Annotated in this window: 40 protein-coding genes; 23 read left to right on the forward strand and 17 right to left on the reverse strand. The window is 47.6% G+C overall.

The genetic code is table 11. The features are described 5' to 3' along the window. Positions 1 to 149: 149 nt before the first annotated feature. From EII41_RS06340 to EII41_RS06355, 4 genes are all read right to left on the reverse strand, one after another. On the reverse strand, positions 150 to 566 hold the full coding sequence (locus tag EII41_RS06340; RefSeq protein WP_124789894.1) for a hypothetical protein: 417 nt from the start codon (positions 564 to 566) through the stop codon (positions 150 to 152). Between the two features lie 13 nt (positions 567 to 579). Further along, on the reverse strand, positions 580 to 900 hold the full coding sequence (locus EII41_RS06345) for a hypothetical protein (RefSeq protein ID WP_124789895.1): 321 nt from the start codon (positions 898 to 900) through the stop codon (positions 580 to 582). A 1-nt stretch (position 901) separates the two neighbouring features. Then, complete coding sequence (locus tag EII41_RS06350; RefSeq protein WP_124789896.1) at positions 902 to 1,513, reverse strand: hypothetical protein; 612 nt, start codon at positions 1,511 to 1,513, stop codon at positions 902 to 904. Positions 1,514 to 1,925: 412 nt separating this feature from the next. Then, positions 1,926 to 2,303, reverse strand: a complete 378-nt coding sequence (locus EII41_RS06355; RefSeq protein ID WP_124789897.1) for a hypothetical protein — start codon at positions 2,301 to 2,303, stop codon at positions 1,926 to 1,928. Positions 2,304 to 2,763: 460 nt separating this feature from the next. Here EII41_RS06355 and EII41_RS06360 point away from each other — a divergent pair, with 460 nt between their 5' ends. Together EII41_RS06360 and galB are read left to right on the forward strand one after the other, a co-directional pair. Continuing rightward, a complete protein-coding gene (locus EII41_RS06360; RefSeq protein ID WP_260425505.1) occupies positions 2,764 to 4,173 on the forward strand; it encodes a glycoside hydrolase family 30 protein in 1,410 nt (469 codons plus the stop codon). A 19-nt stretch (positions 4,174 to 4,192) separates the two neighbouring features. Next, positions 4,193 to 6,703, forward strand: coding sequence for a beta-galactosidase GalB (gene galB / locus EII41_RS06365; RefSeq protein WP_124789899.1), 2,511 nt, complete (start codon positions 4,193 to 4,195; stop codon positions 6,701 to 6,703). Here galB and EII41_RS06370 read toward each other — a convergent pair. Further along, complete coding sequence (locus EII41_RS06370) at positions 6,688 to 8,829, reverse strand: tetratricopeptide repeat protein (RefSeq protein ID WP_124789900.1); 2,142 nt, start codon at positions 8,827 to 8,829, stop codon at positions 6,688 to 6,690. The genes galB and EII41_RS06370 overlap by 16 nt on opposite strands. 89 nt (positions 8,830 to 8,918) lie before the next feature. On the opposite strand from EII41_RS06370, the gene lepA reads away from it, so the two are divergent. Beyond that, a complete protein-coding gene (gene lepA, locus EII41_RS06375) occupies positions 8,919 to 10,706 on the forward strand; it encodes a translation elongation factor 4 (protein WP_124789901.1) in 1,788 nt (595 codons plus the stop codon). A gap of 84 nt (positions 10,707 to 10,790) precedes the next feature. Next, positions 10,791 to 11,219, forward strand: a complete 429-nt coding sequence (locus EII41_RS06380; RefSeq protein WP_124789902.1) for a hypothetical protein — start codon at positions 10,791 to 10,793, stop codon at positions 11,217 to 11,219. Between the two features lie 37 nt (positions 11,220 to 11,256). Here EII41_RS06380 and EII41_RS06385 read toward each other — a convergent pair whose 3' ends face one another. Together EII41_RS06385 and rlmD are read right to left on the reverse strand one after the other, a co-directional pair. Next, positions 11,257 to 12,663 (reverse strand): transglycosylase SLT domain-containing protein, encoded by a 1,407-nt coding sequence (locus EII41_RS06385; protein WP_124789903.1) that lies wholly within the window; start codon positions 12,661 to 12,663, stop codon positions 11,257 to 11,259. A 30-nt stretch (positions 12,664 to 12,693) separates the two neighbouring features. Beyond that, a complete protein-coding gene (gene rlmD / locus EII41_RS06390; protein WP_124789904.1) occupies positions 12,694 to 14,115 on the reverse strand; it encodes a 23S rRNA (uracil(1939)-C(5))-methyltransferase RlmD in 1,422 nt (473 codons plus the stop codon). 174 nt (positions 14,116 to 14,289) lie between these two features. On the opposite strand from rlmD, the gene ppdK reads away from it, so the two are divergent. The 10 genes from ppdK to EII41_RS06440 all read left to right on the forward strand — a co-directional run bounded on the left by ppdK (position 14,290) and on the right by EII41_RS06440 (position 26,306). Continuing rightward, positions 14,290 to 17,010, forward strand: coding sequence for a pyruvate, phosphate dikinase (gene ppdK / locus EII41_RS06395; RefSeq protein WP_124789905.1), 2,721 nt, complete (start codon positions 14,290 to 14,292; stop codon positions 17,008 to 17,010). Between the two features lie 153 nt (positions 17,011 to 17,163). Continuing rightward, a complete protein-coding gene (locus EII41_RS06400; protein WP_124750671.1) occupies positions 17,164 to 17,553 on the forward strand; it encodes a LytTR family DNA-binding domain-containing protein in 390 nt (129 codons plus the stop codon). Further along, positions 17,550 to 18,203: an FHA domain-containing protein gene (locus EII41_RS06405; RefSeq protein ID WP_124789906.1), complete on the forward strand. Its 654-nt coding sequence runs from the start codon at positions 17,550 to 17,552 to the stop codon at positions 18,201 to 18,203. Before EII41_RS06400 ends, EII41_RS06405 begins: the two co-directional genes overlap by 4 nt. Positions 18,204 to 18,332: 129 nt before the next feature. After that, complete coding sequence (locus EII41_RS06410; protein ID WP_124750673.1) at positions 18,333 to 18,554, forward strand: hypothetical protein; 222 nt, start codon at positions 18,333 to 18,335, stop codon at positions 18,552 to 18,554. Next, on the forward strand, positions 18,551 to 19,057 hold the full coding sequence (locus EII41_RS06415; RefSeq protein ID WP_124789907.1) for an FHA domain-containing protein: 507 nt from the start codon (positions 18,551 to 18,553) through the stop codon (positions 19,055 to 19,057). The genes EII41_RS06410 and EII41_RS06415 overlap by 4 nt, the downstream gene beginning before the upstream one ends. A gap of 17 nt (positions 19,058 to 19,074) precedes the next feature. Next, the gene (locus tag EII41_RS06420) at positions 19,075 to 19,848 is read left to right on the forward strand and encodes a PP2C family protein-serine/threonine phosphatase (protein ID WP_124789908.1); all 774 of its coding nucleotides are present in this window, start codon (positions 19,075 to 19,077) and stop codon (positions 19,846 to 19,848) included. 73 nt (positions 19,849 to 19,921) lie between these two features. After that, positions 19,922 to 21,793, forward strand: a complete 1,872-nt coding sequence (locus tag EII41_RS06425; RefSeq protein WP_124789909.1) for a serine/threonine protein kinase — start codon at positions 19,922 to 19,924, stop codon at positions 21,791 to 21,793. A 16-nt stretch (positions 21,794 to 21,809) separates the two neighbouring features. After that, positions 21,810 to 22,748, forward strand: coding sequence for a hypothetical protein (locus tag EII41_RS06430; RefSeq protein ID WP_124789910.1), 939 nt, complete (start codon positions 21,810 to 21,812; stop codon positions 22,746 to 22,748). Positions 22,749 to 22,764: 16 nt separating this feature from the next. Then, positions 22,765 to 24,918 carry a Kelch repeat-containing protein gene (locus EII41_RS06435; protein WP_124789911.1) on the forward strand — a complete coding sequence of 718 codons (2,154 nt, stop codon included), beginning with the start codon at positions 22,765 to 22,767 and terminating at the stop codon, positions 24,916 to 24,918. 80 nt (positions 24,919 to 24,998) lie between these two features. Beyond that, a complete protein-coding gene (locus EII41_RS06440; protein ID WP_124789912.1) occupies positions 24,999 to 26,306 on the forward strand; it encodes a cobyrinate a,c-diamide synthase in 1,308 nt (435 codons plus the stop codon). 12 nt (positions 26,307 to 26,318) lie between these two features. On the opposite strand, the gene EII41_RS06445 is transcribed toward EII41_RS06440, so the two are convergent. The 5 genes from EII41_RS06445 to EII41_RS06465 form a co-directional block, all read right to left on the reverse strand. Beyond that, positions 26,319 to 27,215: a DMT family transporter gene (locus EII41_RS06445; protein ID WP_124789913.1), complete on the reverse strand. Its 897-nt coding sequence runs from the start codon at positions 27,213 to 27,215 to the stop codon at positions 26,319 to 26,321. Between the two features lie 13 nt (positions 27,216 to 27,228). Continuing rightward, positions 27,229 to 27,987, reverse strand: coding sequence for a tRNA pseudouridine(38-40) synthase TruA (truA, locus tag EII41_RS06450; RefSeq protein WP_124789914.1), 759 nt, complete (start codon positions 27,985 to 27,987; stop codon positions 27,229 to 27,231). Positions 27,988 to 28,177: 190 nt separating this feature from the next. Beyond that, the gene (locus EII41_RS06455) at positions 28,178 to 28,717 is read right to left on the reverse strand and encodes a dihydrofolate reductase family protein (RefSeq protein WP_124789915.1); all 540 of its coding nucleotides are present in this window, start codon (positions 28,715 to 28,717) and stop codon (positions 28,178 to 28,180) included. A 271-nt stretch (positions 28,718 to 28,988) separates the two neighbouring features. After that, complete coding sequence (locus EII41_RS06460) at positions 28,989 to 29,669, reverse strand: ATP-binding cassette domain-containing protein (protein ID WP_124789916.1); 681 nt, start codon at positions 29,667 to 29,669, stop codon at positions 28,989 to 28,991. After that, positions 29,647 to 30,642: a hypothetical protein gene (locus EII41_RS06465; RefSeq protein WP_124789917.1), complete on the reverse strand. Its 996-nt coding sequence runs from the start codon at positions 30,640 to 30,642 to the stop codon at positions 29,647 to 29,649. The genes EII41_RS06460 and EII41_RS06465 overlap by 23 nt, the downstream gene beginning before the upstream one ends. A 205-nt stretch (positions 30,643 to 30,847) precedes the next feature. Here EII41_RS06465 and EII41_RS06470 point away from each other — a divergent pair, with 205 nt between their 5' ends. From EII41_RS06470 to eno, 4 genes are all read left to right on the forward strand, one after another. Then, positions 30,848 to 32,746, forward strand: coding sequence for a TonB-dependent receptor (locus tag EII41_RS06470; protein WP_185711854.1), 1,899 nt, complete (start codon positions 30,848 to 30,850; stop codon positions 32,744 to 32,746). A 405-nt stretch (positions 32,747 to 33,151) separates the two neighbouring features. Beyond that, a complete protein-coding gene (fldA, locus tag EII41_RS06475) occupies positions 33,152 to 33,646 on the forward strand; it encodes a flavodoxin FldA (protein WP_124750686.1) in 495 nt (164 codons plus the stop codon). An 11-nt stretch (positions 33,647 to 33,657) separates the two neighbouring features. Then, a complete protein-coding gene (locus EII41_RS06480) occupies positions 33,658 to 34,026 on the forward strand; it encodes a DUF2023 family protein (RefSeq protein ID WP_124750687.1) in 369 nt (122 codons plus the stop codon). 120 nt (positions 34,027 to 34,146) lie between these two features. Then, positions 34,147 to 35,427: a phosphopyruvate hydratase gene (gene eno, locus EII41_RS06485; RefSeq protein WP_124750688.1), complete on the forward strand. Its 1,281-nt coding sequence runs from the start codon at positions 34,147 to 34,149 to the stop codon at positions 35,425 to 35,427. A 130-nt stretch (positions 35,428 to 35,557) separates the two neighbouring features. On the opposite strand, the gene EII41_RS06490 is transcribed toward eno, so the two are convergent. From EII41_RS06490 to EII41_RS06500, 3 genes are all read right to left on the reverse strand, one after another. Further along, positions 35,558 to 36,940, reverse strand: a complete 1,383-nt coding sequence (locus EII41_RS06490; protein ID WP_124789919.1) for an aldo/keto reductase — start codon at positions 36,938 to 36,940, stop codon at positions 35,558 to 35,560. A gap of 24 nt (positions 36,941 to 36,964) precedes the next feature. Next, positions 36,965 to 38,530 (reverse strand): 4Fe-4S binding protein, encoded by a 1,566-nt coding sequence (locus tag EII41_RS06495; RefSeq protein WP_124789920.1) that lies wholly within the window; start codon positions 38,528 to 38,530, stop codon positions 36,965 to 36,967. 270 nt (positions 38,531 to 38,800) lie between these two features. Then, positions 38,801 to 39,883, reverse strand: a complete 1,083-nt coding sequence (locus EII41_RS06500) for a threonine aldolase family protein (RefSeq protein ID WP_124789921.1) — start codon at positions 39,881 to 39,883, stop codon at positions 38,801 to 38,803. 124 nt (positions 39,884 to 40,007) lie between these two features. On the opposite strand from EII41_RS06500, the gene EII41_RS06505 reads away from it, so the two are divergent. The 4 genes from EII41_RS06505 (at position 40,008) to EII41_RS06520 (ending at position 42,983) form a co-directional block, all read left to right on the forward strand. Beyond that, positions 40,008 to 40,370, forward strand: a complete 363-nt coding sequence (locus tag EII41_RS06505; RefSeq protein ID WP_124789922.1) for a YbaN family protein — start codon at positions 40,008 to 40,010, stop codon at positions 40,368 to 40,370. 6 nt (positions 40,371 to 40,376) lie between these two features. Continuing rightward, a complete protein-coding gene (locus tag EII41_RS06510) occupies positions 40,377 to 41,387 on the forward strand; it encodes a M20/M25/M40 family metallo-hydrolase (protein ID WP_124789923.1) in 1,011 nt (336 codons plus the stop codon). A gap of 108 nt (positions 41,388 to 41,495) precedes the next feature. Then, entirely contained in the window at positions 41,496 to 42,263 is a 768-nt protein-coding gene (locus EII41_RS06515) for a hypothetical protein (protein ID WP_124789924.1), read from the forward strand. Between the two features lie 33 nt (positions 42,264 to 42,296). Continuing rightward, positions 42,297 to 42,983 carry a nitroreductase family protein gene (locus tag EII41_RS06520; protein ID WP_124789925.1) on the forward strand — a complete coding sequence of 229 codons (687 nt, stop codon included), beginning with the start codon at positions 42,297 to 42,299 and terminating at the stop codon, positions 42,981 to 42,983. 66 nt (positions 42,984 to 43,049) lie between these two features. Here EII41_RS06520 and EII41_RS06525 read toward each other — a convergent pair whose 3' ends face one another. Beyond that, the gene (locus EII41_RS06525) at positions 43,050 to 43,532 is read right to left on the reverse strand and encodes a hypothetical protein (RefSeq protein ID WP_124789926.1); all 483 of its coding nucleotides are present in this window, start codon (positions 43,530 to 43,532) and stop codon (positions 43,050 to 43,052) included. Positions 43,533 to 43,588: 56 nt separating this feature from the next. Here EII41_RS06525 and EII41_RS06530 point away from each other — a divergent pair, with 56 nt between their 5' ends. Then, the gene (locus tag EII41_RS06530) at positions 43,589 to 44,305 is read left to right on the forward strand and encodes a DUF6261 family protein (RefSeq protein ID WP_124750696.1); all 717 of its coding nucleotides are present in this window, start codon (positions 43,589 to 43,591) and stop codon (positions 44,303 to 44,305) included. Between the two features lie 158 nt (positions 44,306 to 44,463). On the opposite strand, the gene EII41_RS06535 is transcribed toward EII41_RS06530, so the two are convergent. Then, positions 44,464 to 46,116, reverse strand: a complete 1,653-nt coding sequence (locus EII41_RS06535) for an AMP-binding protein (RefSeq protein WP_124789927.1) — start codon at positions 46,114 to 46,116, stop codon at positions 44,464 to 44,466. Between the last annotated feature and the right edge of the window lie 222 nt (positions 46,117 to 46,338).

Here is a 46,338-nt window from a genome sequence, read left to right on the forward strand (position 1 = left end):
AACTTCTATATAGAGTGCATACCCCTGACAAGGGCCTGTAGGTCCCAAAACTTTTCCCTTGGCTTGATTCGGAGGAAGTGTTTCTTTTTCACACCCCGCTCCTGCTATCAGCAAAAGCAGGGCACCTATCCATAAAATGATTTTTGTCTTCATATCTTCTTTTTTATGGTTGACAATTTAATAAAGTAAACAGGAGCCCGTTTAATCCACGGCTTGATATATTCGCTACAATCAAAGACTTCTCCACTGATTATAACGGGGAGGCCATCTTCCTTGTATTTTTCAGGAATATCACATCCTTGGGGAGCCATATCACATCCGAGTAGAATGAGATAATGCTCATGCACAAGTTCCTTGTTGTCTAATACAAAAGAAACATGATTGTCCAGTTTTTTATATCGGATGCGGGCGCTCTCATTGTTAAGAGTTGTAATCGGAATCTTCTCTTCCACGCATTCGCATGGACAAGAGATGCGGCTTTCTTCCTCGGAATTTTTTTTCTCACATCCTGCTCCTGCCATCATTATGAGCAGGACGTTTATCCATACAATAATTTTTGTTTTCATGTTTTTTTAATGTTTAGTTTTTAAATATTTTCTTGACTTCAACTACATTTGGACATGTCTTACTTAGTTGTTTTACCTTAGTACCGTAGATTGTAACAACCGCATTATCATACATTCTAATAGCTTCGCCATTAGAAAGAAAGATTAATTCTAAATCATCATTCTTTCTTTTTAAAATATGTGTTCTTGGAGTACACAAAACTGCTGCTGTCGGGTCATAAATCAATGTTCCCGTTGCAATAATTTCAGACTCGGAATGATCTTTCTTCTCACACCCCACTCCTGCTATCAGCAAAAGCAGGGCACCTATCCATAAAATGATATTCTTTTTCATGCTATCGGATTTTAAAATTGATTTTGAAATGAATGTCCTCTATTTCTATATGTTTGTCTCCCGAAGCAGGGAACAATTTAAATTTATGAGAGAAACCGGTGTAATAATTTCCGGTTTTAAGATGCTCTCTTTTTAGGCTCTTATAATCAAAATCTCCACCTTGAACGATTGATTTTTCAGAATGCAGCCACGCTACTTTGAAGGTGTAACTGTCGTTATTGTTAAATGGATAAGCTGCTATACCTATATCTGTTTGGGGCAATGCTTCGTAAGATTTTCCAACTATTTTCCCGGAAGAGTCGGAAACGGAAAAGAAATTGTCCGAATAGGCACATGGATAGGCATTGTAGTACAAATTTTTTCCCGTCTCATTTTTTATCCGGAAATAAAAGCTGAAATTTTCTCCTTCTTTAAAGACAGTAGCCGGTTTTCCCTGTTCATTAAGCAGACAAAACTTAAAAGCAATACCGTTTATCTTCCGCTCTATAACAGTTTGCTTTCCATAGGGTGATATCTCCCATAGCTGATCATCATTCTTGTTGCAGCCTGTCATTCCCGCTGTTATCCATAGAAATAACAGGCTTACAAATAATGCTTTTTTCTTTGTCTTCATATCTTTTTTTAAAAGTTTATACTTGTTTTCCGCGTTCCGGATATTTCTTTTAGGCTGCGCCTCCGGTGCGGTTTGCGAGGTGCATCGGCTTGTCTGCGAGGAGAAATCTTGTTTATCCCTTCCATTGTTTGTCTGGTAAAGTTCATAAAAAGATGCATTATCAAATGTTTCTTTGTATATGATACAAAAAAGGCACAAAACGCTGCTGAATCAAATGTTATTTTTTTCACTCGCGAGACTTTTTATTTCTTTTGCTACGTTTTTAATTGTCAGTCAGCGTTCAGCTATCAGCATTCAGCCAACAATCAAAACAAATCAACGATTAAACAACTCAACATTTAATAAAGGTCCACAGTACCTCATAATTCGTAATCTATCTATTTAGTTTAGTATCTTTCATGATGACCTGTATTTATATTTTGCGAAATTCAAAAATATCACCGTCTGATACGGCATTATCTATTAACCGTAATTGATGTTGGTTGATACTAAACTCATACGATTTACCATTTATTATAATCACTTTTTCAGATGTAAGTGAATATTTATATGTGCCTTCGGATAAAAATGGAGCAGGAGATAATGTTGTTTTAACCTCAACTAATCCGTTAGAATAAAAAATACACAAGACTTCATTGATTTCAAACGTTTTCTCTTCGGAAAAACCTCCTTGTTTTTTAATTAAACTCCATTTTCCTTCTATTGAAGATGCTTGATCTTTCTTCTCGCACCCCGCTGCTGCTGTTAGCAAAAGCAGGGCACCTATCCATAAAATGATTTGCTGTTTCATGTTTTTCTATTTTTAAAAATTGATAATTGATTTCCGCGTTTCGGATATTTCTTTTACGCTGCGCCTCCGGTGCGGTTTGCGAGGCGCATCGGCTTGCCGGGTGAAGTATCGGTCGTTTTCCATAGTGTTGTTTTTTTGTTATGGTACGACAAAGGTATCAACGTTTTTTGATAACATGCAAATATTTTGCCTGTTTCTTTTGATGCCCGGGAAATAGAGCGTTTAGTTATGGTGTTAAATAATCAATATTTCAACGCCTGTAAGGATATTCTAAGGAGATAAATAAGCAAATCCATAGAATACAGACACCATAAATCTTCCATTTTTAAACAGCGCCTTAGATAATCTCATGAAAAAAGTTCATATTCGTTTTTTGTACCTATATTTACGCCATATTTAAATAGATGGTATGAAAAAAATGTATCAATGGCTATGTGGGGTACTCCTCGCAGGGATAGGAATGTGCGGTTGCGAATTTCAGTCTGTAGAAACAGTCGATTTGTTTACGACAACGTCCGACCGTACCAAAGAGTTCGCTTATGAAATCATTTCGTTTCATGAAGAAGATCTGAAAGATACAGATAGGCTTATTACGCTCGATACGGCAGTGCGTTATCAGACGATGGACGGTTTCGGGGCTGCTCTCACAGGTTCGACAGCCTATAACCTGATGCGGATGACACCGGAAGACCGTTCGGCCTTCCTTTATGAAACGTTCTCCCCCGACAAGATGGGATTCAGCTATGTACGTATTTCGATCGGTTGTTCCGATTTTTCGCTGAGCGAATATACATGTTGCGATAAGAAAGGCATTGAACATTTTTCGCTGACGGCCGAAGAAACCATGTACGTCATGCCTGTCCTGAAAGAAATTTTGCGAATCAATCCGTCGTTGAAAGTGATGGGTTCGTCGTGGACTTGTCCGACTTGGATGAAAATCTCCGACCTGAAAACGAAGCGCGTCTTCCGTTCATGGACCGGTGGACATCTCAATCCACTGTATTACAACGATTATGCTACATATTTCGTAAAATGGATACAGGCCTTTGAGAAAGAAGGCATTCCAATTTATGCCATTACCCCTCAGAATGAACCGCTGAATCGAGGGAACTCGGCTTCTCTGTTTATGGGATGGCGTGAACAGCTCACATTCGTGAAAACGGCGCTCGGCCCGAAGTTCAACGCTTCCGGACTGAAAACAAAAATTTATGTTTTCGATCACAATTACGATTACGATCGAATGGAAGATCAGCAGGATTATCCGCTACATCTTTACGCCGATACCGAAGCGGCGTCCTACATTGCCGGGGCGGCATATCATCATTATTCGGGCGATAAAAGCGAACTGAACCGCATTCACGCGGCTTACCCCGATAAAGAGCTGGTATTTACCGAAGCGTCCATCGGCGAATGGAATGACGGGCACAATTTCCGGACGCGTCTGCTCGAAGATATGCGCGAAATCGGACTGGGAACGGTGAATAATCACTGTAAGGGGGTTATTGTCTGGAACCTGATGCTCGATAGCGGACAGGGACCTAACCGTGAAGGTGGCTGTCGGAACTGTTACGGGGCTGTTGATATCGATACGACGAATTATAAAACCATCACTCGCAACTCGCATTATTTTGTGATTGCACATTTGGCATCGGTCGTGAAGCCCGGAGCCGTGCGTATCGGAATCGAAGGCAAATTACCGGAAGGGGTTACAGGCAGTGCTTTTCTGAATCCGAACGGTAGTTGTGCTTTCGTCGTAATGAATGAATCTTCAGCTCCCTGTACGTTTTTCATGGGCGAAGGCGAGCGTTTGATCCGGTGTAATCTGCCGGGCAGTTCTATAGTCTCCTACCGATGGAACGATAAACCATAAAACAAATATAAATAGTAAGATGAAACGAAAATGGATAGCAGGTCTTATGACCGGATGTATGGCACTGAGTATGGCGACAGCACAAGTGCGAACAGAAACATTATTGGAAAAAAATTGGCGGTTTACACGAACGGACGATGCTCGATCGGCCGAACCGGGTTTTGACGACAGCCGATGGCAACAAGTGACGGTACCGCACGATTGGGCGATTTACGGCCCATTCAGCATCCATCACGACAAACAGGAAGTAGCTATCACGCAGGATGGTCAGAAAGAGGCCATGGAGCATGCCGGACGAACGGGAGGACTGCCTTTCGTCGGAGTCGGCTGGTACCGTACGACGTTTCAACTGGCGGCATCCGCGCAGAGACAGCGTGTCATTCTTCTCTTCGACGGTGCGATGAGCAACGCACGCGTTTATGTAAACGGTCACGAAGTCGGACACTGGCCCTACGGATATAATTCCTTTTATTTCGATGTAACAGACAACATCAACCGCGAGGGTAGCAATACGTTGGCCGTACGGCTCGAAAACAAGCCGGAATCTTCACGCTGGTATCCGGGAGCAGGTATTTATCGCCATGTACACCTGATCACGATGGACGATGTGCATCTTCCGTTATGGGGCACACAGATCATGACCCCTGTCGTGCGTAAACAAAATGCCAAAGTCGTATTCCGTACGCAGCTGACGTATCCTTCCTCGACACGTGGCGAGTTACGATTGGAAACGGAAATCCGCACGCCCGACGGACGGGAACTCGGGGTCGTTTCGTCGAAAATCGACACGTCTTTGCTGGTGGATGGATGTACGGAAACTTCGCTGTGGATCAACGATCCGTTGCTCTGGACACCCGAAACGCCATCGCTTTATACGGCGGTGACAAGGCTCTACCTTGATAATGTGTTGAAAGACGAGCAGACCGGTCGATTCGGTATCCGCTCGCTCGAAATCCGTCCGAACGACGGTTTCTACCTGAACGGAGTGAAAACATTCTTTCGAGGTGTATGCAATCATCACGATTTGGGACCGTTGGGAGCAGCAGTCAACGACGCAGCGATCCGCCGACAGATACGCATCCTCAAAGACATGGGTTGCAATGCCATCCGCACATCGCACAATATGCCGGCACCCGAACTGATCGAGGCCTGCGACGAGATGGGAATGATGGTTATGGTAGAGAGCTTCGACGAATGGAAGACGCCCAAGTGCCGGAATGGATATAACCTTTTCTACGACGAATGGATGGAAAAAGATTTGGTGAATCTGGTGCGCCGTTATCGTAATCATCCGAGCGTCGTGATGTGGTGTGTCGGTAACGAGGTACCTGATCAGGTAGCGCCCGGTGGCGTTTATCTCGCCCGAAGGATGCAGGATATCTGTCATCGCGAAGACCCTACTCGCACGGTAACAGCGGGGATGGATCAGGGATCGGCCATCATCAATAATAATTTTGCTGCTACGTTCGATGTCGTAGGCATGAATTATCGCCTGAAAGCCTATGATGAAGCCTACGAAAAACTACCACAGCAAATCATTCTGGGGAGCGAAACGGCGTCGACCGTCAGCTCGCGCGGTGTCTATAAATTCCCGGTCGAGCGTAAAGCGATGGCACGTTACGAAGATCATCAGAGCAGCAGTTACGATGTGGAGCATTGCAACTGGTCAAGCCTTCCGGAAGACGACTTTATACAGCACGAAGATCGTCCCTACTGCATCGGCGAATTTGTATGGACCGGATTCGATTACCTCGGCGAACCGACCCCTTACTACAGCGACTGGCCCAACCACAGCTCACTGTTCGGAATCATTGATTTAGCCGGTATTCCCAAAGATCGCTATTATCTGTATCGCAGTCATTGGAACAAGAAAGAGGAAACGTTGCATATCCTTCCGCACTGGACGTGGCCGGGACGTGAGGGAGAAGTTACTCCGGTTTTTGTTTACACGAACTACCCGTCGGCCGAGTTGTTTATCAACGGAGTCAGTCAGGGCAAACGATCGAAAGACATGACCGTAACGCAGGAGAACAGCAATACTCCGGAAGACGCCGCTTCGTTCACTCGCCAGAAGCGTTATCGGCTGATGTGGATGGATACGAAATACGAGCCGGGCACCGTGAAAGTGGTGGCTTATGACGATAACGGCAAGACTGTGGCCGAAAAAGAAATGCACACGGCGGGCAAACCGCATCGAATTGAGTTGTCGGCCGACCGCACTTCGTTGCAAGCCGATGGCAAAGACCTCTCATTCATCACGGTAAGAGTTGTCGATAAGGACGGTAACTTATGCCCCGAAGCCGATAAAATGATTCGTTTTAAGGTGAAGGGGGCAGGTTCGTACCGCGCGGCAGCCAACGGCGATGTAACTTGCTTACAACCGTTTCATCTGCCCGAAATGCCGCTCTTCAAAGGCATGTTGACGGCCATCGTACAGTCGGGAGAGAAAGCGGGAACGATTACGTTCGAAGCATCGGCCAAAGGGATAAAAGGAGCGGTATTACATTTGGAAAGTCATCCGAGCGAATAACGCAACTGATCCATGAGTAAAGGCATTTCCGACGGTTTGATACCGGCGCGTATCAGGTCGGGAATGTCTTCCTTTAATAATTCTTGAAACGCCTTAAAATCGCCGGCGGCAGCTACCGATTGCTTATATCGTTCAAGGGCTCCTTTCATATTCTGTACGGCCCATTCGGTATGTCCGGCATTGAGAAAATCCTGCGCCTGAGGTTGTTGACCGTCAATAATTTTCCGGTAATAATTACGTGCCTGATCATATTTCCCGATCAGGAACGAACACCACGCGACGGCCCGTTGCGCCTTGCCGTTGTCGGGACTGATATAATCTACCTTGAAATAATATTTCAAGGCTTCGTGATAGTTTTTCTGCTCCAAATAACAATGTCCGATATTCATCAGGATGGAAAGATTGTCCGGCTCACGTTGGTCGTAGCGAAGGAAGAACTTCAAGGCCTCTTCGGGCTGTTTCAACGTACGGTAGCACCCGGCAATGCGGCGGATCAGCCATTGGCTTTCCGGATTCAGCATCTCCGAACGCAGGTAGTCGCGAAGAGCTCCTTGTATATCGCCGGTCATCTGTCGGCAATAGCCCGATTTCTGATACAGCATCTCATCGCCTGCACCTTGTTCGATCAGGGAGTTGTAAATCGTCAAAGCATCCTCGAAATATCCTTTTCGGAGGTAAAACTCGGCAATTTGCGATAACGTTTCGGTATCCGAAACGTAAGGTTTCAACATGGCGAGATGATGAAAATCGAGTTTTTCGTTGAAGATGTCGTCGAAATCGGAATGTCGGGGATACAGTTTGTAGAAACGGTAAAGGTTCTGAATATACAAGCCGATGATATTTTCGGCTTTCGTGAGTCTGTTTTTCAGTTCTCGGGTCTGCTGTTCGTTCATCTGATTGATTTGTCCGTCAAGCTGATGAAGAATCATTTTTCGATGTGATTCGGGTATTTGCAGCAGGCTGAAGTAAAGCGAATATTTATCGGAGTCGCACATAAACGACGCTTGCAATAGCGTGTCGAGTGTCCCCACACCGGTATTCACTCCGTCTTTCAGCGCGGAATGTTCGGTCGAAAACGGCAGAAACCAGTGGCCGATCTCCCGGAAGAACGGGAAATGCTTGAGATGAATGAATGTCGAGTGCATCACATCAATACCTTCTTCCTGCATTTCGGTGTACTCTTCGAGCCATTTCGAGAGTTTGTCGCTTTTCCATTCCGGATTCATCTCATCGCCCGAAAGCTCCGTGATGAGATCAGACCATGAAGCCCCCGGATTGATTTTAGGGCGTAGTCTCATCATCTCCGGAATAATTTCTTCCTGCAGTTTATGCGATACTTTCTCTGTCTCACGCGCGAGGATAAAGCGGAGAATGATGGTCAGTAGGAGTCGTTTGAAATCAGGTGCTTCGGCCAACAGTCCGAGCCGACGTTCCATCTCCGGATAAAACGCGATGCGCCGGCGATAAGTGTACAGTGTCAAACAGATGGCAATCAGCGCACGGATACGAATGGTTTCGTCGGACGTAGACGAAGCCGCATCGAACAGCAGCAGCAGCTTCTCCTTGTCGAATGTCTCTTGCAGACCGAGCCAAAGAGCCGAAACGATCTGACTTCTGGCTGCCGACGGATAGTGAGCATCGGCCAGTGCTTCCCGAACAGCAACGACGATCTCTTGCGAGAGAAAAGTTGTTGTCCAGAGATGTCCGAACAGACGGTTTACGGAGGCCTCGTACGCTTCCGTTTCTCCGGCCTCGGCATAGAACGGAGTTTGTTTAAGCAGGGTGCCGGTCTCGACGGGCTGAAGCATCAGCGTACGACGGACGGCATAATAGGTGGCGGGAGAAATATCTGCCAAAAGTTCATGTCGCAGTCGATCTGTCAGCTCGTATGTTTGCGTCCGGATACCTGCGTAAATCTGTTCCTGCATAGGGTCTCCCGAACCTTCTATATAGTAACGGAGCATGTATTGATACGTCTCCTGTAATTCGTCGAGTTTGTTTTGATAAGTATACGTCTGTGAACCGGCGATCAGCCCTTGAAGCGTGTCAAAGGCTGTCTTGAGCGCTCCCCGATCGAGCGCTTCCGTCGTACGTGCACAAGCGGTCTGTATCTCTTGTATTGTCATCTGTTTTCCGAAAGAGCAAAAGCCATGCCAAAGGTATGAAAATTTTCCTGAAATTCGTATCTTTGCCGGCAAAACAGAAATTTGACACAATGAATCATATACGCAATTTTTGTATCATCGCCCATATCGATCATGGGAAAAGTACCTTGGCCGACCGCCTGCTCGAATACACGAAGACCGTAGCGGCAAAAGACATGCAGTCGCAAGTGCTCGACAACATGGATTTGGAGCGCGAGCGAGGCATTACGATCAAGAGTCACGCGATCCAGATGGAATACGAATATAAGGGAGAGAAATATGTCTTGAACCTGATCGATACGCCGGGACACGTCGATTTCTCGTACGAAGTATCGCGTTCGATCGCGGCATGCGAGGGTGCTCTGCTCATCGTCGACGCGGCGCAGGGTATTCAGGCGCAGACAATTTCGAACTTATATATGGCCATCGAGAACGACCTCGAAATTATTCCCGTGATCAATAAGATTGACCTTCCGAGTGCGATGCCTGAAGAGATCGAGGATCAGATCGTCGAACTGATCGGCTGTCCGCGAGATTCGATTCTTCGCGCCAGCGGTAAAACGGGCGACGGCGTATATGATATCCTCAACGCCATTGTGGAGCGCGTGTCTCCTCCTTCGGGCGATCCGGAGGCCCCGCTGCAATGTCTCATTTTCGACTCGGTGTTCAACTCGTTTCGCGGAATCATCGCTTATTTCAAGGTCGTAAACGGTACGATTCGTCAGGGCGACCATGTGAAGTTTATCGCTACCGGCAAAGAATACGATGCTGACGAAGTAGGTGTGCTGAAGCTCGAAATGAGCCCCCGCAAAGAAGTGCGTACGGGCGATGTGGGATATATCATCTCCGGTATCAAAACGTCGAAAGAGGTAAAAGTCGGAGATACGATTACGCATGTCAAACGACCTGCCTCCGAAGCCATCGCCGGGTTCGAGGAGGTGAAACCGATGGTCTTTGCGGGTGTGTATCCGATTGCTCCCGAAGATTTTGAAAACCTGCGCACCTCGCTCGAAAAATTACAGTTGAACGATGCCTCTCTGACGTTTCAACCCGAAAGTTCGGTGGCGCTGGGCTTCGGCTTCCGATGCGGATTCCTCGGACTGCTGCACATGGAAATCATTCAGGAGCGTTTGGATCGTGAGTTCGACATGGACGTGATTACGACCGTGCCGAACGTATCGTATAAAGTGTACGACAAAAAAGGCAACTGCACCGAAGTGCATAACCCCGGCGGCTTGCCCGACCCGACGCAGATCGACCATATCGAGGAACCGTTTATCCGTGCTTCCATCATCACACAGACCACGTATATCGGACCGATTATGACACTCTGTCTCGGTAAACGCGGCATTCTCATCAAGCAGGATTACATTACCGGCAACCGGATCGAGCTTTTTTACGACCTCCCCTTGGGCGAGATCGTGATCGACTTTTACGACAAACTCAAGAGCGTTTCGAAAGGGTACGCGTCGTTCGACTACCATCTGCACGATTACCGGCCGGGCAAACTCGTCAAACTCGATATTTTGCTTAACGGTGAGCCGGTCGATGCCCTTTCCACCCTCACCCATTTCGACAACAGCGTGACCTTCGGCCGACGCATGTGCGAGAAGTTGAAAGAATTGATCCCCCGACAGCAATTCGACATCGCCATACAAGCGGCTATCGGGGCAAAAATCATTGCCCGCGAAACGATCAAGGCCGTCCGCAAAGACGTGACAGCCAAATGTTACGGTGGTGACGTTTCGCGTAAACGCAAACTGCTTGAGAAACAAAAAGAGGGGAAAAAGCGGATGAAACAGATCGGCACGGTCGAAGTGCCGCAGAAAGCGTTTCTTGCCGTCTTGAAGTTGGAATAAAATCATTCATAAGCCGTAATGTCGGAGCATGGAACCGTTGCGTAACGACGCCCCGAAGATTCGTACGCCCCGACGCGAAGCCTGTTGAAAACAACGCGGCATTGGCCGGATGCCGGAAAACATCGGGTGAAACGCGGGCGATTTCAGGCCCTGCGAGCCGGCGTTTCGTGGCCTTCTACCGATCTTCCGTTCCTTCCAACCGAAGTTCCGTTGAACGCAACGAAACTTTTTGGCGATCGCGCGCAAGTTCCGTTCCTTCCCCCGATGTTTCGGGGAGATTGCCCCGAAGAGCCGGAACATCGACCCGAAGTCCGGGGTGCACCAACGAAACTTGCGTTGGAAAGAACGAATTTTATTCAAGCATCCCCCAAACACGCGTTGTATCGCCCCGAAGTTCGGTTGAACGCAACGAGCCGCGCGTACGATTATACGGACGCACGGTTGGTGAGAACGGACCTTCCGTTCCTCGCACGCTTCCGGCGCCGGAACGCGTCTCTTTACTCGTTAAATTAATTGAAAATCAATCGAATATACCACAAAGGAGGTGCGATCAGCGGTTCTCAAGGCTTTCCGTTTCTTTCCGGTAGTATTCGTAGCGGTTCAGCACATCGGAGACATAATTATACGTCTCCGTACCGCGCAGATAACCGAATTTGCAGACCGAATCGGTATAATACTGCGCTTCGGCTTTGAGGCGGATAAACTCGGCCACGTTGTCGTTCCACACGTTCGGGTTACGTCCGTACTTCTGCGCCAGTCTTTGCGCATCGTAAATATGTCCGATTCCGGCATTGTAAGAAGCCAGCGTCAGTTTGATACGTTCGAGCGAGTCGAGCGAGACAAATCCCTTTCCAAAACGGCGCAGGCATTCAATCGCAGCCTGTACGTTCTTTTCCGGATTTTGCATCTCTCCTGCGTCAAATCCCAGCCCGCGCGCCGTAGCCGGCATGATGCCCATCAGTCCCTCGGCACCGCTCCAAGCGACAACCTGAGGCTGAAAACGAGACTCCTGATACGCAATGGATGCCAGCAAACGCCAGTCCCACCCCAATCGGCCGGCATAACGCTTGAACAGATCGTCATACGGAGAGATTTGTCCGTTTGCTATCTTCGGCATACCGATCAGCGTCGGTGAAACTTTCGAAAGTTCAAAGTAACGTTTGATAGCCGACTGATAAGAGCTTTTCCCGGTTATGTTCGACGCCCACGCATGAATAGCCTTAGCCAGTTTCGGACAGTTCTTGCGCACCGCCCACGAAGAGCGCTGTTTAAAACTGATTGCCAGATTGATATTAATATTTCGGTAATACGTCCGATTCAGTCTGGCCACATCGTCTTCACACACCGTGTAATCGATCTGGCCTTTTGCCACCATCTCGATCAAATCTTCCGACGAGATCGTGTCTTTATCGATATGGACAATGCGGATTCCTCCTCCCAACTCGCTGTTGAGGTTCTCGAGTCGCTCTTGATAACGTCGATACGGTTTTATACAGACCTCTTTCCCGATGAGTTGCGTCACATCGGTCAACACCGTATCTCCACGTCCGGCGCGCTGGACGATAACCAGATTCGATTGCCGTTCATAGCCGCAAAAAAGCATCTGCTCTTTTAACTTATTGTCGATGGTAATCGGATAAGCCGCAACATCGGCCTCGCCCGATTGCAACATCTCCATCAGGCGGGTAATGTTTTCGGCCACCTTCATATTCAAACGCAATCCGTTCTGGCGGGCGAAGTCGGCGATGAGATCGTACTCATACCCCATCGCCTGCATCTTATATTGGAAATACGACGTAGAACTGTTGAGCGTCACAGCCGTTATCTCCCCCTTCTCTTTGATGGAAGGCCAATCGGATGAAGTCTCTTCACTCTGAGAACGGTTCCCTCCGCTGTAGCATCCGCACAGCAACAGAAGCAAAGACACAAGCGGAAAGACAAATGTATTTCTATACATTATTTTATAGTATGGTATTACATCGTAACTCTATCGGTCATTCTTTTTACGAAGCAAGGCTACGTTTTCGACATGATGCGTATGCGGAAACATATCGACCGGCTGAATTTTTACCACCTCATAACGGATACTCATCCGCTCAATGTCTCGTGCCTGCGTAGCCGGATTACAACTCACATAGACGATTTTTTCGGGCGATGCCGCCAGAATCGTATCAATCACGTCGTTGTGCATACCCATACGTGGGGGGTCGGTGATGATTACGTCCGGCCGGCCATGTTCTTCGATAAAAGCCGTCGTGAGCAAATCTTTCATATCTCCGGCAAAGAACGCGACATTGTCGATGCCGTTCAGTTGCGCGTTTACTTTCGCATCCTCGATTGCCTCGGGCACATATTCGATACCTACTACCTTGCGGGCTTTCCGGGCAACGAAGTTGGCGATTGTCCCGGTACCGGTGTAAAGATCGTAAACCGTTTCGTTGCCGCTCAATCCGGCGAACTCGCGCGTTACATCATACAGCCGGTAAGCCTGCTCGCTGTTTGTTTGATAGAATGATTTGGGTCCCACCTTAAACTGCAAATCCTCCATCCGCTCAATCAAATGATCTTTCCCACGATATAACTCGATATCCAAGTCGGTCAGCGTATCGTTCCGTTTCCCGTTGATGACATACATCAGCGACGTAATTTCCGGTATTTGCTCCAGCAGATGCTCCAACAAGGCTTCGCGTAGCGCCTTATCTTCTCTGAAGAAAGCCAGAACGACCATCAACTCACCGGTCGAGGCGGTACGTATCATCAACGTGCGCACAAAGCCTTCCTGATTTTTCAAGTCGAAGAAAGAATAACCCTCGTGCGTCAGACAGAAATTTTTCACGCATAGCCGAATCCGGTTCGACACATCGTCCTGCAACCAGCAACGCCGGATATCGAGCACCTTATCGAACATGCCCGGAATATGGAACCCCAGCGCGTTCATCTCCGTATATTCGATACCGGAGGCCACTTCCTGTTCGGTCAGCCAGCGCTTGTTCGAAAATGTAAACTCCAGCTTGTTACGGTAATGCATCGTGCGCTCCGAACCGAGAATCGGCAACACCTCTCCTATCGGTACCTTGCCGATTCGCGTCAGCGTATCCGTAACTTGTTTTTGCTTATAGCGCAACTGTTCTTCGTAAGGCAGATGCTGCCATTTGCAGCCTCCGCATACCCCGAAATGTTCGCAGAAAGGAGTTGCCCGCTTCTCACTGTACTTGTGGAATGCGATAACATTCCCTTCGGCATAATGACTTCGTTTGCGAGTCAAACGGATATCTACCACATCACCCGGTGCCGCCCACGGCACAAAAACAACCATTTCACTCACTTTGGCAATCGCTTTGCCTTCGGCCGCAACATCCGTGATTTCTACCTCTTCCAGTATCGGGAAGGGTTTCTTTTTTCGTGTCAAATCTGTGAATAATTAAAAAATTCGCCACGCAAATATAAAAACTAACTTCCGGATAGAATCAAAAATAGTTTTAAAACATAAAAATACCTTCGCGGTTTATTTGGAAATCAGCGATCAAAATAGCTATATTTGCACTGTCGAGATTTCTATGACTTATCATAATTCAACAAATATATGGAAATAAAGAGAGTTTACACCTTTGGTAATGGAAAAGCCGAAGGGCGGGCAGATATGCGGAATCTGCTGGGTGGAAAAGGAGCCAACTTGGCAGAAATGAACTTGATTGGAGTGCCTGTTCCTCCGGGATTTACCATCACAACCGATGTCTGCAACGAGTATTATAAAATCGGAAAAGAAAAAGTGGTAGAGTTACTGCAAGACGAAGTGAAAAATGCGGTAGCCTACGTCGAATCATTGATGCACTCCAAGTTCGGAGACGTAGAGAACCCTCTGCTCGTTTCGGTACGTTCGGGAGCCCGCGCTTCGATGCCCGGGATGATGGATACCATCCTGAATCTGGGACTCAACGACGAAGTGGTTGAAGGATTGGCGCGTAAGACGAACAATCCCCGCTTTGCATGGGACTCGTATCGCCGCTTTGTCCAGATGTACGGAGACGTAGTACTGGGAATGAAGCCTGAAAATAAAGAGGATATTGACCCGTTCGAAGAAATTATCGAAGAAGTAAAGAAAGCCAAGGGCGTCACGCTCGATAACGAACTCGGAGTGGAAGACTTGAAGGAGCTTGTCACCAAATTCAAGGCTGCCGTAAAGAAACAAACCGGTCGCGATTTCCCGACTTCAGCCTATGAGCAGTTGTGGGGAGCCATTTGCTCCGTTTTCAACTCGTGGATGAACGAACGCGCCATTTTGTATCGTAAGATGGAAGGCATCCCGGCCGAATGGGGAACAGCAGTCAATGTACAGGCAATGGTTTTCGGTAACATGGGTGAAACCTCGGCAACCGGTGTTTGCTTCTCGCGCGACGCAGGCAATGGCGAAGATTTGTTCAACGGCGAATACCTGATCAATGCGCAAGGCGAAGACGTGGTCGCCGGCATTCGCACCCCGCAACAGATCACCAAGATCGGTTCGCAACGCTGGGCGGAACTGGCCGGTGTGCCTGAAGCGCTCAGAGCAGCGGAGTACCCTTCGATGGAAGAAGCCATGCCCGAAATATATAAAGAACTGGACGCGATTCAGACGAAGCTCGAAGATCATTACCGCGACATGCAGGATATGGAATTTACCGTACAGGATGGCAAGCTCTGGTTCCTGCAAACCCGTAACGGAAAACGTACCGGCGCGGCGATGGTTAAGATTGCCATGGACCTGCTACGTCAAGGCATGATCGATGAAAAAACGGCTTTGAAACGCATCGATGCGAACAAACTGGATGAGCTGCTTCACCCCGTATTCGATAAAGAAGCGTTGAAAAAGGCCAAAGTGCTGACACGCGGACTTCCCGCCTCGCCGGGAGCAGCTACGGGACAGATCGTATTCTTCGCAGATGATGCGGCGAAATGGTACGACGAAGGGCATAAAATCGTGCTTGTACGTATTGAAACATCGCCCGAAGATTTAGCGGGTATGGCCGTAGCCGAAGGTATCCTGACCGCTCGCGGAGGAATGACCTCGCATGCCGCTGTCGTAGCCCGTGGCATGGGAAAATGCTGCGTATCGGGTGCAGGAGCATTGAATATCGATTATAAAAATCGCACAGTCGAAATAGACGGAACAGTACTCAAGGAAGGCGATTATATCTCCATCAACGGTACGACGGGCGAAGTGTATAAAGATGAAGTGCGTACGCAAGCCGCCGAACTGCTCGACGACTTCGCAGAACTCATGAAGCTGGCGGACAAATATACTCACCTCAAAGTACGTACAAACGCCGACACACCGCACGACGCGGAAGTGGCACGCGGATTCGGAGCCGTAGGTATCGGATTGTGTCGTACGGAACACATGTTCTTCGAAGGCGATAAAATCAAAGCCATGCGCGAAATGATTCTCTCCGAGAACGCCGAAGGACGAAAGAAAGCGTTGGCGAAAATCCTGCCCTATCAGCAGGCCGACTTCAAAGGAATCTTCAAAGCCATGGCCGGCTATCCCGTCACGGTTCGTCTGCTCGATCCTCCGTTGCACGAATTTGTACCTCACGATCCGAAAGGTCAAAAGGAACTGGCCGATGCAATGGGCGTAAGCGTAGAATACATCCGGCAACGGGTAGATGCTCTGCACGAACAGAATCCGATGCTCGGACATCGCGGGTGCCGCTTGGGGAATACGTATCCCGAAATTACACAGATGCAGACACGCGCGATCCTCGGAGCTGCACTCGAACTGAAAAAAGAAGGCGTATCGACTTATCCCGAAATTATGGTGCCGCTCACCGGTATCGTATACGAATTCAAAGAGCAGGAAGAGGTGATTCGTGCCGAAGCAGAAGCGCTTTTTGCCGAACAAGGTGATAAAATCGACTTTAAGGTCGGTACGATGATCGAAGTGCCGCGTGCAGCTTTGACAGCAAATAAGATTGCTTCGAAGGCTGAATTCTTCTCGTTCGGAACGAATGACTTGACTCAAATGACGTTTGGCTATTCACGCGACGATATCGCCTCCTTCCTTCCGATTTATCTGGAAAAGAAAATTCTGAAGGTAGACCCATTCCAAGTGCTTGATCAGAATGGTGTCGGACAGTTGATCCGTATGGCCACGGAAAAAGGTCGAGCCGTACGTCCGGATTTGAAGTGCGGTATCTGCGGTGAACACGGAGGAGAGCCATCGTCGGTAAAATTCTGTCATCAGGTAGGATTAGACTACGTCAGCTGTTCGCCTTTCCGGGTGCCGATTGCACGCATTGCGGCCGCGCAAGCTGCGATTGAAGCGTAATACGCGCTTAGGCCATCTTCTGAAAAAAGAAAAGGAGTGTGTCAGACAAACATCGATTGCTGACATGCTCTTTTTTTATATTTTCTTTGGATAGATATTAAAAAAAGTCTACTTTTGCTCCTCAATAATGACTATACCTGCTAAATAAAAAGGATGGATCGGTATTTGATAATAAAAACGAGAGATGAATTATTGCGCATACGCATCAGCAACATACTCTATCTCGAAGCAGATCGGAATTACACGAAACTGCTATTGACGGAGGGCGTTCAGTTTACATTTGCTATCAATATCGGAAAAATCGAAGGTATGCTGGACACACAAGCTTCAGAGTCCAGATCACAACTCATTCGGGTAGGCAAAAGCTACATCATCAACAAAAATTACATTTTGCAAATTAATTTACCGAAACAAAAATTACTATTGCTCGTTCCGGGCTCGAAACCTCGCGAACTGGTTGTACCCAGAGAGCCGCTAAAAGCCCTGAAGGAGAGCTTGGAGCAAGATGCACTAATTACAACAAAAAACAAAGATTCACAATGATCATCCGGATCGGTAAAGCAAACGACAATGACTTTGTAGTAGATGATGTACACGTCAGCCGGTATCATGCACGGTTGATACGCGATGAAAACGGCCATCTTTTTATTGAAGATACAGATTCCGCAAATGGCACGTATGTCAATGGGGACCGTGTAATCAAGAAAAAAGTGGTGCCCTCTGATGTTATTATGCTCGGAGATCATTATGTTCTGGATATAATGGCCGTTTTGAAATCAGATAACGATTACAGTGAAGAATTCGCCGCTTTAAAGCCGGTCTATGAAAGATATATCAAAGAAAAAATACGGATTCAGTCTACGAACCAGTTCAAGACACGTATCTTCCAATCGCTGCCATTTGCTTTTGTCGGGGTGGCGGGACTCATTATCGGAGTCCTTGGGAAGCATCACCAAGGCATCTTTATCGGCAGTTTGACACTGGCGATATGTGCACCCACTTTAGGTATTTACCTTGGAGCCAGACAGTCCGCTAAAATCCCGGCTTTGATACAACGCCTCTCCAATCAATTCAAAATCGATTACGTCTGTCCCAAATGCGGAACATTTCTCGGCGAAATCCCTTGGGAATCTTTGGCCAACAAAAAGAGATGCTCTGTCGGCTCATGTCGTGCCAAATGGGTGAAAAAATAGAATGATATATACCAAACAATGGTTTTGTACAATAATCTCCTTGCTTCGTACGTTAATGGTTAAGAATTAAATCACATAAGATTTTAATATGTATCTTTGTGACAGAATAACCAAAAAAACAGTAAAGAGATGAACAATGAACATACATTCGTAACGATAGACAACGACGCCGATGAAGTCTTGTTGATCGACGTCAATGAAACACCCGCGAGTGATTTCGTAATGGTGGATGAAGTGTTGGACGACACGGATTTCATCACGCTTTCCGACGATGTGGAAATCGCTTCTGAAGAAGACATTATCGACATTACTTCGGGCATGGATGACGCAGACGTTTCAATCATTTTATGATTCCGGTAAAATGCCCGCATTGTAAAGTCGGTTTAAAAGTTGATGAAACAAAAATTCCCGAAGGAATAGCTTCATTTAAATGCCCGAAATGCCGGCATGATGTTCCGGTTTCTTATTTAAAAAACGAACAGCCGACCGATTCCGAAACTGTTTTAATCCGGCCGATCCGAAAAGGATGCGGCCGGTTAATTGTGGTCGCCAATCCGGATACTCCGGAGCAAACATTTCCTTTGCGTGAAGGAATCTTTATCGTAGGACGCAAAGCGTCTGTGTCGGAAGCGACGATCCGTATCGAAACCGGCGATAAAGAAATGAGCCGCAATCACATGCGGATAGAAATAAAGAAAGACAATCGGGGAAACTACATCCACATGCTCTCGGATTACCAGAGCAAGAATCATACGCAATATAACGGCAGATCTTTAGATAAAGGCGAAGTGGTAGTGCTGAAAAATAACGACGAAATCAAAATCGGACACACTCACGTTCGCTTTAAGGAGTAACTTATTGTTTTAGTGCCATGAATATAACACTCGGAATGCCATACGCTATCTGTGAAAGAGGAAAAAGACCGAACAACGAAGATGCGATCTTTCCCTCCTCCTCTCAAACGATAGAGCGCTCACAGAGACTCTTTGTCGTATGCGATGGTGTTGGCGGTGCGGAAAAAGGCGAGATCGCCAGTTCGCTGGCATGTGAATCTTTTCAGATTTTCTTTTCCACTTTTATGGAAGAAGATGCCACCGACGATCTGATTCGCAAAGCTGTCCGATATACCGAAGTACGTTTTGACGAATACATCTCGACGCATCCCGAAGCAGAAGGAATGGCCACTACACTCACGATGCTCTACTTTGGAAACAAGGGGGTTACGGCCGCACATATCGGTGACAGTCGGATTTATCAGTTCCGAGACGGAAAGCCGATCTTTCGGACGGAAGACCATTCGCTGGTTAATTTTTGGGTAAAGACAGGGAAAATCAATCAAGAAGAAGCCTTGCATCATCCTCAAAAGAACATCATCACTCGGGCAATCACAGGCTCAGCCAATCCGACCGAAGCAGACATTGCCTTCCTGACGGATATTCAACCCAACGATTGCTTTCTCATGTGTACGGACGGAGTAACCGACTGCTTGTCGGACAAGGTACTATCCTCCCTTTTCACCAGACCTTACATGTCTGAAAAAATAAAAGATACCCTTGTGGAAACGTGCTATGAAAAAGCCCACGATAATTACTCTTTCTATCTTTTGCCTGTCTTAAAAGTGCAAAATTCATCGAGTTACAACTAATTTACTCTACCTTTTTTATTCTTTCGTTAAAAAAATGTATCTTTGTTGCGAAATCTGATTACTGTAAGTAATTATGAATTTGCCGGACGGATATTGTTTGCAAAATGGCAAGTATTGTCTAACGAGAGTCATCGGCCAGGGAGGATTCGGAATCACCTATTTGGGCGAGTGGAACACTGAGGTCAAAGGTGAACTCGGAGCAGTAGAAACGACCGTGCCCATTTGCATTAAAGAATACTTCTTTAAAGACTATTGCTTTAGAGATGAGACAACATTCGAAGTCAAAGTGCACTCCGGAACCGGCAAAATCCTTTTTGATAAGTTCAAAGAGCGACAAATCGAAGAAGCCAAAATTCTTTCCGAAGTACATCATCCGTATATCGTCAATGTGTTGGAAGTGTTCGAAGAGAACAACACAGCCTACATCGCGATGGAACATATATCGGGTTGTTCATTGAAATCCATGTTGAGCGAGCAGACGGTATTGCCGGAATCGAAAGTGCTCAGGTACGTCGCACAGATCGGGAAGGCGCTGGAGTTTGTACATCAGAAAAACATTCTGCATCTCGATATCAAGCCCAACAATATTTTAATCGACAAGAATGATAATGCCCGATTGATCGATTTTGGTGTCAGTAAGCGCTACGATCTCGAAGAACAGGAGGCATGCACAACGACGCTTACACTATCAAAAGGATTTGCATCGATTGAACAGTACGACGATGAGGGTACGGTAAATTTCTCTCCTTGTCCCGATGTTTATTCGTTGGGGGCAACCATGTATAATCTACTGACCGGCGTAATCCCGGTCGAATCGATTTTAAGAGCCACAAAGCCTTTGGTTCACCCGTCAGAACTGAATAAACGAATCTCTCCGAAAACGGAAGCTGTCGTGCTGAAAGCGATGCAGGTCAATCCGAAAGATCGCTATCAGTCGATAAAAGAAATGATGGATGCTTTGGATATCCCACCATCGATCGAAAGCAAAGAAAACATAAGCTTTCCGAAAAAAAAGGAGCACGAAGCGAAACAATCTGTCGATGAGAATGAAAGCACACAGTTGATCACAACTTCTCGCAAGTCTGGATCAGTTGACAATGAGGAAACTCTATTTATACCTCTGCAAACGAAGCAATCCAAACAACGGCGTACAAAAAGTAAACGACGGATTTTATTGCCCTTGTTAATCTTTGCGTTCGCAGGTGTAGGTTGGGCTGTGTCATACCTGTTCAGTTGGAGCGATAAAAGCACAACATTTATCAACAACAAGTTAGTCGCTGACGCCTCGATACAACAAGGCGAACCGATCATTCCGGTCGATCTCCAACCTCAGACGGAGACTCCCTTAACCGAACCATCTCCTTCCGAAGTGACGAATGAAATCCATAAAGAGGAGCGAACGGAGAAAAAAGAAGGAAACGAAACCGCTCCGGCAAAGAAAGAAGAGAAATCGGAGAAAACGACGACAAGCAAAGAATCGGATAAGAAAGCCTCTGAAGAAGCGTCGAAAGCCAAAAAGGCGGAAGAAGAGACCGAACGAATGAACGCAAATTATGCGGCATTGTTGGCGTCCGGAAAAACAAAAATGGATCAAGGTCAATACATTGAGGCAAAAGCAGACTTTACAAAAGCCAAAGAAATAAAGGTTACCGAAGACGTTGTTCGTTTATCGTTAGCTTGTGAGGAGAAAATAGAAGAAAAAAATATTGCGGCTCGGATTGCATTGTATGAATCGGGAATGACTTTTGGCAACTACACGATCGTCCGGAAGAAACAAAACGGACGTTATGGGGCAATTGACGCCAAAGGAATCGAACGTATCCAATGTGTTTACTTGAGCGTGGGACGGTCTGAGAGCGGACGGGCTTTTGAGCGCGAAGACCATCTGTACGATATTTATAACTCAAACGGAGTATTAGTCGGGAGAGGACTTACGACCTACTAAATAATAAAGAAGATAGATGAAAATATGGATGTGGATTATATTCGGATGTTTATTGCTTCCCTCCTACGCCGGAGCACAGCGACAGGCCGAATATAACCGTAGAGGAGACGAAGCGATGAAACGCAACGATTATCGGGACGCGAAAATGTGGTACGAAGAAGGCGTTTCATATTGTGACCAGTACAGTATCCATCAACTGACCGAAATATGGCTGAAAGATGAGACGATGCATGTCTCGATGCGTACGGTGATGAGCAAATGCTTGAACTGCTTGAATGAATATGCAACGGAACGAGACACATCGGCCATTCAGAAGTTAATCCTCTATTACACCCAAGGAATCGGGACCACTGAAAACCGGACGACTGCCGGCTATTGGCGCAAACAGCTCGAAGATATACGCCGTTCAAACGCGCTTCCCCCTACCCTTCCGAAGAAACCCAAAGAACCTATGCGTTTCTTTGCCGGATATGATTTTTCTTTGTTGGCTCCATACGGTATTCGGGTCGGTGGAATAAATAATCTGATCGGCTGGTATGTAAAACTGCATTCCAACCTTTCTTTTCAAGCACACAACGAAGAATGTCGTGTCGATGGAAATCGATTCGTGATCGAGAACATGCAGCAATATTACGGTCCGACAGGACGAACGAAAGCAAATGTGATGATGGGATCGGCCGGTATTATGCTAAAGACCGTAGAGAATTTATACACGTCTTTGGGAGCAGGGTATTGGCAACGAAACGTATTGCGTGAATACGAAATCGTAAACGATGAAGGCATCAGGCAGTCTACCGGATGGGCAAAAGATCGCGACGCCTCGAAAAAAGGTCTTAAAATAGATTTGGATGCCACCTATTTCTTAAAAAACAAGCGCTTCTATGTTTCGGGCGGATGCAGTGCTTTTAACTTCAAGTACTTCTATCCGAATGCGGGAGTCGGCATGGTTTTCTAAAAAAAATGAACAAACAATGAGACAAGCTAAATACTACATCTTTCTGATCGTTCTTTCTTGCGGATTTATTTACGGATGTATCGACGATCCGAAGGTAGAACCGGGGATACAAAACGCAAAAATACCCCAATTGGGAACAACTGTAAAAATAGAACGCACAGCTTCCTCCATCACATTGACCGCCTCGGTCGAGAAAGCCAACGGCGCGGCGGTGGAAGAGCGCGGATTATGCTGGTCGAAAAAAAACAATCCTACCGTTCGCCCCGACAGTGCTCAAGCTTTCGGGAAAGGACTGGGTGAATTTAACGGCACGATCGAAAATTTATCCAGCAATACAACATATTATATCCGGCCTTATGCCAAAAACCTGAAAGGGATCGCCTATGGGGAAGAAAGTAAGGTCTCGACTAATACGGGATTAGGATCGGTTCGTACGTTTGTGATCATAGACAGTGTGCGTGCTAGAACGGCACTATCCGGAGGAAAAATAGAACTGCACGGCGAAGGGGCTGTTCTTGCTCGTGGAGTGTATTATTCGACATCGTCATTGATGCTTCCGAAAGATTCGGTGCTAAGTACGATGGATACCGATTCGTTCATCTGCCGGATCAGCGGTCTGAGAACATCTACGAAATATTACGTTCAGGCATTTGTAAAAAACCGATTTGGCTATTATGTCATGTCCGGACCTCTTCGAACATTCCTGACAGGAGACGGTTTACCGACGGTTTCACCTGTCACCATTATAAAAAGAGGCTATACGACAGCTGCCTTCTCTGCTACCGTGATGAAGGAAGGGGATGCTCCCGTTATTCAGCGCGGTTTCTGCTGGAGCACGAAGAAAAATCCGACCCTTGAAAATGCGTCGTACGATGACAAATGCGGTGTGGGGGCCGGCACTTTCAAGGTAGAATGCGAAAATCTGATCTCGCGACAAAAATATTACGTGCGAGCTTTTGCCCGGAATAAAGATTTCGGTATTTCATACAGTGAACAAGATTCGTTCATTACGAAGAGTAATATCCCCACTGTCACTACGGCAGAGTTAAAAAACATCGAGAAAGGAGCGGTTACAGTTGGCGGAAAGATCGAAGAAGCGGGACAAAGTGCCGTGAAAGCGTGTGGAATCTGCTGGTCTGCGACCGTCGCGAATCCTACCCTGACGAATGCCGAAGTATTAGAGATTGAGCCGAATGCCGAAGGCATTTTCAGCAGTCAAATTACCGGCCTGAAAGGAGGAGTAACGTATTATTTCCGAGCTTATGCAACGAATAATGAAGGAACCTCATACGGAGAGATCAAAGTCAGAACGATGTCCAAAGTATTCAAGGGAAATTTAAAAACGTTTCAAGGTGCTCCTCGTATTCAGAATTCTCCGGCTTACTTCTCCATCCGAGATTGGGGATATATTCTCGGTGGAGATATTGGCCCTCAATATACGGCTGAACTTCATTACTATAATGCCACTACGGACGAATGGAGAGCGATGCTGTCACATCCGGAAGGCCCGGTCAAATGGCAGACGGCTGTCGTGCACGACAGATCGGCCTTTATTTTCGGGGGAATGGCTGCCGATCGTAAAGCAAGAAACGATTTTTATCAATATAACTCGTGGAGTAATACCTGGTATGACAGATCGACGACCATAAGACCGGATTCCTCTTATCTCTCGGTCGGCTTTGCTTTGAACGACAGCATCTGTTACGTAGGCGGTCGCAAAGACACAGTCAAAAACGAGGTATGGATGTACGAGGTCTCGGCCAATACGTGGAAACGGCAGCCCGATTTCCCCGTCCAACAATACGGAGGCATCGCCGTAACGATAGGGAATACAGCTTATGTCGGACTCGGTAAAAACGGAAGCGGTGTCTTCAATAAAGGATTGTGGAAAACAACGAATGCCGCTTTATGGACACGAGAAACAACTTGTACGATCTCGACCGAGGGTGTTTTGGCCGGTGTGGCACATAATAATCGAATCTATATGATTGATGAAGCATACTATATCATCGAATATAATCCGTCTACGATGCTCTGGACAAAGAAATCGCAACTACCTCCCCAAGCAAGAGGCATTCATTGTATGTTTGTCATGAACGACCTGATCTACATCGGTCTTTCTCCGACGTCTACGACCATGATTTCTTATGATCCGACATGGGATAATTAAAGGCAGAAGCAAGGCTTAGCATGCGGTTTAAACTGTTTTTTTATATAAGTTCGCACACTTTTCATTCGATAATTTGAACGATGAAGTCACAACTACTGATTGGTGCAACCAGTTCGGGATGCGGCAAAACAACGTTTACCGCCGGATTGCTTCGCTCGATAAAACGACGGGGGATGAGCGTTCAGCCGTTTAAATGCGGCCCCGATTACATTGATCCGCATTATCATAAGTTGGCGGCGGGCTGTGAGTCCGTGAATCTCGACAGTTGGCTGTCGTCGCCCGCGCATGTGCAATATCTTTATGACCGTTATGCTGCGACCGCCGAAGTCTGCGTGACCGAAGGGGTCATGGGACTGTTCGACGGATACGCGAAAATGCGCGGAAGCAGCGCCGAGATCGCCCGGTTGCTCGATATTCCCGTCGTACTGATTATCAATGCCCGCTCCGTAGCCTACTCCGTAGCTCCTGTCATCTACGGATTCAAGCATTTCAACCCGGACATACGTATCGCCGGGGTCGTATTTAACCGTACGGCCTCCACTACGCATGCCTCGTATCTGAAAGAAGCCTGCGCGGACGTAGGAGTCGAATGTTTCGGCTGCCTGCCGAAGATCAACGACCTCGAAATACCGTCCCGTCATTTGGGACTTACGATAGATGCCTCCTTTCAGTTCGAACAACTGATCGAAAAAACGGCGGATGCCATCACGGCGAATATTGATATCGATCGCTTGCTGGAAGCCTGCCAACAAGCGGTACTGCCCGGAGTTTCCATCACTCCACCGGCACGACTGCCCAACAGAGGATGGTCTATCGCCGTAGCACGCGACGAGGCGTTCACGTTTACTTATAAAGAGAACATCGCACGCCTTGAACAAATGGGCGAAGTCACGTATTTCAGTCCGATCAAAGATCCAAGACTGCCACCGGCCGATCTCGTTTATCTTTCCGGCGGATACCCCGAGTTCTACCTGAACGAACTGAGCGCCAACCGGTCGATGCTCGAAGGCATCCGTTCGTACGTTGAAAACGGAGGGAAGCTATTGGCCGAATGCGGCGGCATGATGTACCTGTGCCGCTCGGTGACGGGGATGGATGGGGTAAGCTACCCGTTAGCAGGTGTACTTCCGCAGGAGGCGACCTTGAGCAGCATGCGTCTGCATCTCGGCTATCGTCGCTTCGCGCTGAACGGAACGGAATGGAAAGGACACGAGTTTCATTATTCATCGATCGTCGGAGGAGATACGCCTCCCCTTTCGGTCGCTCAACAATATAATGTCAGAGACGAAATGGTCGACACACCCGTTTATCGTTACAAGAACGTGATCGCCGGTTACACCCATTTATATTGGGGTGAAAACGATATAATGAATTTGTGGGAAGCATAACCCGGCGATCTTTTAACGCGTCCCGAGATAGAGAAAGAACATACCGAGCAGTATCAGCAACAGATCGACGGTCTTACTTTTAAGATTCTTCTCGTGAAGCAACAGGGCGCCGGCGGCGAAAGTGACAAGTACGCTGCTTCTCCGAATCATCGAAACGATCGAGATCATCGAGTCGGGAAAACTTAGCGCGTAGAAATAGATCCAGTCGGCCATCGCCAGAAAGACGGAAATCAGCAGAATCCCCCATCGCCATTCGAACGGTGTGGTACGTTTGCGGGACGGATACCAGAGAAACAGCAAAATAGGAGTCATCAGGGCGAACTGATACACATTGAACCAGACCTGAACCGTCATCACATCGAGCGACCGCATCAGGTATTTGTCGTACAAGCCGCTCATCGAACCGGCAACGACCGAGAGCACCGCGTAAAGAATCCATTTGTTATGCGTAAACCGTATGCCTTCCTTGCGCCCCGACGACGACAACATATAGAAAGACAGAATGGCCAGCAGCATCCCGATCCATTGGTAGAGATTCAGTCTTTCACCGAAAATGATCAATGCACCGAGCAGCGTCAGGACGGGCTGTGTGGCCTTCACAGGGCCGATGATGGTCAGCGGCAGATGCTTGACCGAGAAATATCCGGCCATCCACGAAGTAAGGACAATGACCGATTTCAAGAACACGAGGCCATGCGTTTGCCACGAAACACGAGGCACGTAAAACATCGTTCCGTCGAGCATGTCCGACCCGTAAGAGACAAGTACGAAAGGCAAAAAAAGCAGGCTGGAAATCATCGTATTCAGAAACAGCACAGGGATCACGGCGTTCCGACTGACGGCCATTTTCTTGCTTACATCGTAACATCCCAACAGGAATGCCGAAAGAAATGCCAAAGCTACCCACATCGTTACTCAACGGTCATGCGTGAATAAAAAGATCGTCCGGATAATCGATGTCAATCAGGGCGAGTCCTTCGGGTGGTGCGGACGTACCGGCCCGGCAACGGTCTTTCGCTTCAATCAACCGGCGAAAATCATCGACACTGCGCTTACCTCGCCCTACCTCGAACATCGTACCAACAATGGCGCGCACCATATTCCGCAAGAAACGATCGGCCTGAATCGTAAACACCCATCGCTCTCCGTCTTTCTCCCATCTGGCTTCGTCGATCCGACAGTTATTCGTCTTCACGTCGGTATGCAACTTGCTGAAGCTCGTAAAATCCGTATAGTCGTACAAAGTTTTGGCCGCCTCGTTCATCGCCTCGAAGTCCATACCGCGCAACGACATGCGACAAACGGCTTCGTAATCGAACGGATCTTTTTTTTCGGAGACGATATACTGATACCGGCGCAATAGGGCGTCGAACCGCGCATGCGCATCGGCACGTACCGGAACAATCCGCTCTATCGCGATATCTTTGGGGAGCATGCGGTTCAGCTTACCCGCGAGTCGTTCCGTATCGTCCAAGGCTGTCGACACATCGAAATGCGCCGCCATACGACGCGCATGCACACCGGCATCGGTACGTCCGGCACCCGTCAGCGGCACAGGATGGCGAAGCACCGTCTTCAAGACGTCCTCCACACACTGCTGCACGCTCAACCCGTTCGGCTGACGCTGCCAACCGCAATAATTCGTTCCCTTATATGCCAACCAGATAAAATACCGATTCATACGTTTTCTGTCTTCCGTAACGGGCGGCAAAGGTACGAAAACCCTTTCCGTCCGCCATCATAAAAGTGAGTATAATAATGGGTATACGATATCAATCGCAATCAATACGATCCATATCGGGAAAAGTTCTATTAAGTTGTTCGTAATGGAATGTAATAAACTTTATAACCCTATTCCTTTTGCTATTTGTTCAATATGTTATGTTGTATGAGATTGTTTGCAATCCTTTATCGAATAGAAGACTTTCCACCAATTCAAGTTGATATTTTTTGGTTATGTTCTCAAATATTTTGACTCCTCCACCCAAGATTATGGGATTGAGCTTTATCTTTAAGACATCTATTTCTTCATTTTCGAGGAGCCATCCCGCCAGTGTTCCCCCTCCACAAAGATAAATATCTGTTTCCGACGCTGCTTTTATTCGTTGGACTTCCTTCAGATCTATTTTTTTGATCTCCACCATATCGCTCTGGTTTTCAAACTTCAGAGTATTTGAGAATATATAATGCTTCATGTGCATATAAATGGGAGACGGTTCTCCGGCTTTTGCTCCAAATTTATAACCAAATTCATACGTATTTCGTCCCATTATGACCGTCTTAAAAGACTCAAGTTCCTTTAAATACTTCTCAACCCCTTCGCTTTGGTAGATAAATCCACTCATATCTTCATTCATTCCAGAAATAAATCCATCAATGGAGCTTGCTACATAGTACACTATTTTCGCCATGTTTGTATGTTTAGTTTTTGTTTGCTGTTAACGTAGTTGCAAAGATAAATAAATTAAAATTATTAGGAAGTAGTCGGCCAAGCAGTTTGTAACGCTTAGGCCCTAATAATCGTTGAAGCTCAACTGTTGAAAAACTTTTCTTGGTGCTTATGAACAAACAGATGGCTGTAACCCCATAATGAAACGGCAATTTCGAACTACACATAACAAAATAGAATCAAACGATTTAACACCCCTCACTCTTTTCACAGTGGATTTTCATTGGATATAATCACATCAGTGAGACGTTCTGTGCCAACTTGCTGGCTTCGGTTACAATATCCGCCCTGAGCTGTACGAACGTTGAGCGATCTTCATAAAATGTAAGACTCCCGTCACGAACGATCGAAATCGTATCTACGTAAGAAAACAAATGTTCCATGTCGTGCGAAGCCACAAAAACGGTATGCCCCAGTTTCCGGTATTCGTCGAGCAACGCCGTGACAAATGCCGATGTGCGAAAATCTAACCCGTTAAACGGCTCGTCGAGTAACAGCACATCATTTTTTTGCATAAACAGTCCCATGAGATACAATTTCTTCAACATACCGGTCGAATACGTATCGGCATATTCGTCAAGGGGCAATGCGAAGTACGTATTCAGTCGAGTAAGGTGTTCATCCTCCCACGGCAAGTCTCGGACCGTAACGTAAAAGTGCAGAAATTCTCGGCCGGTAATCATCGGATACATATACAATTCAGCCGGAAGATATCCCACGCGTAGATCGGAAGGAAAAAAGCGCTCCCCATCGAACGGAAGCAGTCCGGCCATACATTGAAACAAAGTCGTCTTCCCGGCTCCGTTCTCTCCCAGAAAGCCGTGAATCAACTCCGACGCATAAGACTGCGAAATTTCTCGGAGCACGACTTTTCGTCCGTATCGCTGCCGGTTAATTTTCAGATCGAACATCATACAAGAAGACTTTCATTTTCCACACGGCTCCTCCAAACAGCAACGGAAGGAGCAATAAACACACAACAACAGCTACCGGAGATGCGGCGTATACGAAAGCTGGCACAAGCAGTCCCATCAACACCAGCATGAGCGAAAACAATATATTCGGATAACAGACATAAAACGCGTACATCAAAACAATATTTACATACAGAAAAACGAGTAACAAGGAAGCAAACAACAATGCGTCAGAAGGAAATACGACACACGAAACAGAAAGACACCAAACAGAAGGAATCAGCGAATAAAGAAGAACTTCCTTTGTCTTTCGCTTCATCAGAAACAAAGCATTCGGATAGACGCAAAGATACTCCTTCGGATCATGGCGCATGTAATATGCCGAGAAGCACGGCAGGCAAACGGCTACCCCCATCATTACGGAAGCCATGTCGGGGTTATGATGTAGCAACGCGACAGCGTGAAGCACTAATGCGAATAGTATAATCCACCCAATTTCCGTTCTATACCCGGACACCCACTGATAAGCAGCCGAGAAAGGTAACCTGAATACACGCCGTCCCACAGCCGCCCCACCTCTCTTTCCATATTCCGACCGATAATAAGCCAATCCCAACACGACGGCTGTACCGAGTGTCGCTACCCAAACGCCTGTTAAGACGCTCCAGAAGAAAAACGGAATTGATAGAACCAGACATCTCACAAGACGGACAAGCAGATGAGATATATGCAGACTCTTCAATAGAAGCTCTTTTTCTGGACGAATACGGCAAAACCATCCTCCAACGAATACAAAAGCAGTCGTCGTCCATACATCATGCAAAACACTTGTCCTAATCGAAGCCTTTACGAGCATATAACAAAGTACACCAGCCGTTACAACAATTAATACCCTGAGGAGAAGAGGGAAAGCATGGAACAATCGCCAATGAGAGCGTGCTGTCAGACGAAGATATACGATGAGGCCGTTCATTTCAGGATATTCTTTGATGAAAAGAACGTTATCCGCCCTGTCTTTATTTTACGATAAGCCCTGTTTTGTTCGTTTTTCGTTCTTCACTTTTCTCTTTTCACTTCTCCGTAATCACTAACTACTGTTTTTTTCGTATGTTTGTCTCACAATAAAAACAAAGACATTTTACAATCATCCCATGGGACATCATTCAAAAAATGACTATATGAAACAGGTAGCATACCTATTTATCGGCTTTATAGCCGGTATTTCGACCGTCTGCGCAGCCAAAAACGGAACGGCTGCAACACTTCAGACACCGCAAAAAAACTCGTTGACAAGAGATACGATCCATCTGGACGAAGTGATTGTAACCGGTTCGAGGGTTCCCATCTTGCGCGATATGATGCCTATTCCGGTCAGCGTCGTAGGCCGTCAGAGCCTCGAACAAAGCGGCGAGACGCCCCTTCTCCCGACGCTTATGCAACAAGTGCCAGGGCTGTTCGTTACATCGCGGGGTATGTCAGGCTACGGCGTGTCGGCCGGTTCGGCGGGTGCCATCAGTCTGCGCGGTTTCGCCGGAAGCGCGGGACGGGTACTGATACTCATCGACGGTCACCCGCAATACGCTTCGATTTTCGGGCACCCGATTGCCGACGCTTACATTGCCTCAGACGCTGAACGCGTCGAAGTCTCGCGCGGTCCGGCATCGGTACTATACGGGTCGAACGCGATGGGTGGCGCCATCAACATCATCACGCGCCAAACAACCGGTGAGGGGAATCACCTGCGGGCACGGCTGTCGGGCGGATCGTACGGCACACAACGCTACATGCTTAACAACAGCTACCGGACAGGACGCTTCGGAGGGGTTATCGGCGGAAATTACGAACGCTCGGACGGGCACCGAAAGAATTCCTTCTACGAGTCGTTGAGCGGTTTTGCCAAAGCGGGTTACACTTTAAACGACGAATGGCAACTGACGGCCAACGTGAACCTCGTCCGCTTCAAGGCCGATAATCCGGGAACGATCAGCCGCCCCATGCTCGACGGGACGGTCGACATCGTGCGCGGGATGTCCGGTCTCTCGCTCGAAAACCAATATGCCAAGACGCGGGGCGCCGTCAATTTCTATTATAACTGGGGGAATCATACGATCAACGACGGCTATTTCGAAGGCGGAACGCCACAACCTTACCTCTTCCACTCGACCGATTACATGGGGGGAGTCAATCTCTATCAGGCCGTCCATCCATTCGAGGGTAACACGGTGACCGGAGGCTTTGACGTCAAACTCTACGGCGGTAACGCCTACCGCACCCCCCAAACGGAAATCTATGCCGATCATAAAAAGTTGTACGAACTTGCGGGTTATGTCTTTGTTCAGCAGCAAATCCGTCGTTTGATGCTGCATGCAGGACTCCGCCTCGAACACCATAAACTCTACGGCAGCGAATGGGTACCGCAAGCAGGCGTCTCATTCAGAGCCGCCCCGCAAACGCATTTGAAACTTTCCGTTTCAAAAGGGTTTCGGTCACCGAACATCCGCGAGTTGTACATGTACGTACCGGCCAATGAAAAGCTGCTGCCCGAACGTAGTCTGAGCTATGATTTTACGGTATCGCAACGGCTTTTGGAGAATCGTCTGTCGATGGAAATGAGTCTCTTTTGGACAAAGGGCGACAACATCGTGCAAGTCGTCCGTGTAGAAGGACGGCCGCAAAATCAAAACGCCGGCGAGTTCATCCACAAAGGCCTCGAATTCGGGTTTCACTGGCATATTCTGCACAATCTTCGCCTAAACGGGAATTACAGCTATCTGCACATGGACAAACCCATCACCGGAGCGCCACGCAACAAACTGTACACGGCCCTGACATACGCCCCCGGCCGATTCACGTTCAACGCCGGAGTACAGACGATCGAAAAACTTTACCTCTCGACCGGCGAAAAGGCGCAAACAAGCGATTATACGCTCGTCGACGCACGCGCCGCCTACCGTCCGCTGAAATGGGCGGAAGTATTCGTAAAAGGAGACAACCTCCTCTCACGAAGCTACGAAACCATGCTCGGCTTCCCCATGCCCGGCGTCACGTGGATGGCAGGTGTTATACTCGACTTGTAAAGAACGGAATACACATTAAATCAATGCAAAAGGGTATGCCGGTACATTGCGTTTGGGCATACCCTCTTACGTATATGTAAGAGTACTGTTATATCTACAGAATGGTTAATCCGAAAGCTGATAGCTAACCGTTATTCTTTACTACTCTGACTACCTTTACTACTTTGCTCCATTTTTCACTCTTCGTTTTTCACTTTTCACTTACTTGTGTTCGTAATTCGTAATTTGTCATTCGTAATTATTCGTCAGCCAACAACTCAACACTTAAACATTTCAACAACTCAATGCTCGAAACGCATCCCGATTATTGGGGATAAAACGACAAAAAATCCACAGAATTAGGGATTGCGGAGTACTATCGGCGACTCTAACTTTGCATTCGAAATTTAAACGATAAAAAAAGACATGGGAAAAACAGCCATTATTTACGGTTCTACGACAGGTACGACCGAAGACATTGCAGGCCGCATAGCCTCACAGATGAACGTTGCAAGTGAAGACGTGTACGAAGTAGCCAAAATCACGGCAGCCGACGTAGCTCAATACGACATGCTGCTGCTGGGTTGCTCCACTTGGGGAGCCGGCGATTTGCAGGACGATTGGTATGACGGACTGGAAACGCTCAAGCAAGCCGATCTGGCAGGTAAGAAAATCGGCCTCTTCGGTACGGGTGATTCGTCTTCCTATTCCGATACGTTCTGCAGTGCGCTGGGCGTGATTTACGAAGGACTGAAATCGTCGGGAGCGACGTTCGTCGGACAAGTCGATCCGTCCGAATATACGTTCGATAGTTCCGAAGCCGTGGTAGACGGACAGTTCATCGGTCTGCCGATCGACGAAGAGAACGAGCCGAACAAAACGGACGACCGCATCAGCCGCTGGATTGCCTCTCTGAAATAAGACATACCGCGATGGAACGGACGGGAGTGTTGCCGGGCGAGATCAGAGTCTTGCATAATCATATCTACGAATACAAGAAAGGCGTGCGAAATCTCGTGCTCTTCACCATGAACGAGCGCTACCTGACGCTCGCACGCGAACGACTCGAACGACAAAACATTCCTTACCTCGTTCAACGCGCAGGGAGAAACAACATCAATCTTTACTTCGGGCAGCCGGAATGTCTGGAGACGATCAGCACGTTTGTCGGGCGTCCCCTGAACCGGCTTACCCCCGAAGAAGATTTTATCCTCGGAGCGCTTCTGGGCTACAACATCTGCGAGCAATGCAAGCGCTTCTGCTCAAAGAAAAAAGATTCCTGTGAGGCCGAACGGGCATAAAACGAGCCCGGACGCGGATACCACCGCAAGCGCTCCCCGAACATGCCGACCGGCAAAGGTTGCGGAAGTGCATTTTTTGCCCTATATTTGTCGGCTGAAAACAATTAATGTAAAAGTAACATGAGAATAGAACAGATTACAGCCCGCGAAATCTTGGATTCGCGCGGAAATCCTACGGTAGAAGTAGACATCAGACTTGAGTCGGGTATCATCGGACGTGCCAGTGTGCCCTCCGGCGCATCGACCGGCGAACACGAAGCCCTCGAATTACGCGATGGCGACAAACAACGCTATTGCGGCAAAGGAACACTCAAAGCCGTCGATAACGTGAACAACATCATCGCTCCGGCGCTTATCGGGATGTCTTCACTCGAACAGCGTGCTATCGACCGGAAAATGCTCGAGCTCGACGGCACAAAAACGAAGTCGAAACTCGGCGCCAACGCCATCCTCGGTGTATCGCTTGCCGTAGCCAAAGCAGCAGCCAACTATCTTGACATGCCGCTCTACCGCTATATCGGCGGCACGAACACGTACGTTATGCCCGTACCGATGATGAACATCATCAACGGCGGATCGCACAGCGATGCCCCCATCGCCTTCCAGGAATTTATGATCCGCCCCGTGGGCGCTCCCTCGTTCCGCGAAGGTCTGCGCATGGGTGCCGAAGTGTTCCACGCACTCAAGAAAGTATTGCACGACCGCGGACTCAGCACGGCCGTAGGTGACGAAGGAGGATTCGCGCCCGCGCTCAACGGAACGGAAGACGCTCTCGATTCCATTATTCAGGCCATCAAAGCTGCCGGATACGAACCCGGAAAAGACGTGAAGATCGCCATGGACTGCGCCGCGTCGGAATTCTATAAAAACGGTGTATACGACTACAGCCTCTTTGAAGGAGAAAACGGTAAAAAACGTACGGCCGACGAACAGATCGCTTATCTCGAAGAATTGATCAACAAATACCCGATCGACTCGATCGAAGACGGTATGAGCGAAAACGACTGGGACGGCTGGAAGAAACTTACCGCGCGCATCGGCGACCGCTGTCAGCTGGTAGGTGACGACCTCTTCGTGACGAACGTCGAGTTCCTCTCGAAGGGTATCGAAACCGCTTGCGGAAACTCGATCCTGATCAAAGTGAACCAGATCGGCTCGCTGAGCGAAACGCTCGACACGATCGAAATGGCGCACCGCCACGGATACACGACGGTTACAAGCCATCGCTCGGGCGAAACGGAAGATGCCACGATCGCCGACATCGCCGTTGCCACGAACAGTGGACAAATCAAAACCGGATCGCTGAGCCGCAGCGACCGTATGGCTAAATACAACCAGTTGCTCCGCATCGAAGAAGAATTAGGCGCATTGGCCGTTTACGGATATAAAAGAGTGAAATGAATTTCTTTTACAAATAAATCATACTTTATGGAAAGAGCGCCTTTGTGAAAAGGCGCTTTTTTTGTGTACTTCTTTCCCGATTCATCATGCGGAGAATGAGTGCTTGTCGCTCTCCTCGACCGATACGATACTACGCGTTACGTCTTAGCTGTTCCACATACCGGTCGACCTTCAGCATCTCTGCCGGTATATCGAGACGCTGCGGACAGTGCGGGTTGCATTGGCCGCAAGTCGTACAATGATCAGCCTGACGTTGCCTTTCCACCCTGCGGTCGTACCCGACCAGAAACGCATGCCTCGCTCTACGATAATGCTCGTCGTGTATGTTTTCCGAGAAGTTGCCTTCGTTCAGGCATTTATTATAATACGTAAAGATTCCGGGAATATCCAGCCCGTAAGGACACGGCATGCAGTACTGGCAGGCGTTGCACTGAATAAGCGGGTATTTCAACATAGTCAGAGCCACCTCTTCCAGCATCGCGCGTTCCTTATCGTTCAACGGACGGAGCGGCGAATAGGTGCGTATGTTTTCCTGCAAATGTTCCATATACGTCATGCCGCTGAGCACGGTCAACACATCCGGTTCCGAGCCCGCGAAACGAAATGCCCAGGATGCCGTACTCGCTTCGGGGTCCATGGAGCGCAGCAGTTCCGTAGAGAGACCGTTGAGACTGGCCAGCCTTCCACCCAGAAGGGGTTCCATGATAATGGACGGGATGTTGCGTTTCTTCAGCTCGCCGTAAAGGTATTCGGCATTCGTGTTCGACGGATTTACTTCTTTCGCGTGTTTCCAATCGACGTAATTCAGCTGGATCTGCACAAAGTCCCACTTGCATTCGTCGTGGCGCGACAGCAAATAATCGAATACTTCGATGTCGCCGTGATACGAAAATCCCAGATTACGGATGCGTCCGGCTTCACGTTCTTCCAGCAGAAAATCGAGCATTCCGTTATCGAGGTAGCGACCTTTGAGCGCCTCCATCCCTCCCAGCCCGATAGCGTGCAGGAGCAAATAGTCGATATAGTCGACTTGTAAATACTTGAACGAATTGTGATAAATTTCGAGTGATGCTTCCCGGCTCCATGTGTCCGGCGAGAAGTTCGAGAGCTTCGTCGCGATGAAATATTTGTCGCGCGGGTGACGGCTGAGAGCAATCCCCATCGCCTGCTCCGACATCCCTTTACAGTAAGCGGGCGACGTATCGAAATAATTCACGCCGTGTTCAATAGCATAGTCCGTCAGACGATTAACCATCTCTTGATCGATATCATTTTCCGACTCCCGCGCGCTCTCGTTACTCAAGGTCGGCAGACGCATACATCCGTATCCGAGAAGCGAAACTCTGTCGCCGGTGTTGGGATTCGTGCGGTACGTCATCTGGTCGGTCGGTACTTCGCCGACCGTTCTACGCGGTTGTTTTTGATTCGTGCATCCGTAAAGCGCCGCGGTCGAGGCTGCCGTTCCGCCAAGCACCTTGATAAAATCTCTTCGATTGAGCTGATTCTTTTTCATTTTGATTACTGTTTGAAATGAACATTAAACGGAACGATGTACTTCGTGACCGACGACATAAATCGCACTGAAAGGGCGCGAGGGGCAAACATATTCGCATGCGCCGCAACCGATGCATCGCTCGGTATCGACGGAGGGGAAGCGGAGTGAATCTTCGTCGTTCGGATCGGAAGCGATCATGGTGATTGCTCCGTTCGGACAATGACGCTCGCAATTCCCACACTTCACCCCGTCACGCTTCACGATACAATCCTCCATCACCCACACGGCATGCCCGATCTGTATCGAAGTCTTGATCTCACGAGTGATCGGACGGATAGCGCCCGTGGGACAGACCTCGGAACATTTCGTACATTCCGGCCGACAGTAGCCGCGGTCATATTCCATTTCGGGCTGCATGAGGCTCGTCCAATGATCGGAAGGACGAAGCACATGGTTCGGACAGGCCGATACACAGAGCTGGCATGCGGTACACTGACGCGCAAAATGGCGTGCGCTGATCGCTCCCGGAGGGGTGAGCTTCGTCACACGGTCGGGAAGGACCTTGTCTTTAATCTCCGCAAGTCCCCCGTCGACCTTCTTGTCTTGCGCCTTCACGGCCGAAGCGAGTGCGACAGAAGCCGTAGCCATGAAAAAATGACGGCGTGAATGTACGCTTCCTCTCGAACGTGGTCTCGAAAGCGACTTCTCCGGAGAAGCTTCCATGCAGGCCACCCAATGATCTGCCGGTACAAGCTCTTGCTTCTTACGTCTCGGAACGAAAGCGATCGCTTTTTTACGGCATCCGTCCATACAGTTCATACACGATACGCATCGACTGTAATCGACCGTATGTGCTTTCGAATCGATACACGATGCTTTGCAATTACGTTCGCACAGGCCGCACTGGTTACATTGGTCCGCATCGATCCTTACCTTGAACAGCGAATAGTTCGACACGAAGCCCAGCACCGTACCGACGGGACAAATCGTATTGCAATACGTCCGTCCGTTACGCCATGCGAGAATCGCCAGCACAACCAACGTCACAAGCGGAACCGCCAACATCATAGCTCCTTTATACCCTATTACGTCGACGGTATAGAAGGCATAACTGTCTATCCGTTCGGCAAAATGGGCGAGCAGGTTATTGCCCGCCCGGTAAACGGGAGCAAACAATTCGTTTACGATACGTCCGTAAGCGCTGTAAGGTGAGAGCAACGATACGAAGGCCCTCGCAACACCCGCACCCACAACAAACGAACTGACGGAAAAAGCTGCGACAAAGAGAACCAACACCGTGTAACGCAACCATGAGAGCACCGGAGAATAACGGAACCGGCGTTTGTTGAATCGCCCGGAGATTCGTGAAATCACGTCTTGAAAGATGCCAAGCGGGCAGATAACCGAACAATAGACGCGTCCGAAAAGGAGTGTCAACACAAGCAGCGCAAGAATCACGCCGATGTTCAACGCGAGCACAGCCGGCCAGAATTGAATTTTTGCCAGCCAACCGAATGCATAACGGGCTGTTCCCGTAAAATCAAGAAAGAGTAACGTTGCCGAGACGATACAAACGACGGCAAGCGCGACTCTGGTTTTTCGTAGCATAGCCTAATGATTTGAATGTTCGTACAAATAAATTTCTGTTACAAAGATAAAGAATAAACGATCGAATCGTTTCCTTTTTCTATAAAAACGAAAAAGATGGTTTTATCACGAAAGAGATTCCGGAGGAGTTTCGGTAGCGTAAATGAAACGATGTCTGTTTTTATTTTCTTATCAAACTCCGTTTCCCTTTCTTACTCAATGGGGAATGCTTTGTTCGGAATCTTCGGTCAAAAACAGTTAAGGGTCGAACCCTTAATCGTTTTTTTCCGGTCAATGGCACAAAACCATATTCATATTCCCGTTACAACCGATAGAAGGATCAAGATTCTTCAAATCCTCTATCAATGCGTCCACATCTTCTTCGCGTGTTGCCCAGCTTGTGCAGAAACGTACAGCGATATGGTGCATATCGACTTTTGTCCAATATTCAAACGCGTATTTCTCCGACAACGTGGCGATTTGTGTATCGTTCAAAATAGGAAACTGTTGATTGGTGGGCGAAGGATACAGGAACGAAATTCCTTTTGCTTCGAAAGCGTCGCGTATTTTCATGGCCATACGAACGGCATGACGCGAAATCTCGAAATACAGCCCGTTTTCGAATAAGGTTTCGAACTGAATGCCCAGTACTCTTCCTTTGGCAAGCATTGCGCCCTGTCGCTTCATCAGATAACGGAAATCTTGCTTAAGTGTATCGGCAAGAATGACGACCGCTTCACCGAAGAGCGCGCCTACTTTCGTTCCACCGATATAAAACACATCGCACAGTCGGGCTATATCTGGTAGCGTGAGGTCGTTTGTTTCGGCTTCGAGAGCATATCCAAGACGTGCTCCGTCGATAAAAAGAGGTATTCCGTAACGACGACATACCTCGCTCAGGCGCTGTAATTCTTCTTTATAATATAATGTACCGCATTCGGTAGGTTGTGAGATATATACCATTCCGGGCTGTACCGTGTGTTCGCGATTGGCATCGTTCCAATGAGCGAGAACGGCTTCTTCCACTTGTGCGGCCGACAGTTTACCGTCGTGAGCCGGCAAAGCCAACACTTTATGTCCGGTAGCTTCAATGGCGCCTGTCTCGTGCACGTTGATATGCCCCGAATCGGCCGAGATAACTCCCTGATGCGGACGCAAAACAGAGACTATAACCGTAGTATTCGTCTGTGTGCCCCCCACAAGAAAATGAACATCCGCCCGATGATCATCGCAGAGACGACGAATGATTTGCCGTGCATGCTCGCAATGTCTGTCGTCGCCATATCCTTTTGTCTGTTCAAAGTTTGTCTGCACGAGGCGATCCAGAATTTTAGGGTGCGCACCTTCGGCATAATCACATTCAAACCGTATCATTGATATTCCATTTATTTGTGGTACAAAGGTAATGATTATCTTGTAAGTCGTATGTTTTTTTTCTATCCACTCATAAAAAAACATTATCTTTGCGGCGCTGTCAAAATCGGCAAGCAGGTAAGCAATGAGAGTTTTCTGGATTGTATTGGGGAGCGTCAGTCTGGCATTGGGAGTCATCGGAATATTTATTCCGCTGTTACCGACCACGCCTTTTCTTTTACTTTCTGCTGCGGCCTATTTCAGAGGCTCACCACGTCTTTACAACTGGTTACTTCATCATAAGTATTTCGGAAGTTATATCCGTAATATCCGCGAAGAACACGCCATTCCGCTACGCGCTAAGATTATATCGATTACAGTTATGTGGCTGACGATCGGTCATTGTGTGCTGTTGCTGGGAATTCCCGTATGGTTACGAATTCTGCTGATAGCCATTACGGCAGGCGTTACCGTTCATATTCTTTCGTACAAAACACTAAAACATTAATTTATCATGACACATTTTTTAAAGTTCGGCATTGTGGGAGTGGCGTTATGTCTGTGCCATATAGCACAAGCACAAGACAGCCCCCGGGAAAAAGGTTTAAAGACAATCAATCGCGAGACGGCCGAGGCACATATCGGTTTTCTGGCGGACGACGCCCTTCGCGGGCGCGAAGCCGGAAGTCAGGAGGGACGTGTTGCCGGTGTGTATCTGGCCTCTTATCTTCAAACATTGGGACTAAAACCGCTGTTCGACTCGTATTATCAGCCCTTCGAGGTTTATCGCGCCGAGCGTCAGCAGAAAAAACGTTTTCAGGTGCATCCCGACTCTGTCGCGATGCTTCGCAAAGGAGTACATCAGAAACTTACCATGCGCAATGTGCTTGCCCGGATTGAAGGGAAGCGTCCCGACGAAATCGTAATCATCGGCGCACATTACGATCATCTGGGTTACGATCCGCATTTGGACGGCGATCAGATATATAACGGGGCAGACGATAACGCGTCGGGCGTTGCGGCGCTTTTACAGATCGCGCGCGCTTTTTTGGCTACCGGCGTGCAACCGCAACGAACCGTCATTTTCGCGCTATGGGACGGCGAGGAAAAAGGATTGCTCGGATCAGCTTATTTTACCCAAACCTTTGCCGATCTGGAGAAGGTAAAAGGTTATTTAAACTTCGACATGATCGGGCGTAATACGAACGAAGCTGAGCCGGAGCATGTCGTATATTTCTATACTGCCGCTCACCCTGTTTTCGGCGACTGGCTGAAAAACGACATTGCGACTTACGGATTAAAACTCAAACCCGACTATCGCGCATGGGATAAACCACTCGGAGGAAGCGATAATTCATCGTTCGCAAAGCATGATATCCCTGTGATTTGGTATCATACCGACGGACATCCCGACTACCACCAACCGTCAGACCATACGGATAAAATCAATTGGGAAAAAACCGTCGATATTACGAAAGCGGCCTTTCTCAATCTCTGGAATCTCGCGAACGAAGCGGATTTTTGACGCAATACGTACCATGAAATCCTTTCGTTTATTTATGCCGTCTGTTACATGATGTAATTTATATTTTTTGTTATCTTTGCACAATAACAACCAATGTAAGTAATCATCATGAAACAATTCAGTAAATCCGTTAAGTCTGTCTATTCCGTTTTCAATCCGGAAAAGAAAGAGAAAAATGCCGAACACGCAAAAAGTGTATCCATAAGAAAAACAAACCCGATATTTCGGAACACAGGTTTTACCTTATCGGCAGTCATCGTTTTTCTGCTGTTATCTTCTTTTCAGCAGATGCCCTCCGTCACTTCATTCGATGAAGAAGCTAACATCATGTCCGAACCGTTCGCTCACGCTCAAACACCTGCCGGAGAAGAGATGAAACTTCTGGCCGAAGGAAACGGAAAAGCGTTTTATCTCCGTTTGGACGCGCCTCCCGGCGATGACGATTTTATCGGTCAATATACGTTATACGTGAAAGACCTACCCGATGGTTCTCTGACTCCACTGTTTCAAACTTCGCCTTTTGGCAAACAGGGAACCAAACTAAAAATCAAAAAGGAAGACAAGTACGTAGAGGAAGGAATCGAAGCCGTCGAAGAAATCATACTTTTATCGGATTCGAAAATCTTAATCAACGGATGTCCCGATGCCCGAAATATTTATTCCTATATCTACGATCTGACTACAGGAAAAGTCGTTTTTCTCGACGTTTACAGCGGATATGTAAAGACGATTGAGGAAAACGGGCGTCCCTTAATCGTTATGGCTACGTATGCTTATGATTATGACGGCGGCGGACGCTACGGAATGTACGTTTATTTCGACATGGACGGCAACAGAGTTCGTGAGGAAAAAGCCCCTGAAGACGGAGATTATTAATCCTGTATTGTATCACCATTAATATATATTGATATGAAGACGTTCAAACATTACGCAAGCTGCCTTTTCGCGGCAGCCCTCCTCTTTACAGGATGCCAAAACAGTAACAGCACAGGCGCGACGGATCAAACGACGACCGCGACGGACTCTATCGCGGTCGATAAAGATACGGACCATCCGGTGATCCGCACCATCATGGAGCGTCGAAGCATCCGCAAGTATAAAACGGATTCCGTACCGCGCGAAAAGATGGACATCATCCTGCGTTGCGGCATCAACGCGCCCAGCGCCATGAACGGACAACCCTGGGAAGTACGTGTAGTAGATAATGCCGAGTTTATCGACGGCATTACGAAGCTCTTTGTCGAATCGGTTAAGGACGACGAGCGCATGATAAAGATGATACAAGACGCCGAGTTTAAAAACATGTTCCGCAATGCTCCCGCCGTTATTTTTGTGGCCGGAAAAGACGGCGAAGGAAAATTCGACTGCGGCTTGTTAAGCGAAAACATCATGTTGGCAGCCCATGCCATGGGTTTAGGCACCTGTTGTCTCGGCAGTCCGATACGTTTCATGAAAAGCGACGTTGCCGCCGACTACATGAAGCGTCTCGACTTTTCCGAAGGCTATGAACTTTATTACGCCATTGCGATCGGCTATCCCGACGAGTCGCCCGAAGCCAGACTGCGCGATGCTTCCAAAGCGCGCTACGTAGAATAAAGCTCCACGCAGCATCCTAACACAGCTACCATTGACTACCCCGACGAGTCGATGGTAGCTTTTATTTTATATCAAAGCAAAATATTTCTCCTCATTTATATCTTTCATTTTTGTAATAGTGTATTGTGCTCGCATAATATGGCATTTCATTTTTGTAATCCTCCATTGTGCTTGCACAATATAGCATTTCACTTTTGTAATCCTCCATTGTGCTTGCACAATATAGCATTTCACTTTTGTAATCCTCCATTGTGCTCGCACAATATAGCATTTCACTTTTGTAATCCTCCATTGTGCTTGCACAATATGGCATTTCACTTTTGTAATCCTGCATTGTGCTTGCACACTATGGTATTTCACTTTTGTAATACTATATTGTGCTAACGCAATATAGTATTTCATTTTCGTAATCCTGTATTGTGCTAATAAAATGAGAGATTTTATTGGTGTAATGACGCCTCTCTTATTATTTTCTAAAATCAATTTATCCGAAAAGAAAAAAAAATCAACTTTTTTTCTTTTTATTTTGCGGATTAAAAAATAAAACATATCTTTGTACGCGTAAGAGAAATGAAAGAGACAAATCATCTTAAAAATTAAATATTATGATTGAAAGCACTTATTTGACACGTGTTCCTCACGACGATTTTTTTCATACCATGACGCTTGTGCGCTCATTTTTGAACGAGGAAGATTTGATTGCCATGAAACTCGTTAACCCGGCCGGTGGTTTCACTAAAGCATTCGACGAGTACGACGACGCGTTTAAACAGGCCAGAAAAACAGGCCTGATCGTCAACAAACATGAAGTAGACGCCGAGCGCGATAAAGCGTTTATTGGCTTCTATCGTATAACGAAAGGTTATTTGAACGCTCCGGAAGACGACCTTCGCGAAGCTGCCACACGCATCTGGAATATGATCGAGCACTACGGCGGGAGTAAAATAAGCCGCATGCGTCAGGGTGCGGAAAGCGCGGCTATTACCAATTTATTGCAAGATCTTGACGAAGCGGATCTGACGGTTCTCAATCTGAAAAGTTGGACCAAGAAACTGAAAGAAGCTAACGACCGTTTTATCGAGCTGCATGCCAAACAGACGGAGAAAGAAGCCGAATACGTAGTCGGGCTGCTGTCCGATACACGCAAACATCTCGATGAGCAATTCCGCATACTTTGTAAGAACATTAACAGTCTTGCGGTTGTAGATGGCGAAGGTCCGTACGTGCGGCTCGCCGGACGTATTAATCAGGCGGTATCCAACGCTCAGCAGATGGTTAAACAACGTAATTCGATGCGTAAAGGCAAAGAAGAGTCGAAATAACGACATGCGAACGTGCGGCAATGGCGAGTTGCTGACGAGTTAAAAACAAATTTCCCTCCGTGTCTGTCCGTATACAGGCATCGGAGGGAGATTCCGTTTATCAGGCGGCGACAACCGCTAAGCAATCCAAGCCGGAAAGTCGCGAATCCGTTCCACAATTATCTCTCCTGATAGAGATAACGCTTGATGCTTTGTTTAGGCGTCTTCTCGAAGGCTTCGGTATGCAGCCGGAACTCCTCTATTTTGCAGTATTTTGGAATGCGCTCGTTGAGCGTCGTCAAATTCTCCTTCATCACCGTGTCGAGGTCTTCGTCCGTCAGCCCGTTCTTCGTCACCAACTCATTGTCGGGATAAATCAACGCGGCTAATTTGTCGCCGTAACTTACAATAAGCGACTCACCCACATAAGGCAGGTTATTTAAAACACTTTCAATCTCTTCGGGGTAAATATTCTGCCCGTTCGAACTGAGGATCATCGTCTTGCTTCGTCCGCGGATAAAGAGAAAACCCTCTTTATCCATCGTGCCGAGGTCGCCCGTAAGCATCCATCCGTCGGCAGCCATCACTTCGGACGTGGCGGCCGGGTTTTTATAATAGCCGAGCATCACGTTTGTTCCGCGCACCATGATCTCACCCGCGACGTTTTCAGGATCGGGCGAATCGATTTTCACTTCCATCCGGTCAACAATCCGCCCGACCGAACCTTCCTTATACGTATCCCATTGTTCGTACGAAATCAGCGGACCGCACTCCGTCATACCGTAGCCGACCGTGTACCGGAACCCGATGAGGCGAAGAAAAGCTTCTACTTCCTTATTGATAGCCGCACCTCCGATCACTACCTCGGTAAATTCGCCTCCGAAAGCGGCATTCAGTTGAGCTAAAATTTTTCGACGGATCATCTGTTTTACGATCGGCAGCTTACAAAGAAATTTCATTTTAGGCTGTTCCAAAACCGGAAAGATTTTATTTCGCACAATCTTTTCGATAATCAGCGGCACGGCGATAATCAACCGCGGCTTAACCGCCGAGAAACTGTCGATAATGATTTTCGGGCTGGGAATGCGCGGCAGGAAATGAATATGGCAGCCTTTATTGATGCCGTTCAGGATTTCAAAAGCCAGTCCGTACATGTGCGCCATGGGAAGCATGCACACGAAATGGTCGCCCGAACGCACGAAAGGCAGATGGTCTGCCGCGTACTTCGTGTTGCTCCACAAACTGCGGTAAGGCAGCATGACACCCTTAGAGAAACCTGTCGTTCCCGATGTATAATTGAGTACCGCCAATTCTTCGGGTTCTTCCACATGAAAGCGTACCTCATCGGCCGAAAACGCAGGATGTTGCCTGCTGAAAATCTCCTTAATCTGTTCGCGCACCTTCATCACTTCCGGTCGTTTACTGCGAATCACCGACCAGTCTTCGAGCGACAAAATCAGCTCGACCCCCGCGATAGCATGCTCGTTAAGTACTTCCCAGTTTTGTTTGGCGGCGAGCAAAACCTTGGCCTCCGAATGATTGACAATATGATGAACGTTTTCGGGCTTGAAGTCGTGCAAAATAGGAGTCGCCACCGCGCCGTACGAAAGGATGCCGAAAAAGCTGATCACCCACCGCGACGAGTTACGTCCGATGAGCGCTACCCTGTCGCCCTTGCGGATGCCGGCTTGTTCCAGCAAAATATGCAGTTGATAAATCTCGGCGGCAATGTCTTTGTAGTAAAACGTTTCGCCTTGATAATCGGTCAATGCGGGCAATTCCCAATGAGCCTTGAGACTGTCTTCGATAAGTCCTAAAAAACGATTTTTCATGTCTGTGTTCTTTTATTTATTCTGCTTTATTTAGCCATACAAAGGTAGCATAAATCGATGTTTTGTGTAGATGTTACGTATAAATATCGTAATTTGTTATTATTGTCCTATGCCGCATATTCGATAGACTTATGTTTAAAGTACTTCTTCACTCTTTCGGGAATGTTTGTAAGCAATTCCATATGCTGTTCTACATTGTTTTGCAATATCTCTTTATTTTTA

This window comes from Tannerella forsythia (genome assembly GCF_003860135.1).
In the GTDB taxonomy this organism is placed as follows: domain Bacteria; phylum Bacteroidota; class Bacteroidia; order Bacteroidales; family Tannerellaceae; genus Tannerella; species Tannerella forsythia_A.

Bases quoted from the DNA above. Each gene is read 5' to 3' on its own strand.
- EII41_RS06405 (WP_124789906.1), top strand. From the start codon at position 17,550: ATGATCATCCGGATCGGTAAAGCAAACGACAATGACTTTGTAGTAGAT.
- EII41_RS06350 (WP_124789896.1), bottom strand. From the start codon at position 1,513: ATGAAGACAAAGAAAAAAGCATTATTTGTAAGCCTGTTATTTCTATGG.
- EII41_RS06435 (WP_124789911.1), top strand. From the start codon at position 22,765: ATGAGACAAGCTAAATACTACATCTTTCTGATCGTTCTTTCTTGCGGA.
- EII41_RS06430 (WP_124789910.1), top strand. From the start codon at position 21,810: ATGAAAATATGGATGTGGATTATATTCGGATGTTTATTGCTTCCCTCC.
- EII41_RS06445 (WP_124789913.1), bottom strand. From the start codon at position 27,215: ATGTGGGTAGCTTTGGCATTTCTTTCGGCATTCCTGTTGGGATGTTAC.
- truA (WP_124789914.1), bottom strand. From the start codon at position 27,987: ATGAATCGGTATTTTATCTGGTTGGCATATAAGGGAACGAATTATTGC.
- EII41_RS06415 (WP_124789907.1), top strand. From the start codon at position 18,551: ATGATTCCGGTAAAATGCCCGCATTGTAAAGTCGGTTTAAAAGTTGAT.
- EII41_RS06505 (WP_124789922.1), top strand. From the start codon at position 40,008: ATGAGAGTTTTCTGGATTGTATTGGGGAGCGTCAGTCTGGCATTGGGA.
- galB (WP_124789899.1), top strand. From the start codon at position 4,193: ATGAAACGAAAATGGATAGCAGGTCTTATGACCGGATGTATGGCACTG.
- EII41_RS06510 (WP_124789923.1), top strand. From the start codon at position 40,377: ATGACACATTTTTTAAAGTTCGGCATTGTGGGAGTGGCGTTATGTCTG.
- EII41_RS06530 (WP_124750696.1), top strand. From the start codon at position 43,589: ATGATTGAAAGCACTTATTTGACACGTGTTCCTCACGACGATTTTTTT.
- EII41_RS06385 (WP_124789903.1), bottom strand. From the start codon at position 12,663: ATGTATAGAAATACATTTGTCTTTCCGCTTGTGTCTTTGCTTCTGTTG.
- EII41_RS06470 (WP_185711854.1), top strand. From the start codon at position 30,848: ATGAAACAGGTAGCATACCTATTTATCGGCTTTATAGCCGGTATTTCG.
- EII41_RS06340 (WP_124789894.1), bottom strand. From the start codon at position 566: ATGAAAACAAAAATTATTGTATGGATAAACGTCCTGCTCATAATGATG.
- EII41_RS06500 (WP_124789921.1), bottom strand. From the start codon at position 39,883: ATGATACGGTTTGAATGTGATTATGCCGAAGGTGCGCACCCTAAAATT.
- EII41_RS06490 (WP_124789919.1), bottom strand. From the start codon at position 36,940: ATGAAAAAGAATCAGCTCAATCGAAGAGATTTTATCAAGGTGCTTGGC.
- EII41_RS06425 (WP_124789909.1), top strand. From the start codon at position 19,922: ATGAATTTGCCGGACGGATATTGTTTGCAAAATGGCAAGTATTGTCTA.
- EII41_RS06480 (WP_124750687.1), top strand. From the start codon at position 33,658: ATGGAACGGACGGGAGTGTTGCCGGGCGAGATCAGAGTCTTGCATAAT.
- EII41_RS06360 (WP_260425505.1), top strand. From the start codon at position 2,764: ATGTGCGGTTGCGAATTTCAGTCTGTAGAAACAGTCGATTTGTTTACG.
- EII41_RS06440 (WP_124789912.1), top strand. From the start codon at position 24,999: ATGAAGTCACAACTACTGATTGGTGCAACCAGTTCGGGATGCGGCAAA.
- EII41_RS06520 (WP_124789925.1), top strand. From the start codon at position 42,297: ATGAAGACGTTCAAACATTACGCAAGCTGCCTTTTCGCGGCAGCCCTC.
- EII41_RS06455 (WP_124789915.1), bottom strand. From the start codon at position 28,717: ATGGCGAAAATAGTGTACTATGTAGCAAGCTCCATTGATGGATTTATT.
- EII41_RS06400 (WP_124750671.1), top strand. From the start codon at position 17,164: ATGGATCGGTATTTGATAATAAAAACGAGAGATGAATTATTGCGCATA.
- EII41_RS06460 (WP_124789916.1), bottom strand. From the start codon at position 29,669: ATGATGTTCGATCTGAAAATTAACCGGCAGCGATACGGACGAAAAGTC.
- EII41_RS06535 (WP_124789927.1), bottom strand. From the start codon at position 46,116: ATGAAAAATCGTTTTTTAGGACTTATCGAAGACAGTCTCAAGGCTCAT.
- EII41_RS06370 (WP_124789900.1), bottom strand. From the start codon at position 8,829: ATGACAATACAAGAGATACAGACCGCTTGTGCACGTACGACGGAAGCG.
- fldA (WP_124750686.1), top strand. From the start codon at position 33,152: ATGGGAAAAACAGCCATTATTTACGGTTCTACGACAGGTACGACCGAA.
- lepA (WP_124789901.1), top strand. From the start codon at position 8,919: ATGAATCATATACGCAATTTTTGTATCATCGCCCATATCGATCATGGG.
- EII41_RS06465 (WP_124789917.1), bottom strand. From the start codon at position 30,642: ATGAACGGCCTCATCGTATATCTTCGTCTGACAGCACGCTCTCATTGG.
- eno (WP_124750688.1), top strand. From the start codon at position 34,147: ATGAGAATAGAACAGATTACAGCCCGCGAAATCTTGGATTCGCGCGGA.
- ppdK (WP_124789905.1), top strand. From the start codon at position 14,290: ATGGAAATAAAGAGAGTTTACACCTTTGGTAATGGAAAAGCCGAAGGG.
- EII41_RS06525 (WP_124789926.1), bottom strand. From the start codon at position 43,532: ATGTTTTATTTTTTAATCCGCAAAATAAAAAGAAAAAAAGTTGATTTT.
- EII41_RS06345 (WP_124789895.1), bottom strand. From the start codon at position 900: ATGAAAAAGAATATCATTTTATGGATAGGTGCCCTGCTTTTGCTGATA.
- EII41_RS06410 (WP_124750673.1), top strand. From the start codon at position 18,333: ATGAACAATGAACATACATTCGTAACGATAGACAACGACGCCGATGAA.
- EII41_RS06355 (WP_124789897.1), bottom strand. From the start codon at position 2,303: ATGAAACAGCAAATCATTTTATGGATAGGTGCCCTGCTTTTGCTAACA.
- EII41_RS06495 (WP_124789920.1), bottom strand. From the start codon at position 38,530: ATGCTACGAAAAACCAGAGTCGCGCTTGCCGTCGTTTGTATCGTCTCG.
- EII41_RS06420 (WP_124789908.1), top strand. From the start codon at position 19,075: ATGAATATAACACTCGGAATGCCATACGCTATCTGTGAAAGAGGAAAA.
- EII41_RS06515 (WP_124789924.1), top strand. From the start codon at position 41,496: ATGAAACAATTCAGTAAATCCGTTAAGTCTGTCTATTCCGTTTTCAAT.